A 57,671-nucleotide genomic window follows, 5' to 3' on the forward strand; every position below is an offset into this window, starting at 1 on the left:
TTCCACAAGTCTGTGAGATCTCCCCAGGTAAGAACGATAACTTTCCTCTCATGTGTCTGCTACATTTACCTTGATGCTTCTGTACAGTATAGGACTTTAGTTTGTGTTGCAACCTCATCCAGCATCGTAGGCCTTATATGTAGTTTCTGTCCGTCAGACCGAGAGTTTGCCTGTGGCTTCCTTCAGATTCCACCTCACGGTGGACACCCTTGCCTTCGGCTAACACTTCCAACTGTAATGGCGTGTTCGGGACTTGCACCCTAGAGTTATCGCCCATGCCGGGCGCACAACAAAAAACCTGTAAGAGAGATCTTACAGGTTTTTCAATTTAAACATTAAATTTTCTCTGAAGGAGATTATAAAATTTCTCTACCGTTTGAGACTTTTCCGCCCAACCGTTTTTCACTGCATAATTAGACTGCAAAAATGCATCTGCTTCAGCAAAAGAGTCAAATCTATTTAACAATTCTATTGCTTCACTATAAGCAAGACTATAACCATTAAATAAATCTTTAATATATAACAACTTATCATTCAAACTTACTGCAGTTTTTAAGTCTAATGCTTTTTCCTTAGCAGGTGAAGTTTGAAATTGTTGCGTTACATTGACTCCAGCTTGCTTTTGCTGTTTGATAAGTTCGTTAATAGACAAAGGACGTGTCGGAGCATCTTCTACCGCTTGTACTATAGTAGGGGATGTCGGTGTATTTACATTATTCAATACGGGTATCTCCACTTCTTTCGCGGGTACAGTAACAGGAATTATGACTTCTTCTTCCTCTTCTTCTAATACAGGTGCAGATTCTACAACTTGATCAACTTCATCAACAGATTCGATAGGATCTTCCTCTTTAGGAACAATAGGTGCAACCTCATCTATATTAAAGGCAAATTCTTCTTGCTTTATCTCGTCTTTTACTTCTTCTACTATTGGAAGTTCTTCCTGAATCTCTTTAAATACTTCCTGCGTATCATCAACAGATTTTCTAACTTCAGTAGGTGGAGTGAAAATTGTTCTATTTGAAGTATCTTTCGGAGTATCAGCAGATTTTGAAACATGTGCGTGTGCTTTCAATGCTTCAAAATGCTTTGCTAACGATGCCAAATTTGCTTCTAATAAAGTAACATCGACAACATCGATTTCAACTGATCTTTTAATTTCGTTATATTGAGATTGAATATCTAAGAATAGATAATCGATTTTTGACAACAACTGACCTTTTGTTTTTCCCATGGATACGTGTGTTATTTAAACCTTAAGTTTTATTTTGAACAAGTGGAAAACAAAATTGTCTGATAATGACATGCTTTTGGTTTCAACTTCCATTTTATACTTCAAAAATAAGATATAATTTCGATATTCGTAGCGTCAAACGTAGGTAGTTTTGTATTTAATCAAGAATAAATACTTCTTCCTTTATATCAAAAAATATGCTTTTTTCAGAACATTATTTCAGTCAGAGAGATAGACAAGTGGGTAGTATTGAGGTGATTTGCGGTTCCATGTTTTCTGGTAAGACAGAAGAACTTATTCGCCGTATGAAAAGAGCACAATTTGCTAAGTTGCCCGTTGAAATATTCAAACCTGCCATCGATATTCGTTATGCAGAGAAAGAAGTGGTGTCACATGACAGCAACAGTATCCCATCAACTCCCGTAGAACATTCCTCAGCTATCTTATTATTAGGAGGAGATGCCAAAGTAATTGGAATTGATGAAGCACAATTTTTTGATGATGAACTCCCAAACGTTTGTATACAACTGGCGAATCGTGGAGTACGAGTAATTGTTGCAGGATTAGATATGGATTATCAAGGAAGACCTTTTGGTACTATGCCCAACATCATGGCAATAGCTGAAGATGTTTATAAAGTGCATGCAGTATGCGTCAAATGCGGCGCTCCCGCAAACTATTCATTCAGAATTACAGAAGATGAAAGTGTTGTGCTACTCGGGGAAAAAGAAAGCTACGAGCCACGTTGTAGACATTGTTACTATATTAATAACGATATATAACAAGAAAGACTTCGAAATTCGAAGTCTTTCTTGTTTATAATTGCCCCACAATCATCGGATCCAAAGGTGTAACTTTGGAACGGTAACGGTGAATTAATTTCCCTTTTTCATTAATTAAAAATTTCTCAAAATTCCAATTGATATCTCCTGTGAAATCAGGGTTAGGCTGAGCTGTCAAATATTTGAACAAAGGATGAATATTTTCACCTTTGACATCTATTTTCTCAGCTATCAGGAATGTAACTCCATAGTTTTCTTCACAAAAAGTAGCGATATCTTCATTACTTCCAGGCTCTTGATTTCCGAAATTATTAGTCGGAAAACCTATAATAACTAGATTTTTGCCATACTTTTTATGCAATTCTTCTAAGTCTTTATATTGCTTTGTAAATCCACATTTGGATGCAGTATTAACTAATAATAATTTCTTGCCTTTATACTGAGACAATTTCACTTCCTTACCATCGATTGATTTGAATGAGAAATCATGAACCGAAGATGGCGGAAAAATGAAGTTTAAGATCATTAAGAATGTTATCATTTGATTGTGATTTAAAAGGAAAAATTATTTGATGTTTCGCGCTCGATTACATAATCGAACAAATCGTAAATAGGACTTGCAAGAATTTTGCCAACTTTAACGCCATGCATTTGACATACTTGACGGATATTCATATCAAAAGTATAAGCTACTCTACCCACAAAATTTACTGTATATTCCCAATAATTGGGGTATGTCATAATATTAGTTCTTACGAACTCATCAAACCCCTCAGATAATAACTTATCTATATAAGGATGTGTACGATGCTCGGACATAAAAGGAATGAAAGATGCTAAATATGAATTTGGTCTTTCCTTTTGGTATACATTCCTTATCACATTATCTTTCGTGAGCCGGTATTTCTCCGAAAAGGCCTTCGCAATATCGCGAGGCATTGTACCATATAAAAAATTAGTAATCAATTTTTTTCCAAACCAAGCACCTGATCCCTCGTCACCGAGAATATATCCAATACCATGATGACTTGGTAACAAAATCTCTCCATCGTAAAAACTAATATCAGAACCTGTTCCTAGTGTAGCAATTAACCCCTTAGTGTCTTTTAATGTAGCATAAGCAGCTCCCAACAAATCAGATTCTACAGAAATAAAAGCATTTGGAAAAAGTGTAGTCAGCGCATTGGAAACAATCTCCCTTCTATCTGGAGTAATACTGCCTGCTCCGAAAAAATACACCTCTTTAATTTCTTCTGAATAAGGGATAATCTCAGGAACATCCTTCATCACCTTTTCAATCTCCTTTTCACTCACGAAAAAAGGATTCAATCCTTTCGTTTTAAAAAATAAAGGTTTGCTGTCAGGTAGATTTAACATCCAATCCGAACTTGACGAACCACTATCCGCAACTAGTATCATTATTCGTGTTTAGTTTAACTTTACTCTCCCAAATATAACAAATCCAAGTAGAGTTTTAGCGATTCAAAATTGTATTATTATTAATATTTTGAACTCCACACCAATAATTCTACCTTTGGTTAAATTCTCAAAAGCACTTAACGCATGGCTAAATCTATACATTTTGAATTATCTTTTTCTGAACCGCAGGCGCATTATGTAGATGTGCTGATGATTGTCCAAGGATTTGAAAACGAAGAATACATAGACATCAAAATGCCTGTATGGGCACCTGGCTCATATCTTGTAAGAGAATATTCTAAAAATGTAGAACGACTAACTGCTAAGGACAACTTAGGGTCTTCTATTAAAACGCAAAAAATCAGCAAAAATACCTGGCGTGTATTCCATCCAAGTGAAAATCTAACAATTAGTTATTCGGTATATGGTTTTGAAATATCTGTACGTACTTCATTCATTGATGATTCACGTGCTTATTTGAGTCCAGTAGGCACTTTTATGTATGTGGAGAAACATCTTGATTTAGAAGCTACTGTAAAAATTCATTTATACGAAACTTGGAATAAAGTTTCTACTGGATTACAAAAGGTATCTGTTGATAATATTTTCCACGCTCCTAATTTTGACATTCTATTTGATTCCCCTATTGAAATTGGCAATCAAGATACTTGGTCATTCGATGTGGACGGAATATTACACGAATGTGCGATGGTAGGTGAAGCAGATTACAATAAAGATCAATTAACGGAAGATATTACTAAGATTGTAAGAGAAGAAAATAAAATCTGGGGAACGAATCCAAATGATTATTACCTAATCGTCACACACAATTATCAGAATGGTAGCGGAGGTCTCGAACATTTGAATTCGACTATACTAGCGGCTTCACGCTTTAGCTATTCACAACCAACCTCGTATAAAAACTACTTAAGTCTAGTGGCGCACGAATACTTTCACTTGTGGCACGTGAAACGTCTTCGTCCGAATGAATTAGGGCCATTTGATTATGAGAATGAAAATTATACTACTGGTCTGTGGATTATAGAAGGATTCACGTCCTATTATGATAATTTAATTATTCGTCGCTGCGGTTTTTACGATGAGATTGAGTATTTACAAAAATTAGCAGTAGATTTTAATACCGTGTATAATCGTCCTGGATATTTGTTGCAAAGTGCTGCTGCATCAAGCTTTGATACTTGGATCAAACAGTATCGTCCTGACGAAAACTCTCATAATGTAGCAATTTCTTATTACAACAAAGGCGCAATGCACGCAGTAGCACTGGATCTTAAAATAATTGCAAGTACAGCAGGTAAAAAGCGTCTTGATGATATATTGAAAGCGGCTTATGAACATTTTTATCTTATCCAAAATAGAGGTTTTGAAGAAGATGAGTTTCTAGCTTTAGCAGAAGAGGTAACTGGAGTAGCATTAGGTGATATATTTGCAGCTGCCTATACAGCAGAAGATATTGATTACAACAAATATTTCAATCTTGTAGGTTATGAATTAATTGACAATGCCGAAGATCAAGATCACCAAAGTTTAGGAATAAAAATTGGAAGCAATGAAGGGCACACAATTATTAAAAATGTTGATCGCGATTCTGCAGCTTGGAGAGCAGGACTAAATGTAGGTGACGAATTGATTGCTATTAATGGGCATCGCATTGAGATTAACGGAAGAGTATTTGACTATTTCTTATCAAAAAGCAAAGAAAATGATATTGTAAACATTCTCATATCTAGAGATGGTTTGATACGCGAGATATCAGTTACATTAATACCATCAAATAAAAAATCGTTTAGTATTCAGCGATTAGCTACCGCTACTGCAGAACAGCGTCGCTTAGGTGATATTTGGTTATCCTTAAATTCGATATAAAATAATAGTGGCTTTTCTAATCAGAAAAGCCACTATTATTTTTCTACTTAAAACTTATATCGAATAGAAAAACCTATTGGATCAAACAAACGAATGGTTGATTCTTGTACGAAATCAAAATAAGGTTTAACATCCAAAGATATAGCGATAGGTGCAGTAGGTAAACTATATTCCACTCCTACTATACCATCAATACTTAAAGAAAGCTCTGAATTTTTTGGGATATGTACGCCCTCATTATTTGTGTAACCTTTATACGTATAATTCCCAAGACTTCCTCCGAAACCATAATACCAACTAAAGTTGTTCAACGGTAATTCTTTATGATACTCGTATAATCCAACTAATCTAAATGTGCTTGAGGAAGAATTACTACGTACACTCAAAATACCTTCAAGTGCTCTATCTTCTGCTAATGTATAGCGGTAATTTAATCCTGAAGCTGAACCGAAACGCAACCCTACTGCATGTTCGCTGGTTAATTGAGCAGAAGCATCTTTTCCAAGAAAAATTGCTGCCGCAATCAAAAAAATATTACGTATTGCTTTTTGCATAGATAATTGAAATTTGATAAGTTCCAAAAATAAGATAATTTAAATGTTATCACTAATAAAATTCGTTAACGTGTGTTAATTACTAATTTTTACTAAATTTTACTTTCATTCTTGATATTTTATCTTTAAATTTATTATGCCAACATAGTTTTATAATAACCACTTATAAATAAAAATCGTACACCATGAGTAAACCAACACGATTATTTGATTATTTAAAGAGTAATATTGATACAGCAGGCCGTAACCTTAAACTTGCAAAAAGAGAAAACGGTGGCTGGAAAACCTATGACAAAAACGAGGTGATCCAAATAGTAGACAGTATTAGTAAGGGTCTTGTTGCAAAAGGTATCAAAAAGGGTGATAAAGTTGCCTTAATGTCTGGAAATAGACCTGAATGGAACTTCGTAGATTTCGCTTGTAATCAACTAGGGGTAGCAATAGTGCCTCTTTATCCTACGCTCTCACCCCAAGATTTATCCTATATAGTCAAGGATGCAGAAGCAAAAATGCTCTTTGTAAGTAATCAAGAACTGGTGTTTAAAGTAGAAAAAGCAGTAGCAGAAAACAATCTAGAATTAGAAATCTACACATTGGATGAAGTTCCAAATCAGCGGCATTACAGCGAATTAATTGAATATGGAAAGCAGCAAGACACAGATTTAAAGCCTTATAATGACGCTGTACAACCTGATGATTTACTGACACTGATTTATACATCTGGCACTACTGGCAAACCCAAAGGCGTCTATCTAACGCATGAAAATATAATGAGTAACGTAGGTGCTTGCGTACCCCTATTGACGGATGAAATTAAAAAGGCTTTAAGTTTTCTACCATTATGTCACATATTCGAACGAATGGTGGTATACATGTATATCTCCAAAGGGGTAAATATTTATTACGCAGAGAATCTGGATAATATAGTCGTAGATATCAATGATGTAAAACCAGATGTGTTCACTACTGTACCGCGCGTATTAGAAAAAGTATATGATAAAGTAATAGAAAAAGGTAAAGCCCTAACAGGAATTAAAAAATCTTTATTTTTCTGGGCAGTGGAGTTAGGTCATCAATATCAAGAGCCAAAAGTCAACGGAGCATGGTATAACTTTAAGTTAGCTATCGCACGAAAACTCATATTTTCGAAATGGCAACAAGCACTCGGTGGTAATATCAAGTTTATTATTTCAGGGGGAGCGGCATTACAACAACGCTTGGCACGTGTTTTTTGGGCAGCCGACATTAAAGTTTTAGAAGGTTATGGCTTGACGGAAACCTCTCCAGTAATCGCTGTAAACTCATGGGATCCAGACGATGTGAAATTTGGTAGTGTTGGTCGAGTTTTAAAAAATTTAGACGTCAAAATAGCAGAGGATGGAGAAATTTTGGTAAAAGGACCTTCTATTACGGTAGGTTATTATAAAAACGAGGAAGCTACAAAAGAAACAATAGATTCTGACGGCTATTTGCACACGGGTGATATTGGAGAATTAACAGCAGATGGCTTCCTAAAAATTACTGACCGTAAAAAAGAAATTTTCAAAACTGCTGGAGGCAAATACATTGCACCACAAGTGATGGAAAACAAATTGATGGAATCTGTGTTGATAGGACAGGTAATGATTGTAGGAGAGAATAAAAAATTTCCGTCAGCGTTAATCGTTCCAGCGTTCGAAGAGCTGGAAAAATATTGCAAGATAAAGGGAATATCTTTTGATTCACGTGAATCGTTATTAAAAAACCCTCAAATTCTCGAGAAATATCAACAGGAGATTGATAAAGCCAATGAAAACTTTGGTCACTGGGAAATGGTTAAAAAATTTGTATTATTGCCTAAGGAATGGACAATTGACAATGGCGAATTGACTCCAAAACTATCATTGAAAAGAAAGATTATTCTTCAAAAGCATGAAGATGAAATCAACAAACTATATGCAGAATAAAGAAGAACACAATACTATAAATGAAAAAGAGCCTTTTATCCAAAAGATAAAAGGCTTTGGCAAATTATTAATAAACAGCGGAAATGGATTCGCCGAAGACAATTGCATGAAGCTTAGCGCCTCGCTGGCCTACTATACTGTTTTCTCTATCGGACCGCTTATTATTATTTTGATTTGGGCATTGGGTTTTTTTTACGGCAGTCAACTAGAAGGTCCAGACGGTGCGCAGCATAAAGTTATTACAGAATTGAATGATATCTTTGGCCCCGAAATAACGAAACTTTTAGATAATGCCATCAAGCAGATTTCGTTAGAGAATAAGTCTAGTTTTGGATTATTTATTGGTATTATCACTTTAGTGATAACCTCGACAACAATCTTTGTGGATATTCAAAATTCTATTAATTTAATTTGGAAAGTAAAAGCTAAACCAAAAAAAGGCTGGTTAAAATTGATTATCAATAGATTGATATCCTTCTCTATGATTTTGGGATTGAGTTTTTTATTAATGGCTTCCTTATTAATAAGCAGTGTAATTGGTATAATCACCAAAAACCTCGAAGTATTGCTGGATCGATTCAATATAGAACATTTTAATATAGAATTTTGGAGTTGGGTGAATAGTGGTGTTACCTTTGTGGTTATCGCCTCGCTTTTTGGGTTTATTTTTGCTTTTCTGCCAGATGCAAAAGTTCGCTTTAAAGACATATTGGGCGGTTCGATATTTACAACTATCCTCTTTATGATTGGTAAATACGGTATATCCTTATACCTTTCTTACAATGCTACTGCGACTGCTTATGGTGCAGCTGGTTCCATTATCATCCTATTGGGATTTGTTTATTACTCCGCTGCCATTCTCTATTTTGGCGCAGAATTCACTAAAGAATACGCCATAAAATACGGAAGAGGTATTACACCTGCTTCCTACGCTGTACTTGTCAAACAAACAGAATTGGAAATTGATCCTGATACAGGGAAACGCGAACTTGTTAAAAAACACAACGAACCTGTTCAATAGTGAAAGATCAGAGTGTAAAATATATGTTGTTGGCGGGATTTTTCTTCGCCATCATGAATGTCTGTGTCAAATTCGTATCTCATCTTCCCACCTTAGAAGTGGTTTTATTTCGAAGCATCTTTAGCTTTGTCGTGACCTATTATTATTTAAGGAAGAATAATATTCCACCATTGGGTAATAATATTCCGGTACTCACAATGCGCGGTATAGCTGGATGCTTGGGCTTAATCGGTTCGTTCTATACACTACAACATATACCATTAGCATCAGCAGTAACTATTAATTACCTATCTCCCTTTTTCACAGCGATTTTGGGGATATTTATTGTAAAGCAAAAAGTTCGCCCTATTCAATTCTTGTACTTCGCACTCTCAATTGCTGGAGTGTTTATGTTGAAAGGATTTGATTTTCGAATTTCAACGTTGGACGTAACAATAGGTCTAGGAGCTGCACTATTTGCAGGACTAGCCTATAATATGATTTCAAAAAGTAAAGGCAGCGAACATCCTTTAGTGGTAATCTTCTATTTTCCGCTATTAACAATTCCTGTTGTAGGAATCCTAAGTATTTTTGATTGGAAAAATCCAGTTGGAATCGATTGGCTCTACCTTTTACTGATTGGTATTTGTACACAAATAGCACAATACTACATGACATTATCCTATCAAACAGCTAACCTTGCAAAAGTAGCGAGCTTGAATTATTTAGGTGTTATATATGCTTTGGGATTTGGTTACATCTTTTTCCATGAAACCTTTAATACTATGAGTCTAATAGCTATACTCGTGATTTTGTTAGGAGTATTTCTTAACTTATTTGACCAAAAATTATTTAAGCGACTACACAATGATTAAACGAAGAAGAGTCAATTTGATTGATTGACTCTTCTTCGTTTTAGTTATAAACTTTATACCTAGTTCACATTATAATAATAAACCGTACGACCTAATCGACCAGTGCTATCCATACCCTCTACTACGACTTTGTACTTACCATTTCCGTCTGCATTGTAGAAATCTAATGTAGCCTTACCATTATCATCTAGCTCAACAGTAGGATTCCAATAAACGGTAGTTCTATAATCATTTGTAGCTTTTTGCGCATCTGTTTCGTATTTCGGAGCATAGAATTTACGCTCTTTTATATATCCTAAAGGAAACAAATCAATTACATTGGTTTTTGGTAGCATAGCCTCAATCTGTGCCAAAGTCATACGAGGACCTTTAGGCTTTTCTTTTTTCGTAATGATAGACACTACACCATCGTTTTGGTATAGGTTTCTTACTGTCCCTAAATCATCACGTGTAAAAATCTCTACGGCTTCTATTTCTGACGGACTAATTGAATTCAACGTATTTTCGTCAATTGGCATACCGTTCAAAAAGATCTGTACAGGAACACGGCTACCTTGATTATAACTTCTAGTCAAATAATATTTCAAGGTATTAGAATCGTAAGTAATTCCTGTCAACATTGTATTCAAACACATCGTCAATACATTACACCCATTGAATCGATCGCCCTCAATACGATGATCCGCCATGGAAAGTCCCGTTAATGATGAAAATTCTTTACTTGTACGTTGTACTCTACGGTCTGCCGTTACAGTCACTTCATCGATTAAGATAGATGTTCTAAATTCATTTTTACTATTTGCCAAATAATTAGACATTTCTTTATCAATATTCAATACATCATTTGCTTTATATGGGTTATTTTCGTCAACGGAAGGAAAAAATGATTGATCCATATTAATGACAATATTGCGGTAATTGTCATTACTACGCGCATTGATTATTACTTTTACCGAGTCAGGAAAGTTCAAATTTTCAAAAGCGAATCGCCCATTATTATCTGTGTACGTATCTTTGCGATATCCTCTAGAAGGTATAGAAAGCAACAATCCACCATTAGCGACTGTCTTACCTGTATTCAAACGCAATGTACCTGTTAAATTGATGCCTTGCTCTGGTAAAAATTCAGCACTAATTTTTGGATATTTTTCTGCGATTAAATCATCATACGAAAATCTTCTGAATCCTTGTGTCAATAATAAAGCATCTAGAGCTTCTTTACGATTGGCTACTGACTCATCAAAGTAATAATTCGGTTTCTCAATAAAACCTGTCAAATCCGAAGTCAACAATAGATTACTAAGAATTGTGTTCTCTTGGTGATCGTCGAATGGAGTTTTGGCTTCATCGATTACAGAGATGGAAAGATTAGTTGCAGATTTGTCCGATGTTATATTTACAATATCCAAGATGACTTTATCTTTCTTCTTATAAGCTGATTTGTCCGTCTTAACTTGAATAGCAAGATTTTCTGCGAAATCATGGAATACTAAACGCTCGCTAATAGCTTTGCCTGAAGCAGTCATTAATGTAAATTGCATCAAGCCATTAGGCATTTCTTTTGCAGGAACGCTGATTACAGTGCTTGGATTTTTGATGGTTACTTGCGCCCCATAAATTAAATGACCATTCATTTGTCCAAAAATATAATACGGATGATCTTGTATTTTACTCAAATACGTATCACTTGTAACTATTTCGAGTTGTACTGCATCGGCTGACGAATTCTTTAATGTTACATTAATCCCGTCAGACTTTACCGTGGGCAAATCATATGTACGCTCTTGTCCATTAATTGTGACTATAGCTTTGTATGCCTCGTTTGCTGCTGGCACAAAATTGGTGTACCCCATACCTAAACCCAAATCTTCGAATTCAACTACAGTTGACTTTTTTGCATTTATAATTTTTCCTTTTACACGGACACTTTTCCCGTGAGAATCAATTGCTTTAAATGCGATTTTCTTATCTACACCAGCCAACAATTCTCCACCTTCGGGGAAAAATTGAACATCATAATCTGCTAAGGCATTTTTTAAAGGGAAATCCCCCACCATCGCTGATTCGCCGTCAATCTTGACGATTAATCTCCCCTTCTTAAAAAGTTCTTTTTCCTTAGCAGAAAAAGAAATCGTTGCGCGACCTAGGTCATCAGTTTCACCTTTGCCTTTATCGAATGGGTCCCAACCATCTATGGTTTCCCAAGTGAGTTTCTTACGAGCCAATAAACCGCCGTTACTATCTCTAAATTGAATGGTTGCTTTAGTTTTATTTCCATCTGTGGCATAAGTAATCTCAGACCCTAGCTTTTTATTAATAGCATCTCCAACTGTAATGATCTTATTGAATAAATAATTTACATCAAAATTCATCATCCATTTAGTATAAGCTCTAAAACGGTAATTATCTTGTTTTATGACCTGTGGGTCGAGTACATAAAATCCTTCACCACCATTGTTTTTCAATGGAATACGCAATGTTTGAATCAATGAATCTCTTCCATTAATAATATCTACATAAGCAATTTTACTTGGATCGTATTCCAATTGATTGGTGTAAAGGTATGTCTTAAACCATAGGGTATCACCAACTGCATAATACGGCTTATCAAAATGAAGGTGTACCTTTTCTACAGGATATACACCTAAATATTTTTGTACACGCTCCACAACTGTATTTATTGGAATTCGAGGTAGTTCTTGTGCACGAAGGGAGTTGATTTGAATAATTAATAAAAAGAATACGGAAAATATAAGGTTTATCTTTTTCATCTATACAATGTATTTAGCTAAAAATACAAATTTTAAAATTCTTTAGGACATAATAGATGCTATTCTGTGTTATTTTAACAATTTTTATAAAAGAGGTGCCATCAGACGACATACTGAATCGGCTGCTCTTTTCCAACGCGGTCTAGATTTCCAAGCCCGAATAGTGAGTAAATCAGCATCTTGCTTATCTATTTCAAATTGTTGCGAAAGCTGCTTTGCAAAAGTGTGATCCGACACCACCGCAGCGATTTCATAATTAATATAGAAACTTCGAATATCGAGATTGACAGTACCAACAAAAGATAGTTTATCATCAATTACTGCCGTCTTAGCGTGCAAAAACCCTTTATTATATAGGTATACTCTCACACCACGTTCTAATAAAGGTTTTAGAAAAGAAAAAGAAGCATGTTGCACAAAGAATGAATCAGAAGTACTCGGCACCATGAGTTCTACTTGTACACCGGATGAAGCAGCAATTATTAATGCACGCTCCAATTCTTCACTAGGAATGTAATAAGGTGTGCAAAGTTGAATTTTTGTACTAGCCTCTCCTATTGCGATTAACAAAGCCTCCATATTAAATGGGCCAATAGAAGCTGGATCACTAGACACAAAACCAACACCCGCCAAACCCTTTACTTCACTATTATCTTGTAAGGCTTGCAAATAGCCATCTTCCAAATAAAAAGATTCTCCATCCGTTTGATTCCATGAATTCCAAAACGAAATCTGCAATAGATTAATGGCTAGACCACGCACACGGAGTGAGGTATCACGCCAATACATTTTGGGCGGAGAATCGTCAGAATTTATATACTTATCAGAAATATTAATTCCTCCAACATACCCTACACGTCCATCAATAACACAAACTTTGCGGTGATTTCGGTAATTTGAATTGGCAAGAGAGGTGAATGTTACGGGTAAAAAAGGGTGAAAATCAATTTTAGTTTTTTTCTTTCTACGCATATACTTCACCAAATCGGGAGAACCAAAACTGTCAACAATTAACCTAACCTTTATACCCTCATTTGCCTTTTGTTCAAGAATATTTAAAACTTGTCCTCCAATTTTATCCAATTCAAATATATAATATTCCATGTGAATGGAATGTTTAGCTTCTTCCAAATCCGATAGCAGATATTTGAATTTCTCCTCTCCATTTAGCAATAGTTGTACATCATTATTTAGTGTTGGTGAAGACAAACGTTCTTTTTTCATTAGGCGGAAAACCTTAGAAAGATCTCCAATGTCTTCGTGAATATCTTGTATAAATGATTCTATGATAGGATCTAGCTCTTTCCATTTCTTTTCCAAACGAATTGCTTGCTGCTTATTCAAGCGCTTTATTTTTTTGACTTTCACGAATTTTTGTCCAAAAAAATAATAAAGAAGCATTCCTACAACAGGTAGAAATACGATAACTAATATCCATGCTACAGTTTTAGTAGGATTTCTGTTTTCAATTAGTATGGCGCTTATTATACCGGCGTACAATAGCAATAGCGGTATCCAATACCAATTAATAGCAAATTCGATAAAAGGTTTTAACTGTTCTACTTGCATCAGTAATAGACTCTATTCTGTATGCTAAATATACTATATAAAACTAAAGCCTACAAAATGTAGGCTTTAGTTTTATATAATCCGCTCTTTATCCCAATTTTCAAGATAATCGCCTACTCGTCTAAGGAAAGTACCGCCTAATGCGCCATCTATTACACGATGATCGTAAGACATCGTCAAATACATCATATGACGAATAGCAATTACATCGCCATCTTCGGTTTCGATAACAGCAGGCTTTTTAGTAATCGACCCCACAGCTAGTATGGCTGCTTGAGGCTGATTAATGATTGGCATTCCAAAAATATTTCCAAAAGCACCAATATTTGTAAAAGTGAAAGTTCCACCTTGCGTATCATCTGGTTTCAACTGATTAGCACGTGCACGATTTGCTAAATCATTGACAGCCTTGCTCAATCCTACCAAACTCAATTGATCAGCATCTTTAATAACTGGCACAATCAGATTACCAGATGGTAGCGCTGCTGCCATACCTATATTAATATGTTTACGCTTAATAATTTTATAACCATCAACCGATACATTGATCATTGGAAAATCTTTTAATGCTTTGCTAATAGCTTCAATGATCAAAGGTGTAAAAGTAATATTTTCGCCCTCACGCTTTTTATAAGCATCCTTAACCTTATTACGCCACTTCACCAAGTTAGTAACATCTGCCTCTACCACCGAAAATACGTGTGGCGAAGTATGAATACTTTGCACCATATGATCTGCTATAAGACGGCGCATACGATCCATTTCAATGATTTCGTCACCGTTCATACTTTTTACGACTTGAACAGCAGGTGTTTGAATTGGAGCTGATTTGCGCGTTGAAACTGGCTCAGCATTCAAGCTTGATGAAAAAGACGCTTCTGTTGAGTTACTATTGGAAGTTCCAGCACGGGAAGCAATAAAGTCCAATACATCTTGTTTGGTTACGCGTCCTTCCGAACCTGAACCTACAATATTATCTAACTCGAATTGTGAAACATTTTCCTGCTGCGCAATACTACGTACCAAAGGTGAGTAGAATCTTCCCTCAGAATGTTGTATGGGAGATATTTCTTCTACAGAATCCAACTGTTCTATACCCGGAATTGCCAATTCCTCCTTAATATAAGTTTCAGCTTTTTGCTGATCTACTATTATGTCACGTTCTTGTGCAGTATTTGATGATTCATTCTGTTCACCGCCATCTACTTCAATAAGAGCAATTGCATCTCCCACTTGTGCTACAGTTCCTTGTTCGAAAAGAAATTCTTTCAACACTCCATCAACTGGTGAAGGTACTTCAGAATCCACCTTATCTGTAGCAATCTCTGCAATAGTATCATCTTCTTTAACCACATCACCAATGGATTTCACCCACTTTGTGATTGTTGCTTCCGATACACTCTCACCCATTTTAGGAAGAATCAACTTAAATATTGCCATACTGATTTTGTGTTTTATGTTACTAAATTAAATAATTAGGAATAGAATCCCTAAAAACAAAATATAATATTTTATATCCTCTCTTTAACAATAGAATATTTCTAAATGCTCTTGTCATCTACATACATATTCCAAAGCATGGCATAGGCTTGAGCAACTGTTCTTTCAATGTTGATTAAACGATCATTATGAAAATGAAAAAGTTTTATTTTTGTTTGGTACTTTCCAGTTACCGCAATCCAAACCGTCCCCACAGGTTTCTCAGGAGTGCCTCCTCCTGGACCTGCAATACCACTGGTTGCAATAGCATAGTCCGCACCTGCCAATTTTTTTACACCTTCTGCCATCTCGATCACTGTTTGCTCACTCACGGCTCCATGAATCATTAATGTAGATTCTTGAACACCTAACAAATTTTGTTTGATGCTATTATGATATGCGACAATTCCACAATCAAACATAGCACTTGCTCCCGAAATGGCCGTAATTCCTGCTGCAATACTCCCACCTGTACAACTTTCAGCGGTAGCAAATTTTAAATTGTCCGCACTAAAAGCTTCTACAATTGCTTGTTCGATAGTTACATCCTTTGTGGAAACTACATGCTCTTTCAATCGCTCTACTAATTGTGCATGATAATAATCAATGCTTATTTGGGAGCCGCCAATTTGAGTTAGTCGCAATCTAACTAATCCCACTTTAGGTAAATAGGCTAATTTAATATTATTAGGCAATGATTCTTCAATATCGACTATTTTTGCAGCTAAGAAAGATTCGCCCAGTCCTATCGTAATGATGTGTCGGTGTTCAATTGTTGATGATGAGACACGTGATGCTATTAAAGGTAACACCCGGTTTGTTATCAAAAATTTCATCTCAAATGGCACCCCTGGTAAGAAAACATAAAGTTTACCGTCTTTCTCTACTAACATTCCTGGTGCAGTTCCGACATCATTGAACAGCACCTGACACCCCTCTAATACATCGGCTTGTGCCTGATTCACCTCTGGCATTACTTTATCAGGAGCGAAGCGTGCAAATAATTTTTTTACATGTGCTAAAACCTCCGCATTCCGAACCAATTTTTTTCCGAAATAATTGGCTATAGTTTGTTTTGTGATATCGTCCTTTGTTGGCCCTAAGCCTCCTGTCACGATAATCAATTTTGCTCTACTAGAAGCTTGATTGAGCGCATTAAATATTGCTTCGGCAGTATCCGAAATTGATGTAATTTGATTAACTCGAATATTCATTAAATTCAATTGCTGTCCTATCCACGCGGAATTAGAATCAACAATCTGACCCAATAAAATCTCATCACCTATAGTTATAATTTCTGCGTTCATAACGCATAGTTAGCAAAAATATTCTAATATGAATAATGACTATTACGTTTTGTCAATTTCAGATCCTGTAGGATTGAGGCTTTAGCACGTATGGTAATATTATAAGATTGGTATCTACCAAATGGAACCCAGCCCACCGACATATCCCAACAATGCAAATCACGATAAATAGAAAAGTTGGTCATGGCTACTTCCTTTTGACGGATGTCATATCCAGAATTAAACTGAATCTTCCACTTTGGGGTTACATTAATATCACCGTGTAAATTAATTGTCGCTGTATAATCACTACGCTCCCGTCTTTGCTCCGTATCAAATCGCTTGAAATACTGCAAACTAAACGATCCTGCCAAATTCCAAGGAATATTAAAATCCACAAATGCATTCGGATCTCTACTTACCCTTGCCAAAGCTTCTGATTGCTCTTTGGTCATATTTGGCATTTGGTTACGCATGGAGTCAATATTATTATTTCGACTTTTGTTTGCGTCTGGATTGAAACTATAATCAAACGATAAACCGAAATTTGTTAACCGTGCTAAACTACCATCTTGTACAGCAAACTTGTCTATGCGTTGCCCTTGATTATCCAATTGATAAGGATCCAAAGTACCGTTGAAATTCAAATTAATTTTTTCATTGAATAAACTGGTTCTTCCAGAAAAAGAGATCGTAGAAAGCTTCAAAGAGTCAGCGGCAAAATTATAGTTACCACTAAAGGTCAATCCTTGCAGAATTGGAATTTTCTTAAAAGCACCTTTTCCAGTTTCAGTTGAATCGCCTTTGTTTCTAACTTTTGCTTCAATATTATTATCCACAGAAAATCCTATACCCATTGATTCACCCGCAGAAGGTCCACCAAACATTGCTCCTTCGAAAATAGAATATTTCCCTAATCGTCCATCTTGGTTTACCCATTCCCTATAAAATCCATATTTCGGATCTCCGAAATCTGGTCTATAATTGAAATTTATAGAGGGTGTTATGACGTGTCGTATAGCTTCTATTTTACCAATTTTCGGGTACATTCCATATACTTTCGTAGACAGACCACTCGACATAGAATAATCATACGCACGACGAAATCCTCCAACAGTATCCTTTACATTAATATATCCATTGATTTCATTCGCTCTATAGTTACGAATTGTTTGTAGATACCAGCGTTCTGTATAATTCACTGATGTATTAAATTGGAAATATTTGAATGCATTCAAACTCAAACTTACAGGGATATTGTGCTGAAAACCATTTGTAAATTGTTGCAACGTCTGCTTACTAAAAAAAGTAGAATCTCCAGTTGACAACGAATTACGACCTTGCAAACTATAGCCCACTGTGATGCGTTGATACCATTTTTGTTCTCCTACACGATCTTTAGAGTCAAATGGATTGAATGTAGAGACGTTAAGTGAAAATTGTGGCAACTCTAAATCTACCTTACCAGTTGACATATCTTGCCTATGTGTGGCACTTGAAGTAAAATTTACTTTACCATCTGCAAACACTTTTCCATAACTAATAGATGATGACATGTTATTACGTGTCAACTCTTGATAATTGTATGTACTTCCCGCTCCAGAATTTTGAAAATATGACGATGTACCAAAGTTTACAGAAGCTGAGAATGAAGTTCCTGGATTAGCTTCTTGACGTTGCGTATGGTTCCAAGTTACGTTAAAATCCTTCGCTCTTTTATAATTATCAGACCCTTCAACTCCAGTAGGTGTCGAAGCGAAACGTATGTTAAAACCACCGCTATATTTATAATTAACTAAATAGTTTGTACGAATAGATGACTCCCATGCTCCTTTTGAATAAAAAGATCCGCGTAATTCAGAATCCCAATAATCATTAAAAGTCAAATACCAACCAAAATCACGTAGTCCGAATCCACGCGTAACATCATCACCGAATGAAGGAAATAAAAATCCAGATTGCTTTTTGTTTGTTTTAGGAAAAAAACCAAAGGGAACCGTTAAAAATTTGAAGGGGATCCCTTGAACAACCAAATGAGGCCATTCGGCAATTACTTGCTTTGATGTTATTAAACCTTTTGGAATTGCAATTCCGAAATGGGTATGCGGAAAAGGTAAGTCACATGTGCTATACATCGCGTGTTGAATGGACATTTCGTCGTAAATATTCTTACGCAAAACACGGGCTTGAATATATCCACCATCTTCTTCAGTCATAATCCCAAAAGTTTTTCCTTCTTGCGATTTGTAGTTATATAGTAGAGAATCTACCGCCTTGGGTGTTTCATTGGGAAAGAGTACAACTGGACGACCTACATATTTTCCTGTATGATCCGTCACACCACTTGCATAAAGCATATTGGTATTACGATCTAAACGTATGTAATCTGCCGAAAGTTCAAATTCTTGATATTTTACTTTTGCACCACTATAAAGATGTATTATATTTTTGCTGACTTCATTCCATGAAGAATCATTTGCAACAATTGTAACGACAGTCTCTAAACCGCTATCACTTTTCATGACAACAGTATCTTTACCATTGGTTAATTTTAAATGATTATTAGCCGTATCTGTAGGAAGAGATGTCGTATCTTGCAAAGTGATATTTGAAGACTGCGTACGGATAGTCTGCGAAAATCCCTCTCCCATTCCCGACACCAGGAAAACTAAAACATATAAAAAACTCGTTAGCGTCTTCAAATTTGAAAATTCTTATATTAAATTTAGCGCAAAAATAAACTATTAAGGACAAAAATAGTCAAAAAACAGCTAGATAAACATGTTATTTTTTTGAATAAAATATTATACTTTATCTTTGTTGTTCAACAGTTTTTGAATCATCACACAAAAATGTCAAAAAAATAAAAATGAAATTTATAAATAGTGTTAAATATATTAGTTTCTACGTCTTAGCTCTTGCTCTTGTTTTAACAACTTCATCCTTCCATGTTGTATCTAATACTGAAATTGATCCTCCAAAAAAAGTATTTACAGTCGTACTTGACCCTGGTCATGGGGGCGCGGCATTAGGTGCAGTGGGACGTCGTTCAAAAGAAAAAGACATTGTTCTGGAAGTTTCTTTAAAATTAAAGAAAGAGCTAGAAGATAAATTAAATATAAATGTGTTGCTGACCCGTACTACAGATGTAGATGTTGCGTTTCGCACGCGCTCTGAAATAGCAAATAAAAATCATGCTGATTTATTTATTTCGATTCACGCGAACTCTGCCAATACTACACGTAGAAAAAATCCACAAGTAACGGGCACAGAAACTTTAGTACTAGGTTTTCACCGAATGAATGAACAAGATGTTGCTATTCGTGAGAATGCGGATATGTTATTAGAAGAAAATTACGAAGAGAATAATGCGGATTTAATTGGTTTTGATCCAAAAGATCCATCCTCTTATATTGTATTCAAAGTGATGAAGCGCCAATATCGAGACCGCAGCATCCGTTTAGCATCTTTGATGCAACATGAATATGCGACATCCAATAGACCGAACAGAGGAGTAAAAGAACAAGGCTTGGCGGTTTTAGCGCGTGCTAGTATGCCGGCAGTATTGACAGAAATTGGTTTTATTTCTAGTCCATCCGAAGAAAATTATATGCTTTCGGAAGAAGGACAAACTGAAATAGTTAAAAATCTTTTCGATGCTATCAAAAATTACAAAGCGGCAGTAGAAAGATAATGAACTAAAGTCAAATTTGGTTGTTTTAAAAAGCTAATATGGTCAAAAATAAAAAAGTTAAGAGTATTATTTGTTCTGTTAAGAATCTTGCAATTGCGCTTGGTCTATTTACATTAATCGGTAGTTTTAATATTCCTTCTATAGATTATTCCTTGGATAATGACAATCCCAAACCTAACGGAAAAATAATTGTATTGGACGCTGGACACGGAGGTAGAGATCCTGGTGCAGTAGGCAAACTTTCACGTGAAAAAGATATTGCGCTAGCAATAACACTCAAACTAGGCAAAAAACTAGAAGCAGAGATTCCTGGTACAAAAGTAATTTATACGCGCAAAACAGATATATATCCTAATCTATACGAACGACCTGCACTAGCAAATAAACATCATGCTGATTTATTTGTATCCATTCACCTCAATGCCGGCGGTACCACCACACGACGTGTGAAAAATAAAAAAGGTCAATGGGTAACACAAAAAGTTTCGAATTCAAGTGCAATAGGTACAGAGACATTTGTCTTGGGATATAGCAATATGGCAAATCAGGATGTTGCCATCCGTGAGAATGCTTCAATCCTTTTGGAAGAAAATCATGAACAAAATTATGGTGGATTTGATCCCAAAGACCCATCTTCATATATCGTATTTAAAGTGTTAAAAAGAAAATACCGAGATCAAAGTATTCGTTTGGCGAAATTGATGCAAGAAGAATATGTGAAAGCTGGAAGAGGTGATAGAGGTATTAAAGAAGGACCTTTTGCTGTATTGAAAACTGCAGGTATGCCAGCTGTATTGACGGAAGTCGGTTTTATAAGCAATACGGAAGAAGAAAAATATCTAATGTCAGAAAAAGGACAAGAAGCTATTGTGAATAGTTTGTTCAATGCAATTAAAAAGTTCTAATTATTCGTATATCTAAACATTTTTTATCTTTATGATGTTATTAGTATATTCATGTAGAATCTAAACAAAGTAACATTGAAATTATCAAACGAAACTAAAGTAGGCGTATTGACAGCTATCGCCATAGCACTATTATTTATCGGATACAGTTTTTTAAAGGGCAACGACGTATTTAGTTCCGAAAATACATTTTACACGGATTATGACAATGTCGATGGATTAGCCGTGTCTAACCCCGTTCTTGTTAATGGTTTTAAAATTGGACGTGTTTCCAAGACCACATTACTAGACAATGGAAAGATTAGAACCGAATTCAAAATAGAAGACCAGTATGACATTCCGTCAAATACGATTGCTCGTATTTCAAATGATGGTTTTTTAGGCGGAAAAGTTATCGTTTTTGATTTAGGGAATAGTAAAACCTATGCACGTGATGGTGATCCTTTGCAATCTGATGTGCAAGCTAATCTTCTACAAAAAGTAGAACCATTGCAAAAGAAAGTAGAAGATCTTGTTGTAAAACTAGATTCAGTTTTATCAGCGGTAAATACAGCTTTAGATGATGAATTCCAAAGAGACTTTAAAACAAGTTTGCGCAGTATATCAATTTCATTGAAAAATGTAGAGAAGATTACGACCGATGTAGAAGGATTAATGGGTTCCGAACGCATACGTCTTGCGAAGATCATGCAAAATCTAGAATCTATAACTAATAATTTCAAAAATAATAGTGAAAGAATCAACCAAATAATGGCAAATCTTGACAACCTGTCATCTGACCTGTCACAAACAGAGATAAAAGCTACGGTAGATAATGCCAATAAGGCAATGAAAGATGTACAATCGATAACAGATAAGATAAATAAAGGTGAAGGTTCAATCGGTCTTTTGATAAACGATGAAAAACTGTATAACAATCTGACTCATGCGTCAGAAAGTTTAGACCAATTAGTTAATGATTTGAAAACTAATCCTGGTAAATATCTCAAAATTTCAATCTTCGGCAAGAAAGATACAAAATAAAAAAATCGGGTTTGAGATATTTCAAACCCGATTTTTTATGATAATGTCATTGTTTTGTCTAGCTAATGTTAAACAATTGTTAAATCAAATTATGATTGTAATATTGGCACAATATTGGTCGTTATTCTAGTAATTCATAATTTAGGTTAATAATTGGTTAGTTAAAAAGTCTGGAGCTCCCCGCTTCAGACTTTTTTTGTTTTAATATCCTTAAAAGTGAAATAGACCTTGATAATCTTTCAATATTTGCGCTTAAAATATCATAATGTTAAAATCTTGTTAAATCTATTTTCACTGATAATATTGGCATAAAAATGGTCGTTATACTAGTAATTCATAATTTAGGTTAATAATTGGTTAGTTAGAAATGTCTGAAGCTCCCCGCTCCAGACATTTTCTTTTTCTATTATTATAATGTTTCTTTCAACCAACCAAAAAACTCACGCTGCCAAACTTGTGCATTGTGTCCTGATAATACCCAGTGGTTTTCTTCTGGCATAAACACATATCTACTTTTAATACCTTTTAATTGAGCTGCCTGAAATGCTTCTTGTCCCTGTCCTATTGGCACACGATAATCTTTTCCTCCTTGGAAAATCAACATTGGGGTGTTCCATTTATCAACATGACGAATTGGGTTGAAGTCTTGATAAGTTTTAGCATTTGCTTTATCCCAATATGGACCTCCTAAGTCATAATTCGCAAAGAACAATTCTTCGGTAGTACCGTACCACGATTCCATGTTGAATAATCCACAGTGTGAAATAAAAGTTTTGAAGCGACCTTCGTGCATTCCAGCTAACATAAATACCGAATATCCACCGTAACTCGCACCTATAGCACCTATTCTATCCGTATCTACATAAGGTTCTTTTTTGAAATCATCGATGGCAGATATATAATCCCGAATTGATTGTCCGCCCCAATCTTTAGAAATATCGTGATTCCATTTTGTTCCCCATCCTGGCATTCCACGACGATTTGGAAGAATAACGATATAACCTTGTGAAGCCATCAATTGAAAATTCCAGCGGAAAGAATAGCCTTGCGTAGTTGCTGACTGCGGACCACCTTGGCAAAATAATAATGTTGGATATTTTTTTGTCGGGTCGAAATCTGGCGGATAAATCACCCACGAAAACAAATCTTCTCCATCTGTAGCTTTAGTGACACGACTTTCTACTTTTGTTTCTTTAAACTGAGCATATTTCGCATCGTTTACAGTTGTAATTGGCGTTATATTTTTGGATTTAAAGTTGTATAGATAAATTTCAGTAGCCTGCGTCATCTTTGTAGATGTAACGACCAAACCATCTTTAGTTTCACCAACTATACTAGAAATATCAAATTGTCCTTGGCTAATTTGTTGAATTTTTGGTAATGCACGAGCATTCAAATTCGTAGGAACATCCACAACAAACAACTGAACTGTACCTCCTTTGGGCGCTACAAAATAAATTTTCTTACCGTCCTTACTCCATTTGTAAGAGTTAACTGTTTCATCCCAATGTGAAGTTAGATTTAATTTCACACCAGATTGTGTATCCATGACAATAATATCATTTTTGTCAGCTTCATAACCATCCGTTTTCATACTGGTCCAAGCCAAACGTTTACCATCTGCACTATATTCTGGATGATTATCATAACCCAACATTCCTACTGTTAAGTTTTTTGTTTCTTTAGTAGCTAAATCATATTGATAAATATCCGTATTTGTACTTATTACGTAATCCTTACCATATTTCTTTTTGCATACATACAACACAGATTTTCCATCAGGAGACCAGATATAATCTTCCGCTCCACCAAAAGGTACAGTCGGACTGTAAAATGGCTGACCTTCCAATAGGTCTAAAGGGTCACCAAGTTTACCGTTATCAAATGATGCGACAAAAGGATGATTGAATCGTCCATCATTATCTTTGTCCCAGTGACGATAATCCAAATTATCATAGATATAAATATTAGATTTAGTTAAATCCGAATATTTATCTACACTGTGATTTTTGTGTATAAGAACCTCCTTACTGAAAAGTATATGCTTCTTGTCGGGAGAAATTTTCACATTACCTAATCCTCCTTCTACGTCAGTCAATTGTATTGCATTTCCTCCGTTAAGATTTTTCTTCCATAATTGACCTTTATATAGGTATATCACATCATTATCTGAGGTAATTTCAATCACAGATTCTCCACCAGGCCCTGAAATAAACTCTTTTGCCATTCCACCTCGTACTGGAATAGTATATAAATTCTTCTCTGATTTATTTTCCTCAAAAGAATAATTAGAAATGCCAAAAACTAAAGTATTACCATCCGCACTCAGGCCTTCGGCAGAAACGCGTCCCAGTTTCCACAAATCCTCTGCAGTCATCGGTCTCTTAGTCATATAATCTTTTATTTTACTTGTTACGACTGACTTATCAATCTTCTTCTCTGGTGCATATTGACCCACTGCTGATGCACTCATAAGTAATAAAGCAGTTAAGATAGTAACTCTATTCATCATCAAATATTTTTAATCGCAAGATAGGAAAAAACCCAAAGGGAATAAAATGGAAAAGGCTTAAGTATAAACCTAAGCCTTTCAAAACTAAATTATATTTAACTAATTACTTCCAGCTAATCATTTTCTTCAAAGAAATAACTGGTTTAGTAATTTTAACCACCATTTGTAATTTTTTTTGTTCAGTCTGATTATAATATATTGATTTTGTAGAAGATACAGTACCAATAACATTACCTTTATTATCAATCACTGGACCACCACTTGAACCTGCCGAGTAATCCGCAGTGATTTCCATTTCGGGCATTTCTTTGGATTGATTTCTCGAACGGGGACTCATATAATTACGTGCTACTACTCCTTGTGTAAAATAATACAACATTTGATTTGGGTGCCCCATCACAAACACTTCATCGCCTTGAATTGCTGCATTACCTAGTGGCATAGCTTTTAATTTATCACCCTTCGTATCCACTTTTACAATGCATAAATCAGCATCTTCATGACTAGCTAATATTTCTGTAACTAAATACACTTTACCATTTGAGGTTTGAATTGGCATAGCTAAATTCTTTTGTCCAGATGATTTTGCAAATGATTCAACCACATGATGATTAGTTACAATAATACCTTCTTCATCGATGACATATCCTGAAGCAGGGTTAATATGTGTCAAATTACATCGCCCACAGTCATAAGCCATACCAAATAATACAGTTGACTCCTTTAATAAATTCGCCAATTCTGATTTTTGCAAATTTTTCTTCGATAGATTTAGCTTTTTGATTTTTGCAATTTTTCCTTCAGCGCTTTTTAATTGTATACGAGCTTGGGTTGTGTCTAAATAGGATGATTTTTTTAACAGCTCACCTGTTTTATTCTCCAAATCTTTCATCCATGCATTAACATCCATGTAAATCTTTTCATCGTTCGGATCGTGAACTTGCGCGTGCGAAAAACTTAGAGAAGCACAAAGTACAGCACTAAAAAATAATTTGTATTTATTCATTTGAAACATAATAATTATCGATTTTGAATTAATTTTCGATAAAAATACTAATAAATGCATTATTTTTCAGTGAACGTATTGTAAAAGACATGATAAAAAATACGTAGTATAATAACTTGGAATTGTACTTTTTCGAATTTTTTCTTGCATTAATCCATTAAAAACAAGAAGTATTAAAAATATAATCGGAAAACTTTTAATTTCGAAAAAAATATGGAATTTACGAACTTTAACAATTTCTTCTATTCCATACTAATATCAAGATATATGTTACATATATCTTGATACCCTCAACACCCAATTTTATCATTTGCGATCAAATTGAAACCAATTTACCTTTATCGAAACGCGCATCAATACAGCCAGAATTATAAATATTCCTATTGTCCCAACTATTAGCGAATAATCTCTTAATTGCATCAATACATATATGAATGTGTAGAATAAAAATAATATCCCAGCAAATAGAAGTCCCGTTTGTTTATTTTTAGTAATCATATGAATAAAAGAAGCAATCAGTAGAATAGTAGCTGCCGCAGAAATCAGGTAAGCTATATTAAATCCAAAATGTTCTGAAAAGGCTAATAATAAGGAATAGAATAAAACCATTGCTGCACCAATTAAGATATATTGTACAATATGAATACGTTGCTTTTTGATGATTTCGGTAAAGAACAAAGAGGCAAAAGTCAATACGATTATTAAGATACCATATTTAGCCGCCCTAGTTGTCTTCTGGTAATTGTTTACTTCTGGCAAGAAATTTACTTGAACCATATCCATATCATTTGCAACTTGAGAAGATTGACCTGCACTTGCGTGTCCAACTTCAGATACATAATCTATAATCTCATGGGATAAAGCTAAATCTTGAAAGTTATAGATTTTATATTGACCGACCCATTGTTGCGGCATTTTCCGTGCAAAACTTGGTATATTCCATACTGCACTAAAATTCGAATCTGACACACTACGATCATCCGGTAAAAATCCACCGTTAAAACTTGGATTTGCCCAATTTCCGGTGATATTAAGCTTTGTTTGATTAGCTAAAGGCAAAAAATTGAAAGATTTAGATCCTTTTAATTCATATTTAATTTGAAAAGTGGAAGTGACAGCATGCTCATCAGCTAATTTCAAATCTGACACCAAATTATTTGGAAAAAGTGTAAATAAATTACCATTCATTTTCATTGTTATATTATTCTCTCCAAAAGTCAAATTAGGTGTAATGGAAACTCCTTTAACATCTTCAATTCCTATGATCATCTTTGCTTGCGACCAATTGACAGCTTCGTTTGGAATATTAAGGCTCTCTAAGTCAATTTTTGCGAATGAACCTCGCATATCTAGTTTGGATGTATAGACTACAGACTGATAAATTCCTCTCTTAAGGTATTCTGGCTGCACGTCAACTTTCACATGTGTCTGCTCTGGTAGTATAAAAATCCAATCTTCAACAGTTGTTTTTACCGCAAACTCCTTTCCCTTTGCATCTTTCTCAAAAGTTTCTTGAACGTATTTATAAGGTACGGCTAAAATAGGTGATGACACAACTTGCGATCGCCCCCATTTCATCGAAATATCAGAAGACACACTTGTTTCTCTCAATTTTCGTTCATTAATAAGATCATTGACCAAGTTTAAAGGAATGAGCATTAAAATAGTAAGAAAGAAAATTACCCCCATTTTCAATACACTAGAATTAACAATCTTATCGTACAAAGAAGGTGGATTTTGATCATGTTGATTTTCCATTTGATTTTGATTATTGGTTTCCATAATTATTTTGTTTTATTTATTAAGACCGATAAACCTTGAAAAGACAAAACTCAACTAAAAGTACTTTGCATTTCAAAGTTTAGGGCTAAAAAAATTTATTTATATTGTAGTTTGATTAAATTTTCTAATGCTGCAAGATGATTTTCAAACGCTTGTTGACCTTTATTAGTCTTTCGATACTTTGTATTAGGCTTCCGATCTATAAAAGACTTTTCTACAGTAATATATCCTTCCTTTTCCAAACTTTTTAAGTTTGACGCCAAGTTTCCATCCGTCACTTCCAAAAGTTCTTTCAAAGAATTGAAATCGTAATGTTCGTTTGCGACCAAGATACTCATGATCTGCAAACGCACACGATTCTCTAATACTTTGTCATATAGTGATAGATCTAAATTCACTTTTCGTAGCGTTGATGAACGATTAAACCGTAAATAATATGTAGAATACCGAATCCGAGAGCCCAAAAGTAGATGCCGTATCCTGGAAGGCACAAAGCTAACAATCCTAAAATAATATCCAAAATACCCAACCAACGCAATTCTTTGAAAGTAAAATTTGAAGCTGCACTCAAGGACAAACCATAAAAAATCAACATCGTTGAAGCAATCATGCCATAGTCACCTTTATAAATAAAAATAAGCGAAAGTAAACCACCTGTTAGTAATGGTACTGCCATAGCCTTGAATAAAGCTTTACTGGTAGGATTCCATACCGATTGACCAGATTTCTTTGCTTTTTGCTTCGCCATATAATAGCCTGTACCGATGGATACTACCAAAACCGAAATAGCAATAATTAACAAGGAGGGAATATTAGCATTATTAACATAATGGTCCCTAAAACCAAACTGACTATTGAACCTATATATTAATACATAAGCCACAAATGCCCCTACTAATGCATAACTTCCAATCAGAACTCCAGAAAGTCCGCTAATGGACATAAACTTTGATGATTTCTCCATCAAAGATTTTATCTGTCCTATTTGATTAATTAAGTCTTTTTGATTCATAAAAGTACTTTGATATACAAAGTTATATTTTATAATTCCATTTCCAAATTATTTTTCAATAAAATGGATAAAATTAATAGTCTTGCTTATAGTGATTTAGAATATTTAGGGAAAAATAAATGTATTTTTTTCAGAACAAAACTTGACAAGTATGCAAAATGATTCTATCTTTGTGACACAATAAAAAAATCCTAACTGCGGAAGTGGCGTAATTGGTAGCCGCACCAGACTTAGGATCTGGCGCCGCGAGGCGTGGGGGTTCGAGTCCCTTCTTCCGCACTTGATATCCTCCCGAACAAAATGCATCGGGAGGATTTTTTTTATAATGCGAAAATAACGCTTAACAAGTATGAATATTTCACATCAGAAAATCGACGACATCAACGCTAAAATTACCGTTGATTTAGCACCAGAAGATTATAATCCGGCAGTTGACAAAGCGATTAAAGATCAAGCTAAAAAAGCAAAATTACCTGGATTCCGTCCTGGAATGGTTCCTGTAGGGCACATCAGACGTACATATGGTAAATCAATTCTTTTTGACGAAATCAACCGCGTAGTAAACGATAAAATCTCAGCATATATCACAGAGCAAAAATTGGAAGTATTGGGTCAACCTCTTCCTATTGACGGTGAAGAGGATGCTAAGTATAATTGGGATTTCAAAGATAACTTTAGTTTCAACTACGAAATTGGTTTAGCTCCAGAATTCGAAGTCCCTTTCACGGCAGAAACTGAATTTACAGAGTACGATATCAAAGCTGATGAAGCGACTTTAGCAGAACGTATTAAAAACTTACGTCGTAGCTACGGTAAAATGACGAACCCTGAAGTTTCTGAAGAAGGAGATGTATTATACGCTTCTTTGAAACAAGCGAAAGAGGATGGCATCGAAAAAACTACTTCAGTACGCACTGACATCATTGAAGATGCAAAGATTAAAAAATCTTTAGCTGGTCTTAAAAAAGATGATGTAGTGAAAATCGACGTTAAAAAAGCATTCAATGTTGCTGATTTAGCTCGTATTTTGGGCGTTAACGAAGATGAAGCGGCTAATCTAGATGTAACTGAATTCGAATTAACAGTTAAAAACATCAACCGTCTTGAAGAGTCTGATTTGAACCAAGAATTCTTCGATAAATTATTCGCTGCTGATGAAGTAACTACTGAAGAGCAATTCAATGCGAAAGTGAAAGAAGAAGTTGAAAACTTGTTTAAACAAAATTCAGCACAAAAATTACGCAACGATATGTATACTTTCGGTATGGATAAAGTTGACGTTAAATTTCCTGAAGAGTTCTTAAAAAGATGGTTAAAAGCTACAAACCCTAATTTGTCAGCTGAAGAAATCGAAGAAGGATTCGCTGATTTCGTTAATAACTTGAAATGGACGATCATCGAAAACCGTATAGTGACTGCTAATAATTTAGAAGTTAAATACGATGAGGTAGTTGATTTAGCGAAAGAACGTATCTACGGTCAAATCAAAATGTACAACATCAACGAAGAGCCGACTGATGAGCAATTAGGTCAATTTGCACTTCAATTGTTGTCAGACAGAGAGCAAGCTAATCGTTTATTCGAAGAAGTAAAAGCTTTGAAAGTATTCGATCACTTGAAATCAACTGTAAAAATAAACACAGAGGCTATCGATTACGATAAATTCCAAGAATTAGAAAAATAGAATTTATATTGATTTTTTGAATGTAAAAGGTTAGCAAATTATTTTGCTAACCTTTTTTTAATTTTAATCTTATGATAATACGTCCAGCACTTAAATTTGAAGCAGATAAAATCGCCAAATTGATGAATCTCGCCATGCTAGAAATAACCTATCAATATTTAGGTGAAGAAAATATAGAGATGGCAAATGCTTTCTTAGCGCACTTTGTCGCACAAGAGAATAACCAATATTCGTATCAAAATATCCATGTAGCAGAAGAAAACAATGAAATTATAGGACAAATTTCCATATATGATGGTGCTAAATTACAAGAATTGCGTCAACCTATTTGGGATAAAATCAAAGCCGATCGAGATGTAGATTACTGGGCGGAGAATGAAACGCAAGCAGGAGAAATGTATATCGACACCTTCGCTGTAAGCCTATTGGCACAAGGAAAAGGTATTGGCAAAAAACTACTTCGATTTGCTATTGATGAATTTGTTATTAATCAGAAAAAAGTCTTGGGACTTTTAGTGGATAAAGATAATCCAGCTGCCAAACGATTGTATGAGAAAATTGGTTTTAAAGTAGTGAATGATATTCGCATTTTTGGAAAAGAAATGGAGCATATGCAATATGCATAATGCTCCATGTAATTATAATTCCTAAAATTGAATATTATAACCTACAGATATTCTTCCAAATGGAAACTCTCGCTGAAAATCTGGGTATTTATCTTCTTTAAAATGTCCTTCTAAAGCAAAATAACCAGAAGCGACATTTAATGAAAACCGTTTAAATAAGCGCAAGCTCGCTTCTAGCGTAGTGGTATGTAATATATAATACGATTCATTGCCACTAATGGTATGAAAATAGCCACCGTTATAATCCCCTGTTACCATCAAACGATTTAACAAGCTAAGTTCACCGCGAAAACGATAGGATGCTCCTGAACCGTAGTTGTAATTTCGACTGTCGCCATACAGTAAATAAGGGTCAGGCACCGCAGCAAGTACGACTGCTCCTGCCCCCACACTTAGGTTCAACCGATTATTTTTCTTATATCTAAATTGTGAGTTCCAGTTATACACTAAACTTTGCGCACCGTAGAAAAATGCATCATTATTGTAGAAGTCATAATGTGCATTTAAGGTGCCAAAATGTTCCCCTCGCCTCGACTTGAAAAACTGTGCTCCACTTAACAAGGCATGTACATTGACTGCATTAATAAACGTACTATCCCCATTCCCTACTTCCAAATTCACATGGAACTCATCGAAAGGTCTTTTGTAATTGTGGTCACCATTGCTGTAATGAAACCTTAATCTACTATATATTGAATTTTTACCTTTTTCTAGAAAATCACCTTCTCTAGCGTCGAAGCGACGAAATCCCATATCAAACTCAGCACTGATATGTGAAGAATCTACAGCATAATAATCATCAATCTTCTTACCCCATTTCCCATCCAATAGTCTATTCAAACTATTCACAGGATTAACCAGCAATGCAACAATCTCGTTCCCTATCATATTATGCCCATGTTTGCTTCGGGACAATATATTACGCGAGACGCGATGTGTCATTTCTCCCAAAATCACACCGCCAAAAGTCGTGTTTACCAAATCATTTATCGAAGGATGCTGTGTCTCCCCTGCTGTCTCCCAGATGTAACTACCTACAACAGTCGCGATACTGGATTGGTAAAAATTATACCCATTGCTTCGGAAAGCATTAAAATATAATTGACCGTGCCACGGGTGGTCAATTTGGTTGGTGGTGAATTGATTATCATCCCAATCCCAAGCACTAATACGCTGATGATCTAAAAAATTTTGGAAAGAAATATACGAATACGGATCACGTGTGATAAAACGGTTAAATGTCGCTGGAAATGCCTGTGCTAAAAACCATTCTGTACCTGCACGCCAAAAATGCTTTTTGCGTGTTGGAATCAATTCTTGCACTGTCGTATCAGACTTTGAAAGATTAATCGGCTTCCAAAAATTACGTGGATAATTTTCAGCTGAATCCAAAGTTATAATTAAGGAATCATTCTTCGAGAAAGAAATATCCTCAGCCTTTGAATAAGAGCAGTATAAAAGAACTAAAAATAAAATCTGGATAAATCTTAGCATGAAGCAAAAATATAAAATTTAGAAGGAGAATAAATTCTGTATAGTACTTTTGGACACTCAAATTACAAAGTATATTCTTAAAGTACTACAATAGTAATAGCCTAGTTTTTAGAACTAGGCTATTACCTCTATCTTAGATAACTAATTACACCATTGGCACTTCCATGATCAAGATGGAAGCATTTTCTTTCGCTGTCAATGTAATAGAAGAAACATCTGTAATGCCAATAGCATCTCTTCTATTCAAGACTTCTCCAGCTACATCAATTTGTCCTTCCAACAAGAATATATATACACCTGTTCCTTCTCCTTTTAATACATATTCTATAGTATTTCCTGCATCCAAATCTGCTAAATGAAACCATGCATCTTGATGAATCCAAGTTCCTTCGTCATCGGCATTTGGTGAGATAATTTGTTGCAATTTGTTTTTGCGGTCAACAGGATCAATTTTGATTTGATCGTATCTCGGCGTCACATTTTCTTTATTCGGGAATAACCAAATCTGCAAGAATTTAACTGGATCAACTTCGCTGCCATTGAATTCGCTATGTGCTACACCTGTTCCTGCGCTCATCACTTGAATTTCGTTGGGCTGAATAGTCCCTTCATTTCCCATGCTATCGCTATGCGCTAATGTCCCTTCCAACGGAATAGAAATAATTTCCATATTGTTGTGCGGGTGACGACCAAAACCATTACCTCCAGCTACAAAATCATCGTTTAATACACGCAAGGCGCCAAAATGCATACGTTGTGGATTGTTATATCCCGCAAAACTAAATGTATGATAGCTTTTCAACCAACCATGGTCTGCATATCCTCTGCTATCTGCTTTATGAATTATTGTTCTCATTTTAATTTCCTTTCTTATTTGATACTACAAATTTACCACCTTATCGAGCTGAAATTCTTAATGTAGGTTAAGAAAATATTAGTTACGTTCTGCACGAAGCTTACTCAAAAACTCCGGAGTAATACCAATATAAGAAGCAATTGATTTTTGTGGTATGGTATGAATCAATGTGGGGTACAAATCACAAAACTTTTCATAGCGCAATTTCGCTGTAAGACTGAGGTAATTTATTGTACGTTGATTACTCGCAGCCAATGCATTTTCGCTCAAAATTCGAAAATAACGCTCCAACTTCGGAATTCTGTCAAAAATAGAAACTTGGCAAGTACGACTCAGCAATAAAACTTTACTTTCTAATAGGGCGTCAATATTCAATTCGCTAGGTTTATTTTTCACCAAAGAATACATATCAGAAATCCACCAATTCTCTGGCGCAAACTGCACGATATGTTCAAATCCATCTTGATCTACAGTATATGAACGCAAACATCCTTCTACCACGAAAGCCGAATAAGATGCTACTTCGCCTGCCTGATGCAAAAACCTTTTACGTGGAACATTCTTTTCTTTAACGAGTTCACGAATTATCTCCACCTCTTCTTCATCGATAGGAACTATACTTTGAATATGCTGTATTAATTTTTCAACCATAAAAAAGGACGACTAATTGTCGTCCTTACTAAAATACTATTTAATTTCCGTTTAGCCAATCTCAAGAAATACATCTCAACTAAAACCGTACATTTTACATCCAATGTCGCCTTAAAAAATTTTGCAAAATTGTGAGAAAAGTAAACCTTAGTTGCAAAATTTTTCAGCGAGGAGTTTTTGAATACTTTTTGCGGAAAAAAGTATTTGCCCGCCCGGCATGAGGGCGTATTCAAACAGATGTAAACTATTCCATTATATTAATTAAGATTAACAAAATACTAAGACTATTTAATTTCCGTATACCCCACTCCCATGTTTTGAAACATAAATGCCCATTTATCTGCATTTTCTTCAATCTGCATAGCTGTAGATTTTCCAGCACCATGACCGGCTTTAGTATCGATACGAATCAATACTGGATTAGCACCGGTATGATATTCTTGTAAGCGTGCAGCAAATTTAAATGAATGTGCAGGTACAACACGGTCATCATGGTCAGCTGTCATGACCATGGTAGCAGGATATGCTGTATTAGGTTTTAACGCATGCACTGGCGAATATTTATACAAATAGTCAAACATCTCTTTGCTATCATCCGCTGTACCATAATCAAATGCCCAACCCGCACCAGCTGTGAATTTGTGGTAACGCAACATATCCAAAACTCCAACAGCTGGGAAAGCAACTTTGAACAACTCAGGTCGCTGTGTCATGCACGCTCCAACTAATAGTCCGCCATTCGAACCACCTGCAATGCCTAGTTTTTCTGAAGAAGTGTATTTTTCATTGATTAAGTATTCTGCTGCCGCAATGAAATCGTCAAATACATTTTGCTTATTTAACTTCGTACCAGCTAAATGCCAATTTTCACCATACTCACCGCCACCGCGAAGATTCGCAACAGCATATACCCCACCTTGTTCTAATAAAATCGCATTAGCCAAACTAAACGAAGGTGTCAAACTAATATTAAAACCGCCATATCCATACAATAATGTTGGATTTGTTCCGTCTAATTTAAGTCCTTTTTTATGCGTAATTATCATTGGAACTTTAGTTCCGTCTTTTGACGTATAAAATATTTGTTTTGACTCGTATTGCGAAGGATCAAACTTTGCTCCCGATTCTTTATACACTTCTGATTTGCCTGAGGCAATATCATATTTATAAATCGCACTTGGATGAATGTATGAAGTGAACGAATAGTATAAATCTTTATCATCTTTCTTCGCGCCAAAGCCAGAAGCAGTTCCTACACCAGGCAATTCGATTTCACGTTCCAATTTACCACTACGGTCAAACTGTTTTACTAATGAAGTAGCATCTTTCAAATACGAAGCGAATATTTTTCCACCTCCCGTAGACGGACTCAATACGTTTTCTGTTTCAGGGATTAAATCCTTCCAATTTTCAGGAGTTGGATTCGTAAAATCAACCGTAACAATACGGCCATTAGGAGCATTTAATTCTGTATAGATAAATAATTTATCACCTTCATTGTCCATGATGTAATGATTCTTATCCATATTGTTCACGACAGCAACAAACTTTGATTCTGGGTTACTCAAATCCTTCATCCATATTTCATTACCCGAAGTTGTATTTGCAGTAGTCACAACAAGGAATCGCTCATCTTCAGTCAAACCCGCACCAATATAACGACGCTTTAGACTTTCTCCACCAAATACTAATTCATCATCTTTTTGAGGTGTATTTAATTTATGAAAATACAACTTGTGTACATCTGTCATAGCGGATAAAGCAGAACCAGCTTTTGGCTTTTCGTATGAGCTGTAATAAAAACCTTCATTACCCTTCCATGCCAATCCAGAGAATTTCACATCAATCAAAGTATCTCCAACTACTGATTTATCATCGGCTTTCAAGACAACAACTTTACGCCAATCCGAACCTCCTTCAGAAAGTTGATACGCCACCAATGAACCATCTTTACTAAATGAAATGCCAGCTAGTGAAGTCGTACCATCCGTAGAAAATTTGTTCGGGTCTAAAAATACCTCTTCTTTTCCGTCCTCACCTTTTTTGCGGTATAAGACAGATTGATTTTGCAAACCATCATTTTTGTACCAATAAATATAATCACCTTCTTTGTATGGCGCTGAATATTTCTCGTAATTCCATAATGTTTCTAAACGAGATTTTATCGCATCACGAAAAGGAATTTGAGACAAATAATCTTGAGTAACTTCATTTTGGGCAACAACCCAAGCTTTCGTTTTATCAGACAAATCATCTTCCAACCAACGATAAGGATCTTCCACTTCTACACCAAAATAAGTGTCTTTATGGTCAATTTTCTCGGTTTGAAGATACGGTTTTAACGTAATATCTTTCACAGCTTCAATTTTATTTTGTGATTGACAGCCCACCATAGCCGTCGCCAACAAGATTAAACTTAAATTTCTTACCATAATTTATCATCTATAAAAACAAAACTACTAAATATTATGAGTTTGCGACAAGGTGTTTGTTTACAACAAGCTATTTCGGTATTTTTACCGCTTATGCAAACAAGAAACAAGATATATTTTGCTTCCGATTTTCACTTAGGTGCTTATCCTTTAGAAAAATCCGTTGAACGCGAAAAAGTTATTGTGCAATGGCTAGATGCTATCAAGCATGATGCTAACGAACTATATTTAGTTGGTGATATTTTTGATTTCTGGTTTGAATATGCAACCGTAGTTCCAAAAGGTTATATCCGTTTCTTAGGGAAATTGGCAGAATTAGCCGATTTAGGAATCAAGCTTACTTTCTTTAAGGGTAATCACGACATGTGGATGTTTGGGTACTTAAAAAAAGAATTGAACGCACGAATCATAGACAATGAATTAATCTTGAATCTTGATGGAAAATCATTCTATATCCATCATGGTGATGGATTAGGACCTGGAGATGAGAAATACAAATTCTTAAAGAAGATTTTCAGAAGTTCACTTTGTCAATGGTTGTTTGCAAGATTGCATCCAAATTTGGGAATCGGCATTGCGACACGCTGGTCTAAACATAGTCGTGTATCGAGCAATGCGCCTGAAAATTTTTTAGGAGAAGATAACGAATGGCTGATTCAATACAGCAAGGAAGTCTTGAAAGCACAGCATTACGACTATATGATTTATGGCCATAGGCATGTTCCTTATGATATACTCGTAAATAATAGTACGCAAATCGTGAATCTAGGTGAATGGATTAATCACCGAACGTATGCAGTTTGGGATGGGGACAAATTATCTTTGCAACAATGGAGTTAAGCAAAGGACTTGAGTCTATCTATCCATTATCTGCTGAAGAACTGGATAAAATCATTGCGATATCAGAGAAAATAAAGCTCGCAAAGAATGAAATTTTGATTCAGCAGCAACACATTAATAAATACATCTATTTTCTCGAAGAAGGCATCTGCAGAATCTATTATCCTAAAGAGCATAAAGAGGTTGTTTTAGACTTTTGCTTTCCAGGAGATATCATATTGCCCCTCAATAGCTATATTCACTCCTTACCTACATACGAAATCGTCGATGCGCTTGCGGATTGCTCTGTTTACCGCATTTCAATAGCAAGACTTCATGAATTATATGAAACTTCACTGCCCATTGCTAATTGGGGAAGAAAATTAGCTGAATTAGAAACCTTAAAAATCGAAGAAAGACTCATGCAAAGTCTTTTCAAATCCGCATCCGAACGCTATGCTGATTTATTGCAAAAAGCACCCAAGCTTTTGCATCATATTAAACTTGGTTACATCGCTTCGTACCTCGGTGTTACGCAAGTGACTTTGTCGAGAATCCGCGCTGAAGTAAAATGATTTTTTATCATTTGTAAAAATTTATTTCTTCTAAAAATCTGACCTTTGTTTCATAACAATAAAAGAAAAAACATGAATTGGATTTTTTTGATTTTAGGAGGGTTATTCGAAATTGGTTTTACCACATGTCTTGGTAAAGCCAAGGATGCCACGGGCAATGAAAGTTTAGCATGGTATGGTGGATTTGTAGTCTGCTTATTCGCTAGTATGGGTCTCTTGATTAAAGCCACACAAACATTACCGCTAGGAACAGCATATGCAGTATGGACAGGCATCGGCGCAGTAGGCACTGTGCTTATGGGTATATTTTTCTTTAAAGAGCCGGCAGACTTTTGGCGTATATTCTTCATATTTACTCTAATTGCATCTATTGTAGGCCTTAAAGCCGTATCAAGTCATTAAGAAATCCTGCTCAATTAATATAAATTTTCTGTAATTTTGCCATTCCCAAGGCAAATAAGCCGATAGGATTTAAGAATTATGTTAGAAAAATTACAAGCTATTAAAGAAAGATGGGAAGAAGTGGAAGCTGAATTAAGCAAACCAGAAACCATCTCTGATATGAAACGTTTTGCAAAATTGAACAAGGAATACAAAGACTTAGGCAAAATTGTAGAACAATACCATATTTATAAAAACATTGTTAGCAATATGGAAGCTAACAAAGATATTTTGGTCAATGAAAAAGACCAAGAATTACGTGAAATGGCAAAAGAAGAACAGGATCTTCTTTATGCTCAAAAAGAGGAAAAAGAAGAGGAAATACGCCTAATGCTTATTCCTAAAGATCCTGAAGACAGTAAAAATGCCATTATCGAGATTCGTGGTGGTACAGGTGGAGACGAAGCTGCAATTTTCGCTGGTGATCTTTACCGTATGTACACTCGTTATTTTGAGAAAAAAGGATGGCGTAATGAGGTAATGGATGTTACAGAGGGTACTTCTGGCGGCTATAAAGAGGTTATCTTAAAAGTTATAGGTGAAGATGTCTACGGACAATTGAAATATGAGTCTGGTGTACACCGTGTACAACGAGTTCCTGATACTGAAACACAAGGACGCGTACACACTTCGGCTGCTTCGGTAGCAGTATTACCAGAGGCAGAAGATGTAGACGTAGAATTGAATCCTGGAGATATCGAGATGCAAACATCACGTTCAGGTGGTGCTGGTGGTCAGAACGTCAATAAAGTAGAAACAAAAGTACAATTGACACACAAGCCTACTGGAATTGTGGTAATTTGTCAAGTTGAACGTTCCCAATTAGCAAACCGCGAATTGGCAATGGAAATGCTTCGTAACAAACTTTACGAAATTGAATTGAACAAAAAGAATGGTGATATCGCCGCTAAACGTAAAACTTTGGTGTCAACTGGAGACCGTTCAGCAAAAATTCGTACATATAATTACCCACAAGGTCGTGTAACCGAACATAGAATTGGTTTGACTATGTACAACCTTCCTGCGATTATGGATGGTGATATTCAGGAGATTATCGATGCATTGCAATTTGCGGAGAATGCAGAGAAGATGAAAGATGGTGCAGTAGAGTAATTTTTTTTACAAAAAAGTTTGTTTTTACGCAAAACAGCCCTATATTTGCACACCTTCAAAGATGAAGGGATTAGGTCTGGTAGTTCAGCTGGTTAGAATACATGCCTGTCACGCATGGGGTCGCGGGTTCGAGTCCCGTCCAGACCGCAAAGAGAAAGAAAGAGTTCTTTCATCGTTCTGAAAAATATTGAAAATAATTTGGTCTGGTAGTTCAGCTGGTTAGAATATTCCGAGTATCGGAAGAGTCGCATGTCTGAGTCAAAGATTCAAAACAAAAATGGTCTGGTAGTTCAGCTGGTTAGAATACATGCCTGTCACGCATGGGGTCGCGGGTTCGAGTCCCGTCCAGACCGCCAAATTATTTCGAAGATTTCAATCGTTCTTTAAAAGCATTAAAAAAGATTTTAGTTCTGATGACTTAGCTAGTTAGAATATTCCGAGCATCGGGAGAGTCGCTTGTCTGAGTCAAGAAAAAAAAACAAAAATGGTCTGGTAGTTCAGCTGGTTAGAATACATGCCTGTCACGCATGGGGTCGCGGGTTCGAGTCCCGTCCAGACCGCTAAAATTCTTTTTTAAATACAACAATTAAAAAACTTAGGTCTGGTAGTTCAGCTGGTTAGAATATTCCGAGTATCGGAAGAGTCGCTTGTCTGAGTCAAAGAGTCTAAACAAAAATGGTCTGGTAGTTCAGCTGGTTAGAATACATGCCTGTCACGCATGGGGTCGCGGGTTCGAGTCCCGTCCAGACCGCAACAAAAAGGTTATTCATTTATTTGAATAACCTTTTCTTTTTTCTTCCAAATTTTACAAATCTTTACTGTCATTCAATTCAAAACTTAAAGCCCCTGACGGGCATTTGATAATTTGCTCCTTTAATTCCTCTACTGTAGCATTCTCTGGATTACACCACGGCCTTTCTTTAGGCTTATATACATCTGGAAGCATACGTACACATACACCGGCATGAATGCATAATTTGGGCTTCCAAAGAATTATAATTTCACCATTAGGGTGCGGGTATTTTACGGTTGCTTCTGACATAATATTTCATTTTAGTTTCTATTGAAGTTAATGAATTTTATTTCAAAAAAAAAGGTGAGTTGAATACTGTATTTAGGGGATGAAATGATAAAGTAAAGATCGGAATGCTTAATTAAAATTTAGTTTGGATATTTTGTATATTAGGATATCTTCAATAGATAAAATGAAAAACAAAGAAATCACAATTAAAGATAAAATTAAGTTGAATACGCTTTTAAAAGTTGCTGAATTTGAAAATAACAAAAGGCAGACTCAAGCTCACAAACATAATGGTTATTTGGAATTGGTATTGCTAACAAAGACTAGTGGCAAGCACATAATTGATGGTAGAGAGCATATTGTAAAAACTCCCTGCTTACTCATAATTCAACAGAACAATGTACATCATTGGAGTCTTAACGCACCGGTTGAAGGATATGTGCTGTTATTGAAAAAGGCTTTTATAGATGAATGTCTAGATCTTGAAATTACGCAGCTTATTCACAAAATCACAGCTTTAGATATGCTCTATTTACAAGATTCATATCCACTTCAAGAGATATTTCGAATCTTATCCTGCGAAGATAACAGAATCTGTCAAGAAGGATTGCTACGAATAATACTATCCAAAAGCTTAGAGAGCAAACAGCAAATATCTTCACCTACTACCCTTTCTTTGGATTTATTTAAAAGATTTAATGTGTTATTAAGTAATAATACAACCGTAGTGAATAATGTTGCACATTATGCTTTGCTATTGAATACAACCCCCCAAAACTTAAATTCTATTTGTAAAAAACATACCAACAATACTGCATCTAAATTAATAGCTGAACAAATATTAAAAGAAGCGAAACGATTGCTAATATATACAGAAAGTACAATTGCTGAGATTGGTTATTCTCTTGGATTTTCAGACAAGTCCAATTTCACAAAATTCTTTAAAAGACACGAACAGATAACTCCACAGGAATTTAAAAATCAGAGATTGCACTATTAGTTTATGCACTTTTCAACCACTGCTTTGCAGATTCAGACGCAATTATTAACCCAGCGCCCATCATTATAATATCTTTTAGCACCAATCTTCCTGCTCCAGAAAGATATGGAAAACCATAATGTGGCGTCGGAAAGTCTCCTCCCAAATTGGGGACATAAACTTCTGGTGTAGTTATCAAAAAAGAGAGTGTAACGATAGACATCCCAAAAGTCAATATTCCTCCCCAGAATCCAATTTGTGGAAACCAAATTCCGAGTAATACTAAAACCCCAATAATACAAATAACTAATCCTAAGCCGTAAGAAAATAAATAAGTTCCATTTTCCGAATGCCAATCAATATTTTTCTGTACGACTAAGCCCTCTGGGTTTTTATGTAGGTTATATTCTTTTACCAAAACACCCTCTTTATTAACAGCCATTGCGTCTGATTTGGCAAAGAAAAAACTCATAAAAGGGCTATTTATTACAAAAGGAACAATACCATCTGCCTCATATTGAAAAGCTTTCAATCCTCCAATCCATGCCATTACGATAAATATAGCGATACGTAAAAAATGAGTGAAAGACGTTGTCGATTGCGTAAAAAATATAAGTATAGATTTCATAAGTCCTAAATATTAACGAAAGGCTAAATTAGAACATTCGTAAAGCTTCTTAAATGGACAAAAAAAATCAATCTATGGACTTTTCTGCAATTCCAGCTATGCCCACTTCTTCTCTGAACTTCTTAGGGGAAACACCAACATGTTTTTTGAAAAATCTGCTAAAATAAAAGACGTCTTCAAATGCTAATGTTACAGCTATTTCTTTAATACTTTTATAAGTAAGATGTAGTAATTTTTTAGCTTCAAGAATTAATCGCTCTTGAATTAAGACCAACGGTGATTTTCCATACTCTTGCTTCACCCGCTTGCTAAAACTATTCACATTCATATTATAATAATCAGCATAAAACTGAATTGACCTTTGCTGAATAAAATTTTCATTGATCAAATTGCGTAAATCGCTAAGAGAATTATTACTCGTATGGATATATTCTTGCCTATGTACTAACATTTCCCTATTGCACAGTGCTAATATCAATTGCAAATAGGCCTTCATGATGGACAGATCAAAAGATGCTACTGATTGTTGAATCTTTTCTACTTGTTCTAATAATATATGTGTTTCTTCGAAAAACTGTGCAGTCGTATCAATTAGTGGACGTTCAAAAATATTGTTGAATAATACACCATTGCACGCAACTTCTTTCTTGTGGTATTCGATGCAGTAAAAATCAGCATGAAACTGTAGTACTTTAACAATAGAATTTGGTAGTAATTTTACGTTTAACAACTGATAAGGTGTCAAAAATAATACTGTAAAATCAACAGTCTTATACTCTACAACATTTATAGAAATGGATTTCACATACTTCAATAAGATAACATAATAATAAGGATCATTGAGCTGAATGTGACCAGCAGATGAATCATAATCGTAAATCCTTATACTTTTGTGCATGTTTTTATTGATGAGTATTCATAATGCCGCAAAAGATAAGAATTAAAACTCTTTCTCACCAAATTCACTTTTTGGTAATTTAATCAAGTCACCCAGTTTTTTAAGATTAATATTGAAGTTTATTAAGAATACATTCTTCTCATAAATGTAATTCGTAGTGGTAAAAAAGTCTGGTGACATTGTCGTAATACGCTGTTCATTTACACCCCAATTACCCAATTCAATAAATCTCCATTGCAACTGAGCAGTCACTGCTCCTTGCATAAAACCTTTACTCACATTCAAATGAGGGGTAAAGAAGCGACTATCAAAGCCTTGAACTGTTGGTCTCTCGGAAATGTAATTCACATGCAAACCTGCGCTCCAAAGTTTCGGCAAAGTTGCTTGCAATCCACTATTGAACGAATACACCCAATCCTGATTAGATAATTTTTCTTCATAATCCAATACTTTACCCGAAATACGGTATTGGTAAATATTAACACCCGCATTGAATTTGAATATATTAGATATTTTCAATTCGCCACCAAGTTCTGCGCCCCATCGATCCGAAAAATCTGCATTTGTGAAGACGCGATGTAAAATTGTGTCAGCATACACCGAGTTAACACGTTGCAATGGATTCTTGCTGTGTTGATAATATGCATTCGTAAAAACAGAACCTTTGTTGAACATTTTTTCCAATCCTAATTCCACATTCGTCACGAATTCTGGTAACAATTCAGGATCCCCCCTTTCTAATGTCTCAGAGTGTTCTCTTTCTGGTATTGGGTTGAGTTCAAAATTATTATTACGGTGTACGCGTCTTGAAGCCGCAAATCGCCAAGCCCAACTTTTATCCAAATTGTGCTTCAAGGAAATAGTCGGATATAATTGATGTATATCGTACGGATACTTTTCTCCTGTGTGATTCAACAGCAAATCACGTTCGTAATATTCATAGCGTAAACCTAAAGCATAGTTCAAACGATCGGATTTTCCTTCATACTGCGAGAACAATGCATGAACTTTATTATTAGCTTTTAATTGTCCTGTAAACTCTGGGACTAATTCGAAATTATTCAACCCAGATGTTGAGTTATAATATTTAAAATCTCCATTTTGTTTATCATTCCGCAATTGGTATCCCGATGAGAGAAAACCTTCACCAATTTTCCAATTGTGCTCCAATGATAGGCGATATCCTTTCAAAGGGTTTGTATAGGTATTTGTAGCCCACTGTACCGTATCGATTTTATTTTCGATATTGCCGTTATTGGTCGAGCCATAAATATTTGCATGCTCGTAGGCTACACCTACTTTTAACTTATGAATTGGATTAAGACTGTACTGATAAGAGAAATCCATTAAATAAAATTCGCCTTGCTTATTTTGCAAATTGGGATTAAAATAATCTACCGCATGAATTTGATTTCCTGATGTTAAATCAATTGATCTGTTTTTATAGTAAATATCTGCTACACGATCTTGGTATTTTCTAGAAGCTAATAAGCCAATATTGAATTCGTGTTGCGCTGATAATGTATATGTACTATTTATACGTGCTCCAAAATTATATTTATCAAAGCTACGTTCGCCTTGTGAAGGAAAATAAGTTTTTTTATTGCCAATTATGGTGTTTACATCACCATCCCTAAAACCCGCATTATCATTGCGTAAATAATTTGCTGAAGCTTGGACAGCCAATTTATCCTTGCGATACTGCAAAGAAATGTCTCCACCATAACGTTGTTGTGCGTATACATTATCGTAATCCTTGACACTCGGTAATCCTCCTTGTAAGTTTAAAACCCAAGCCAATCCATTACCAGTACCCTTCTTGGTCACCAGATTGATAATACCTGCTTTACCATCTGGATCAAATTTTGCTTGTGGATTACTGATATATTCGACCTCTACAACATCATTTGCTGCAATCTGATTCATCACAGTAGCTGGATCCAAAAACGAAGGTTTGCCGTTTATCAAAACTATTAAACCTGCATTGCCTCGCATACTAATTTGCCCATTGCCATCCAATGCTACTGATGGGAGATTTTTAACAATATCCAAAGCCGTACCTCCAACAGCATTTTGGTATTGACTAGCTTTATAGACTTGTCGATCACTTTTTTGTTGTTGATTTGGCAATTGTGCAGTTACATTAACAGCATTAAGTTCTTGTTCAGCAATTTGAAGATATATTGGGGATAATGACAGGGATTTATAATTTTTAAAATTTATAACAGTGTCCTTTTGCATATAACCAATGAATTTAACACGTAGGATATAGCTTCCAACTTTTACTTTATCAAATTCAAAAGTACCTTTCGAATCTGTCATTATTCCATCGATTACTTTTTCATTATGATCAAGTATAGCAATACTTGCATGGGCTATTGCTTCGTTAGAATGAGCGTCTAAGATTTTGCCTGTCAATTTTGATTGTTGTGCAAAAACAGTATTGAAAGCACAAAGAAGTAAAAGGATAAAGTATGTCTTTTTCAAAATAATGTAGATTTTTCCCAAATGTAATAGGCTTTACTAAAAATTGAATGTATAATGTGAATAATACCACACAATATTCAAATGTACCACATGTAATACCTGAAATGAATCAAAATACTAATCCAGCAAATCGAGTAGGAAGATAGGGAGTATTTCCCTATCTGTCCTCTCACACCTTTGTTCAGGAAAAACAATGCTAGCGGCAGGATTGGCTAAGGATGCTGTAAAGGCCGGGTATCATGTATACTTTAGAACTATGGAAGAAATAGTCTCTACCTTAAAAACCAAGGACTTCGTAAGTTCGCAAACAGCAGAATACAAAAAGATGGTACGAGCTAACCTAATCATTATTGATGATGTTATGCTTTTCCCTTTAGAAAAAAATGTTGCAGTTGGCTTCTTTAATTTTATTAATCAAATATATGAATCAACATCTATTATCGTAACCACTAATAAGAAACCAACTGAATGGGCTAAAATGCTCGAAGATGAGGTGATTGCAACGGCACTCTTAGATAGAATTTTGTTTCGGTGCGAAGTCATAAATCTAACAGGAGAAAGCTATAGATTGCAGAATAGAAAATCATTCTTGGACAAATAAATTTTATAGCATACTTTTGAAATGGATTGTGTATTTATTATTGCCAAATATGTTGCACTCCAAATTACCAATTTTGCTGCATTCTTATTTTCCATTTACAGCCATAGCTCCTACAACAAAAATTCAAATTGTTAACGGTGATCATAAGCCTTTACTCGATTTATTATTGCAATTAAGAGAACTAGAAAATCCTATTACAAAAAGAACCTATCTATCTGGAAGTCCAGATACATGGGCATCACTAATTTCCAATTACTTCGAATATAGTGAAAACAATATATCCAACAACAAGAAAGATTGTAGTATCAATTGGAATACTATTCGAAATTATTTTTTAGATAAAAGTGGAACTGAATTAATGAAATCACAAAACAGGGAAAAATACTTTCACATTAAAGAATCTAATAGATTATATAAATAGATTAGTCAACCAATAAATCCTATCTTATCGAAAAGATTAATCAATTAAAACATTAAATAAATCTAATTATCTCCCATCATCTTTTTGACCTCATTAGTAAGGTCTAAAACTGCCTTACTCAATTCTGCAATGGATTGAGTTTTAATACGGTCTTCTTCAATGAACTTCTCTAATAATGCGACTAATTTATCGGAACCATCATTATTAAATGTGGGCTGTGTATGTTGGCTTGAATTAGTGGAATTATCATTAAAAGTATGTGAGTGTTGAATATTATAAATTACATTTTCGTCTTTAAATGATTTCACAAATTCTGGAGTTACTCCAAGAGCTGCAGCTAATTCATCCAGTAATGGTTCGTCTAATGCCACCATATTTTCAAAATCAGAAATTCGTTGCTGAGAATATTTACTACGGCAAAGTTGTCCGAAAGCCTCTTGCTTGATTCCCTGAATCTCTCGTATACGTTTAATATTGTGACCGATATGCATGGTTTCGTTTTTTTCTTTAAAAGTAGTGTTCATATTCAACGAAAATTAAAGTCTGGTTTTTTACCGGTAAATCAGTAGAATACCAAGCCTGTTAATATAATGTAATAAAATATCTTTGGTTTAAAGTTACGGATTATTGTGACCAACAGCAATAGCTGGATATTCTTTGATGTATGGATATTGATATTTAATATATAAAAAATATTGAGGCAGCTTGTGAAGCCATGTGGTGAGGACTTATTGTTTCTCATCAAATCAATTTATTTGTAATACACAACGTCCTAGTGGTAACACTTTAAGCAAAAGGTTAAGTAAAATCACAATGGCTATTTGAATAATTTATGATTTGAAATGTAAACAACTTTAAAGAATATATTAAATAACATTAATTGAGGCTACTTGTGGCGCCGTAGGGTGAGAGCACGACTACTCACTAAATTCTTTAATAGTAATGCACAACGTTCTTGGCGACACCTATATTCGGGGAAAGCATAAGATTTGTTCCTATCAAAAGAAACACAATGGCGATTCTCATGTTAGTATTAAGAATTTATAATACCTCTATACCTATATTATCAATATCCCCTCATTTAGATTCTATTCAGTTTAAAGATAAACCCAACATTCGATCTTAGTTTCCAAAAAAATCCGTTAAGACCGCTAAGATCAATGTTGGTTATAGATTATTAGTAAACCTATGAAGAAGATTTTAGATAAGCGAGATGTCCAAGGATTTGTCACCCTATTACAGCAAGGGAATGAACGTGGATTGAATTTTTTCTATCAACGATTTTATAGTTATCTATTTTTCAAGACACACCGCGCAACACAAGATGATTGTGCTGCGGAAAGCATTGTGCAGGAAGCGTTATTACGACTATGGCTATTTCGCGAGCAAGTGAAAGACGTAGAAGATGTTTTAGCCTTTTTAAAAGCTCAAATAAAAATCGCAATACATGCATTTTATCATAAAAGTCAACATAAATTTAATAGAAGTTTGTTGCGATTAGATGGTATTGAGGATTATCAAGAATTTCTATTAGGCTACGAGATTGAAGAAGAAATTGAAGTAGATCTCATACATCTGGAGAAATTAGAGGAGGAAAAGCAACATCGATTAAATCAAATCAATAGCCTGTTAGCAAGTCTCAACCAAGATCAGCAGATGTTTATTAAGTTATGCTTGAAATATAGCTTCAACTATGAGCGGATTGCTTATTACTTGGGAGGAATCTCCGATTATGATGTTAGCCTGCAAGTTGAAAGAACAATTGATACCCTGCGATCTATAATTAACAGTTCTCAAAAAATGGACATTATTGGTAGATCATCTAAGATTACTATTCAGGGAGAATTTAATGAGCAGCAATCTCAAATATTTCATATGCGGTATGAACTACAAATGTCATTTGAACAAATCTCTGAATCACTTAATCTAAATGGGGTAATGGTGAAGAAGCTCTTTATAGAAGCGCACGCTAAAATTAAAACTCAAAAGAAATCATCTTAAATGAAATTGTTATGGAAAGGGATACAATAATTTTAACAAGGAAAGTTCAAATCTTTATAGATTGTGATGATAAAGATCAACGGTCGGCATATTATCAGCAATTATTCGATTGGCGAGATATGGTATTTCGTGGTGCGAATATCGTCATGACACACCATTATGTTCAGGAACAAATCAAAGACTTAATTTATTTAAAAGATGAAGTAAAGGTAAAATTAGCAGACTTCAAAAAAGATCCTGATGGCATTTTTACTTCATCTAAATTGAATACTACATATCGTATTCTCAATTTATATTTTAAAGGACAGTTACCTTCCAGAATTATTTCTACGATGAATATGACATTGAACAGGGTGTACAATTCAGAGCGCTTAGCATATTGGAAGGGTGATAAATCTTTAAGGAATTACAAAAAAGATATTCCTATTCCATTTGGTGGTGATCTAGTTAAATTGGGTAATGATGAAAAGCGAAGAGATTTTAAATTCACACTTTTCAAAATACCTTTTCGCACTTACTTGGGTAAAGATAGATCAGACAAAAAAGTTCTTTTACAACGTGCTCTTGTTGGTCAAATAAAAATATGCACTAGCTCCATACAGATTATCAAAGGCAAGCTTTTTCTTTTGTTAGCATTAGAGCTTCCAAAACAAGTACATATACTTAAAGAGCATATTATTGCAGAAGCATCATTATCTATTGAACATCCAATAACAGTAATCATTGAAAAAGATAATTTTCAAATCGGTAGTAAAGAAGAATTTCTATATCGCCGTATGGCTATTCAAGCTGCAAGACATAGAGCACAAAAAGCAGCAGCGTTTAACAAAGGAGGACATGGTCGTACTAAAAAACTGAAAAGTCTAGATCATTTTCAAGAGAAAGAACGGCGCTATATAGATAGTCGTTTACATATGTATAGTCGAAGATTGATTGATATCTGTGTTAAATCTGGCGCAGGAACATTACTATTAGTTAATCAAAATAATAAAGAAGAAGTTGCCAAAGGAGATGTATTTTTATTGCGTAACTGGAGTTATTATGGACTGATCGAAAAGATAAAATACAAAGCCGATATGGCGGGTGTAAATGTGATTATGGAGTAAGATTAAACTTGGGAGTCGCAACTTAATATAGTGACAAAACTCTGCAATTAAGAATAAGCGAATTATAAACTATCTATCACAGATAAAACAATAAACCTCGCTTAAACGAGGTTTATTGTTTTTGATTTTTATCTTTTAGAAGAAGTTCTGCAACAGTTTTAATTGTTATAGGGTTGCATTAATTTTATTGATTTATAATTTCGATTGCTTTGTTTAAAACTTCGTCTTTACCCAATCTAATTCCCTCAATTGTTGGTGTCACAATAATATCGGGTACTATTCCAATACGTTGTGTTTCTCTTCCGTCTGGATAGTAAACTCCGATTCCTGAGATCATTGTTCGCAAGCCACCCGGTAATAAAATTGTAGAAACATTTCCGTCAGCTCCTGCGGTTGTACTTCCTATTATTACAGAATTTTTTGCAGCACGGAATGCCATTGCAGTATATTCCGCTTGACTTTGTGACTTTTCATTTATGAGTACAACCAATTTTCCTTCAAAATTTTCTTTTTCATTTGGAATTTCAAGGGGTTGAGTAAATGTGAATTCTCCAGGATTATTAGGATTTCCTTGTGTAAATTTTACAAATTGAGTAGGTTCAGATAAAAAATATGACCCTAATTTAAAAGGAACAAAAGTTGATGGATAATTTCTTATATCAATTATAATACCTTTGGTAGATTTAAACGATTTTTTGATTTCAGGAATGTCTTCTTCTTTGATGTTTGCCAAAGTGATGTAACCAATATTACCATGTAAAATCTTAAAACACTTTTCATCTTTGTTTACTTTGTACCAATTGTACATATTCAACTGTTTCCTGTCGTATAAAGGCACATCGTGTTGTTTCTTTTTATTTTCAGATATATAGTTTAGGCTAATTGTATTTGATGTGGAACGCAATAAATCAGCCGAAATATCTCTTAGCATAGCAGCTTCATTTGATGAAGGATAATAACTTTTTAAGCTATCTAAAATAGGCTTAACAGGCTTATTGTTTATATGCGTAATTATATCCCCAACTTTTAATTTTGATCTTTCAGAAAACTCAGGATTATAATAATCAACTACTACATATTTATTTTCAACAAACTCCGCTCTGAAAGGCGCAAAATTATTACCTCTTAATTCCATTATCTTGTCACCACCTCCCCATAGATTTGCGTGTGTATCGTTTATTTCTCCGATTAGTTGAAGTGCAACAAGTTCGTATTCTAATTCATTTTTAGCATTAATGAATTTAGGAATATATTCTTTTAAAACTAAATCCCATTTCTTATCTGTCAAATGTTTGTTAGGAAAGAAATATTCAATCATATTCCAATACTTATAAACAGATAATAACCTAAATCCATCATCAGGAAAAAGCATGTCGGAATAAGGATTCTCATTAGTAAAATCAGGACTCCCTACATTTGGATGCAGTTTGATGTAATAATTCTCTCCTTGATTTCTATTTTTATAAATTTCTTTTAATGATTTTTTTAACGTTGTTGTTAAATTTGAATTTTCAATCCATAATAAATTAGGCTTTAAAACGGCATCATTTGATGTTGATTTACATTCCTTACATATAGGTAAATTACCATATTTATTAATCCAGTTTGAAAGAATGTTATCTCTCTCTTGATTATTTTTTACTTTTAAATAATCAGGTAAGATTCTAAATAATTCATAATCCCAATTATAATATCCTTTTGCTATTTCAGGATGATTATATTTCAAGAATCCCCAAATTCTTCCTAACAATTCTAAATTATTTATGGTTTCACTGGTTAAATAAGGAAAAGTAATATTTGAGCTTTTGTCAAATTCTTTGTCTTTATCTGCTGGTAGAATCACTTTTGTATAGATTTCAAGATTTTCATTATTTAAATCTTTTCCATCTATGGAGATTTTTAAGTTGTCAATCCACATTTTACCTTTACCAACTAATAAACCACCTAAAACTATTTTGTCCGTTTTTTCGGGTATAAGAGGTAAAGTTATTTCATATTCTTTCCAATCTGTTGTTCCTGTAATTCCTCTACTATTCATATTGTCAAATCCGACTTGTGGATCAATACGTATCCACAATCCAGCATAACCATCTGTTACATTTTCCGTTTTGATAAATCCTTTTAATTGAATTGATTTGCCTTTATAGTTATGTGGTAGATTAATTGCTATAGCTTTATAAGCTGATATTTCAGAATTATTTTCAATAACTACAGAATTCTTTCCGTTTTTTGCAATAGTTGAGTCAATATAAATTTTATAATCTTTACTACCAAAGTTTTCCCATCTTGTAGGATAACCATTTTCATTTTGTTCAAAGTCAAGATTTAGTTTTTGCATTTCTGAAATCTTAAGGTTTTGAGAACACCCAATTAGCGGAAATAGGAAAGTGACAAATACGCTTACTATTAATTTTGTCATATTGTTTTTGTTTTGATGTCTGTGAAATGCTTGACTATAACAATTGGTTTTACGAAACTAATATACAAAAAGTTTCACTAAACCATTCTTAATGACATATTTCGCTATATATACCGTCTCATTTCATAAGCCGCATATTTATAATATGTATAAAATAAGTATAGGTTGTGTATAGCGAAACAAAATTAAATTCCAACATATAGTTGTTTTAGGGATAGCGAAATAAATTTGAAAAAGTCAGTTTGAGCTTTTAGTACAATCTAATTCTGAAAATCCCCATAGAGTTTAATGTTATGGGGATTTTTGATTTCTGTACTTCTCAACTTTGACAATGTTAATTCACGCGAAGAAAGTAGCTACGACTTCGAACTTATTATATTAATAAAACAGAACTAACTATGATTCAATTAGATCAAAACATCCTTAAAGAATGTATTCGCGAGGCTATCAAAGAAGAATTTCAACTTATTATTGCTGATCTGCGAAAAACAACTTCAACTTCTGAACAACAAGCTTCTCAAAAACTGCTGACAAAAAAAGAAATGGCTGATGAACTCGATATTTCTCTTGTTAGCCTTACAGATTGGATGAAACAAGGTCGAGTTCCTTATATGCGTTTGGGTAAACGAATATATTTCAAAAAGCAAGAGGTCATTAATTCAATGGCAAACTTTCATCATAGAAAAAGCAGGTAAACAATGTACAACAGCAGATCACTTTTCATAGTGACTTATTCAAATTAATTATTTGCAAGATGTGTTTACGTAAAACATTCTTCTTCGATACTCGAAAAAAGAATGCCTTACATAAACTATCCCGTTGGTCTTCATTACTAACAATTTTAAAAAAAAAATATGAAAAATAGAATCATTAAAGACAAGCTTATTTCATTGAGACTTGATGAAAAAGAATATAACAGAGTTATAAAGTTAGCTAGTATAGCTAATCTACCCATTTCAACTTATGTAAGAAAAACTGCAATTTCTAAGGAAATCAAACCTCGATTTACGGCAGATGAAAAAGCCTATTTTCAAAACTTGTCAGCTATCGGTAACAATATCAATCAGCTTAGTAAATATTAAAACTCAAAGAATGGTAAAGTAGACGATTTGACTCATCAAAGATTACTGAACACACTAGATCACTTAGACAATCTAGTCAATAAATTACTCGATCATGGTAGCTAAAATAATCCTTAATCATGCTTCGGGCTTTGGTAATATTTGCGCCTACACGATGGATCGTGAAAAAGCTAAGATTATTCATACAGAAGGTATTCGTTTAGGATCATCACAGTTTATTGCCGAACAATTAAACATGTATGCTAACTCTAATAACCGAGTAAAATATCCTGTCGGACATATTGTTCTGTCCTTTTCAAAGGAGTTGAATGGAAAACTATCCGATAACGTACAAAAATTCATTGCGATGGACTATTTGACTAAAATGGATATAAAAAACACAGCTATTGCAATTGTTGCTCATTCAGATAAATCACATCCACATGTACATATTTTGTACTCGAAAAATGACTTTAATGGTCGAAAAATCAACGATTCACATAGTAAGTTAAAATCTTTAAAAGCTGTCAATGAATTAAATATCAAATATGGACTTAAAAACGAACGGATTAATTCTCCTTTTACGGACAGTAAATCCAAGTACTATATCGCCAAGAAAGAGCTAAAATATGCTATTCACAATGCTATTCATGGAAAAAGTAAAGTTGGAAATTGGAATGATTTACAGAAGTTGCTAAACCTAAAAGGTATTCATACTGAATTTAAGACCAAAGGTAATTCAAATGAAATTCAAGGCGTATCCTTTTCGAAAGATGGTTTTAGATTCAAAGGTTCTGAAATCAGCAGAGAATTCTCTTTCTCTAAAATTGAACAGACTTTTCAAGATACTAAAGAAATTTCAAACTCACTGAGCAACATTTCTTCAGTTATAACAATAGCATCAGAGTCCTTTAAATCTAAAGAGCAAAATCAAGTCCTCAATCTAATTTTTGATCTAGCCTCTGGTATCCAAGCGGAACAAGAAAATGAAAATCAACAAAAAAAGCGTAAAAGTAAATTGAAATATTAAAAACTATGGAACAAATACAGCAAAAATTAATAGAAATAGAGATCTTAATGGACACTATTAATAAAGAACTATTGAACTTATCTCCTGACATAACAGCGAAAAATGAGCAAACAGCGAACCTTAACAAATCTTTAATTGAAAATTTGAACGTGCTAAAAGATTTAATCGTTAGTAGAGAGAAAAATCTAAATAGTTTCCTACAAGCTTTAGGTCCTTATTTTCTAACCATTGACCAATACAAAGGAATTGCTCCGGCTATCGAAAATATCATAAATGATTCTATCGAGAAATTAGAAGTCAAACGTAATTCTTTAATAGACTCAGTATCTGCTATTCCTGAAAAAACATTGGTTATAACCAAGCATACACTTGATTATAAATCTCTAAGTGTAATATGCATTTTCTCATTTTTATTTTGTGGAATACTCTTTTGCTTTGGTCAAATATGGATACTTAATAAAAATTTAGAGCAATCAAATTCTTTTGAAGTTAAGTACCGAATGCTCAATTTAGAATATCCATTAGTCGCCAACACCTTAGATTCTATATACCGAAGAAATCCTGAAAAAGTGGAAGAAACAGTGATTAAAAAAGAAGAAGAACAACGATTGAGATGGAGTATCAAAGAAAAGCAACGAGAGATTAGAGAGTTACAAGACGATTAATTCTTAAAAGACTTTAGGCATCGAGCCTAAAGTCTTTTTTTCTTCAATTAAATTAATCGCCAAGTTACTTCGTCTGTCTGACATGCTCCATCCCTCAAATTCCTACACACCCAATAAAAGAGTTCAAAAAATGGGTATCCATTCTTGGTGAATGGAGCCTCCTTCACTTCGTCATTTTTATCCTGTTTTCTTTTGCTTAGTTAGCCTTAGACTCGTAAGCCATTCAGCGTTAATTCAATTTTCAATTCATTTAAAATTTACAAACATGAAAAAGAACTTTATCGCTAATGAACTAAAATTAAGCTACCACAGAAACCCTAAATTGTCCACTGAAAATTTCAAATGCATCAACAACTCTAGATTAATAGACAAAACATTCCGTATGATCTGGGATATGGACGAATTGGAAATTAGAGAAAGTTTTTATGCTTTATATTTCAACACTAAGCTTGATGTTGTTGCCTATAGAAAAATAGCCGATGGTGGCCTCGATGCTGTGATGGTCGATATGCGATTGATTATGTCTTCTGCACTATTGTGTAACGCTACACGAATAGCTGTTGCGCATAACCACCCCTCTGGAACCATGACACAAAGTTCTGCTGACAGGGCTTTAACAAATAAAATCATCGAAGCAGGTAAAGTCTTAGATATACAGCTATTAGATCATATCGTACTAACTTGTGATAGATACCATTCATTTAGAGACGAAGGAGAATTTTGATTAAATATTATATTCAATCGAGATTAGGATAATACGAAAATCGTATTATCCTAATTTATAATTAAAACTTATAATGTATCGCCGCCATTTCCGAATGTTTAAATTGTATTACCTTAATTTCAAACATTTGAAAATTGCTATTCATCCATCAAAGACTGCAAAGCTTCCGCAATAGCGGGTGTTGAATAATCTCTTCCTCCCTCTAATCGAACATCGATATTTCCTTTTTTGTCTAGGATAACCGTAGTTGGAATTGCTCCCGCTAAGAAACTCGAAGGAATTTCAGAATTTGGAACATATAAAGGCATATCTAATTTACGCTTATTCATGAATTTTGAAGCACTTTTAATGTTATTGTCTACGTCAACTAATAAGAAGACAATATCCTTATTGTCTTTGAATTTATTGTATAATGTCTGAATAGAGGGCATTTCTTCAATACATGGAGGACACCAAGTAGCCCAAAAATTGATAAATATAGCTTTTCCTTTCAAATCGTCTAAAGTCACTACTTCTCCCTTTTCATTCTTAAAGGAAATTACAGATTGGGTTGGTTCAACATTAGCTGCCGACACTTCTTCTTTTGTGGTCGTAGTCTTTGCCCTATTTTCAGCTTGACCGCAGTAGACGAACACGAATGACGAGAGCACTGCGACAAGACCTAATTTTAATCTTTTTCTCATATTATCTAAATTTATAACCTACTTCTAGTACTTCTGAAAAGTAATTTGCATCCAAATCAACTGCTATTGCGCGACCTTCCACGCGAGGATTTATTACTTTATTTATTTTTAAATATTCCACAATAGCTTGATGCAGCGTAAAATCTTTAATCTCTACATTTTTTGCATTCGGCATCCGACACAATACATGCAAGGGCTCACCTGTACGATTACAAGATGCCATAGTATATTCTTTATTCAAAACAATTGGTCTCCCTTTTATCTCTACGGTCAACAAACGAGATCCCATTTCTTTTGAGCTATCAAATGTTATTTTCATACCTGCAAAACGTAGGAACCAACCACCAAAACGCTCGTTGGCATTCTTAGCAAAAACATTATTCAATTCTTTTTCGAGCCAATTCCAAATCTGTTGACCACTGACTCTACCAATTTTCATTTTTTCATCCACAGGAATCATACGCCATAAATCTTCACGCGTGATGGCTTGCTTACCATTCTTCTCAGGAACAATCGGAACACCAAAACGGAATCCATTCGAGATAGCAATATCGGCACCTGATTTCCACAATAATGCATCCGTGATAAAATTATCCATCGGATTCTCAACAACCAAATAACGATAAATTGGGGTGGAAGTGTAACCAATTATTTCCTGCATTTGCGAATGATAAGGATTGGTCAACGAATCAACAATCTGTTGTATGTGTTTATCCGCTTTATATTTTTTAGGATTAACCTCCAGCAACTCGTAATTGAAATCTGCTATTTTCCGGTTTTTAATTTTCAAATCTAATTTCCCAACGAAAGAACCAAAAGAACCCGGCTCCAATACCATTGCATATTTTCCCTTGATAGGTTGACGGACACGCTCGTGTGTGTCGCTTCCAAAAATAAAATCTACCCCATCTACCGCAGGATTATTGGCAAGCATCAGTTGCTTGGATATACCTATATGTGCGACTATAAAAAGTAGATCGACTTGTTTCTCTTCACGTAAATGTGTAATTAGTGATTTCAAATTTGCTTCTACTTCCGTAAACAAGATACCTTCACTAAACATTGGGTTCTGACGAATCGGAATTTCAGGGTCATTGTACGCAATAAAACCAATTTTCAAACCTTGCTTTTCCGTAATCCAGTAAGGGGGGAACAAGGCGGAATTGTCGGTTTCGTGATACATATTGGATACAATTACAGAAGTTTTGTATTTGGTCATAATATCCATCATGACTTGCTTACCGTAAATTACTTCCCAATTTCCTGGAATCATTAAATCGTAGTTCATTTCATTCACAATAGTTGGAAATATTGCACCTTGGCTAAGTACACTTTCTCCACTCCCTTGTATGAAATCACCTCCGTCAATCAAGAGAGTACCATTTGGATTATCATTACGAACTCCTTCGACCAAGGTCTTGATATGTGCCAGCCCTCCCGCTTCACGAAACTTTACCTTACCTTTTTCCACAAAAAGCTCATTGTGCTTATTTAGATACGCATGCAGATCTGCTGTTTGT

The 57,671-nt window shown here is 34.7% G+C and carries 50 protein-coding genes and 5 tRNA genes (1 of these 55 running past the window's edge); 29 read left to right on the forward strand and 26 right to left on the reverse strand.

What is annotated here, in order from left to right; all coding sequences use genetic code 11:
• Nucleotides 1-328: 328 nt before the first annotated feature.
• Nucleotides 329-1,234: a DUF8457 domain-containing protein gene (locus tag GOQ17_RS12045; protein WP_159637674.1), complete on the reverse strand. Its 906-nt coding sequence runs from the start codon at nucleotides 1,232-1,234 to the stop codon at nucleotides 329-331.
• A 197-nt stretch (nucleotides 1,235-1,431) separates the two neighbouring features.
• On the opposite strand from GOQ17_RS12045, the gene GOQ17_RS12050 reads away from it, so the two are divergent.
• Nucleotides 1,432-2,016 (forward strand): thymidine kinase, encoded by a 585-nt coding sequence (locus GOQ17_RS12050; protein WP_159637675.1) that lies wholly within the window; start codon nucleotides 1,432-1,434, stop codon nucleotides 2,014-2,016.
• Between the two features lie 34 nt (nucleotides 2,017-2,050).
• Here the strand turns inward: GOQ17_RS12050 and GOQ17_RS12055 are convergent, their stop codons facing one another.
• Complete coding sequence (locus GOQ17_RS12055; protein WP_159637677.1) at nucleotides 2,051-2,557, reverse strand: glutathione peroxidase; 507 nt, start codon at nucleotides 2,555-2,557, stop codon at nucleotides 2,051-2,053.
• 11 nt (nucleotides 2,558-2,568) lie between these two features.
• Complete coding sequence (locus GOQ17_RS12060) at nucleotides 2,569-3,435, reverse strand: N-acetylglucosamine kinase (RefSeq protein WP_159637678.1); 867 nt, start codon at nucleotides 3,433-3,435, stop codon at nucleotides 2,569-2,571.
• Nucleotides 3,436-3,579: 144 nt separating this feature from the next.
• Here GOQ17_RS12060 and GOQ17_RS12065 point away from each other — a divergent pair, with 144 nt between their 5' ends.
• Nucleotides 3,580-5,322, forward strand: coding sequence for a M61 family metallopeptidase (locus GOQ17_RS12065; RefSeq protein ID WP_159637679.1), 1,743 nt, complete (start codon nucleotides 3,580-3,582; stop codon nucleotides 5,320-5,322).
• 47 nt (nucleotides 5,323-5,369) lie between these two features.
• Here GOQ17_RS12065 and GOQ17_RS12070 read toward each other — a convergent pair whose 3' ends face one another.
• Entirely contained in the window at nucleotides 5,370-5,876 is a 507-nt protein-coding gene (locus tag GOQ17_RS12070; protein WP_159637680.1) for a hypothetical protein, read from the reverse strand.
• A gap of 185 nt (nucleotides 5,877-6,061) precedes the next feature.
• Between GOQ17_RS12070 and GOQ17_RS12075 the strand changes: the two genes are divergently transcribed.
• The 3 genes from GOQ17_RS12075 to GOQ17_RS12085 are packed head-to-tail and all read left to right on the forward strand — an operon-like array spanning nucleotide 6,062 to nucleotide 9,697.
• Complete coding sequence (locus GOQ17_RS12075) at nucleotides 6,062-7,822, forward strand: AMP-dependent synthetase/ligase (RefSeq protein WP_159637681.1); 1,761 nt, start codon at nucleotides 6,062-6,064, stop codon at nucleotides 7,820-7,822.
• Nucleotides 7,794-8,843 (forward strand): YihY/virulence factor BrkB family protein, encoded by a 1,050-nt coding sequence (locus tag GOQ17_RS12080; RefSeq protein ID WP_236537140.1) that lies wholly within the window; start codon nucleotides 7,794-7,796, stop codon nucleotides 8,841-8,843. The genes GOQ17_RS12075 and GOQ17_RS12080 overlap by 29 nt, the downstream gene beginning before the upstream one ends.
• The gene (locus GOQ17_RS12085) at nucleotides 8,843-9,697 is read left to right on the forward strand and encodes a DMT family transporter (protein WP_201288611.1); all 855 of its coding nucleotides are present in this window, start codon (nucleotides 8,843-8,845) and stop codon (nucleotides 9,695-9,697) included. The genes GOQ17_RS12080 and GOQ17_RS12085 overlap by 1 nt, the downstream gene beginning before the upstream one ends.
• Nucleotides 9,698-9,756: 59 nt before the next feature.
• Here the strand turns inward: GOQ17_RS12085 and GOQ17_RS12090 are convergent, their stop codons facing one another.
• The 5 genes from GOQ17_RS12090 to GOQ17_RS12110 form a co-directional block, all read right to left on the reverse strand.
• Entirely contained in the window at nucleotides 9,757-12,468 is a 2,712-nt protein-coding gene (locus GOQ17_RS12090) for an alpha-2-macroglobulin family protein (RefSeq protein WP_159637682.1), read from the reverse strand.
• An 84-nt stretch (nucleotides 12,469-12,552) separates the two neighbouring features.
• The gene (gene cls, locus GOQ17_RS12095) at nucleotides 12,553-14,037 is read right to left on the reverse strand and encodes a cardiolipin synthase (protein ID WP_159637683.1); all 1,485 of its coding nucleotides are present in this window, start codon (nucleotides 14,035-14,037) and stop codon (nucleotides 12,553-12,555) included.
• A 72-nt stretch (nucleotides 14,038-14,109) separates the two neighbouring features.
• Nucleotides 14,110-15,477 (reverse strand): dihydrolipoamide acetyltransferase family protein, encoded by a 1,368-nt coding sequence (locus GOQ17_RS12100; RefSeq protein ID WP_159637684.1) that lies wholly within the window; start codon nucleotides 15,475-15,477, stop codon nucleotides 14,110-14,112.
• 101 nt (nucleotides 15,478-15,578) lie between these two features.
• Complete coding sequence (locus GOQ17_RS12105) at nucleotides 15,579-16,823, reverse strand: competence/damage-inducible protein A (RefSeq protein WP_159637685.1); 1,245 nt, start codon at nucleotides 16,821-16,823, stop codon at nucleotides 15,579-15,581.
• Nucleotides 16,824-16,846: 23 nt separating this feature from the next.
• The gene (locus tag GOQ17_RS12110; protein ID WP_159637772.1) at nucleotides 16,847-19,453 is read right to left on the reverse strand and encodes a putative LPS assembly protein LptD; all 2,607 of its coding nucleotides are present in this window, start codon (nucleotides 19,451-19,453) and stop codon (nucleotides 16,847-16,849) included.
• A gap of 218 nt (nucleotides 19,454-19,671) precedes the next feature.
• Between GOQ17_RS12110 and GOQ17_RS12115 the strand changes: the two genes are divergently transcribed.
• From GOQ17_RS12115 to GOQ17_RS12125, 3 genes are all read left to right on the forward strand, one after another.
• On the forward strand, nucleotides 19,672-20,496 hold the full coding sequence (locus tag GOQ17_RS12115) for an N-acetylmuramoyl-L-alanine amidase family protein (RefSeq protein WP_159637686.1): 825 nt from the start codon (nucleotides 19,672-19,674) through the stop codon (nucleotides 20,494-20,496).
• 38 nt (nucleotides 20,497-20,534) lie between these two features.
• Nucleotides 20,535-21,401 carry an N-acetylmuramoyl-L-alanine amidase family protein gene (locus GOQ17_RS12120; protein ID WP_159637687.1) on the forward strand — a complete coding sequence of 289 codons (867 nt, stop codon included), beginning with the start codon at nucleotides 20,535-20,537 and terminating at the stop codon, nucleotides 21,399-21,401.
• Nucleotides 21,402-21,476: 75 nt separating this feature from the next.
• Nucleotides 21,477-22,424, forward strand: a complete 948-nt coding sequence (locus tag GOQ17_RS12125; protein ID WP_159637689.1) for an MlaD family protein — start codon at nucleotides 21,477-21,479, stop codon at nucleotides 22,422-22,424.
• A gap of 409 nt (nucleotides 22,425-22,833) precedes the next feature.
• Here the strand turns inward: GOQ17_RS12125 and GOQ17_RS12130 are convergent, their stop codons facing one another.
• From GOQ17_RS12130 to GOQ17_RS12150, 5 genes are all read right to left on the reverse strand, one after another.
• Nucleotides 22,834-24,897 (reverse strand): S9 family peptidase, encoded by a 2,064-nt coding sequence (locus GOQ17_RS12130; protein WP_236537141.1) that lies wholly within the window; start codon nucleotides 24,895-24,897, stop codon nucleotides 22,834-22,836.
• A gap of 142 nt (nucleotides 24,898-25,039) precedes the next feature.
• Nucleotides 25,040-25,942 carry a S1 family peptidase gene (locus GOQ17_RS12135; RefSeq protein ID WP_159637691.1) on the reverse strand — a complete coding sequence of 301 codons (903 nt, stop codon included), beginning with the start codon at nucleotides 25,940-25,942 and terminating at the stop codon, nucleotides 25,040-25,042.
• Between the two features lie 306 nt (nucleotides 25,943-26,248).
• The gene (creD, locus tag GOQ17_RS12140) at nucleotides 26,249-27,724 is read right to left on the reverse strand and encodes a cell envelope integrity protein CreD (protein ID WP_236537142.1); all 1,476 of its coding nucleotides are present in this window, start codon (nucleotides 27,722-27,724) and stop codon (nucleotides 26,249-26,251) included.
• Nucleotides 27,725-27,819: 95 nt separating this feature from the next.
• Entirely contained in the window at nucleotides 27,820-28,122 is a 303-nt protein-coding gene (locus GOQ17_RS12145; RefSeq protein WP_159637693.1) for a winged helix-turn-helix domain-containing protein, read from the reverse strand.
• A complete protein-coding gene (locus GOQ17_RS12150) occupies nucleotides 28,119-28,736 on the reverse strand; it encodes a hypothetical protein (RefSeq protein ID WP_159637695.1) in 618 nt (205 codons plus the stop codon). The genes GOQ17_RS12145 and GOQ17_RS12150 overlap by 4 nt, the downstream gene beginning before the upstream one ends.
• Nucleotides 28,737-28,933: 197 nt before the next feature.
• Between GOQ17_RS12150 and GOQ17_RS12155 the strand changes: the two genes are divergently transcribed.
• From GOQ17_RS12155 to GOQ17_RS12165, 3 genes are all read left to right on the forward strand, one after another.
• A tRNA-Leu gene (locus tag GOQ17_RS12155) sits at nucleotides 28,934-29,015 on the forward strand.
• Nucleotides 29,016-29,085: 70 nt separating this feature from the next.
• Nucleotides 29,086-30,420 carry a trigger factor gene (locus tag GOQ17_RS12160; protein WP_159637697.1) on the forward strand — a complete coding sequence of 445 codons (1,335 nt, stop codon included), beginning with the start codon at nucleotides 29,086-29,088 and terminating at the stop codon, nucleotides 30,418-30,420.
• Nucleotides 30,421-30,491: 71 nt separating this feature from the next.
• On the forward strand, nucleotides 30,492-31,046 hold the full coding sequence (locus tag GOQ17_RS12165) for a GNAT family N-acetyltransferase (protein ID WP_159637699.1): 555 nt from the start codon (nucleotides 30,492-30,494) through the stop codon (nucleotides 31,044-31,046).
• Nucleotides 31,047-31,067: 21 nt separating this feature from the next.
• Here GOQ17_RS12165 and GOQ17_RS12170 read toward each other — a convergent pair whose 3' ends face one another.
• From GOQ17_RS12170 to GOQ17_RS12185, 4 genes are all read right to left on the reverse strand, one after another.
• Entirely contained in the window at nucleotides 31,068-32,540 is a 1,473-nt protein-coding gene (locus GOQ17_RS12170) for a DUF3943 domain-containing protein (RefSeq protein WP_159637701.1), read from the reverse strand.
• Between the two features lie 145 nt (nucleotides 32,541-32,685).
• Nucleotides 32,686-33,396: a pirin family protein gene (locus GOQ17_RS12175; RefSeq protein ID WP_159637703.1), complete on the reverse strand. Its 711-nt coding sequence runs from the start codon at nucleotides 33,394-33,396 to the stop codon at nucleotides 32,686-32,688.
• Between the two features lie 78 nt (nucleotides 33,397-33,474).
• Complete coding sequence (locus GOQ17_RS12180) at nucleotides 33,475-34,047, reverse strand: Crp/Fnr family transcriptional regulator (RefSeq protein WP_159637705.1); 573 nt, start codon at nucleotides 34,045-34,047, stop codon at nucleotides 33,475-33,477.
• 284 nt (nucleotides 34,048-34,331) lie between these two features.
• Nucleotides 34,332-36,479 carry a prolyl oligopeptidase family serine peptidase gene (locus tag GOQ17_RS12185; protein WP_159637707.1) on the reverse strand — a complete coding sequence of 716 codons (2,148 nt, stop codon included), beginning with the start codon at nucleotides 36,477-36,479 and terminating at the stop codon, nucleotides 34,332-34,334.
• A 93-nt stretch (nucleotides 36,480-36,572) separates the two neighbouring features.
• Between GOQ17_RS12185 and GOQ17_RS12190 the strand changes: the two genes are divergently transcribed.
• From GOQ17_RS12190 to GOQ17_RS12225, 8 genes are all read left to right on the forward strand, one after another.
• A complete protein-coding gene (locus GOQ17_RS12190; RefSeq protein ID WP_159637778.1) occupies nucleotides 36,573-37,319 on the forward strand; it encodes a UDP-2,3-diacylglucosamine diphosphatase in 747 nt (248 codons plus the stop codon).
• Nucleotides 37,310-37,873 carry a Crp/Fnr family transcriptional regulator gene (locus GOQ17_RS12195; protein WP_159637709.1) on the forward strand — a complete coding sequence of 188 codons (564 nt, stop codon included), beginning with the start codon at nucleotides 37,310-37,312 and terminating at the stop codon, nucleotides 37,871-37,873. Before GOQ17_RS12190 ends, GOQ17_RS12195 begins: the two co-directional genes overlap by 10 nt.
• A gap of 72 nt (nucleotides 37,874-37,945) precedes the next feature.
• Nucleotides 37,946-38,275, forward strand: a complete 330-nt coding sequence (locus GOQ17_RS12200) for a DMT family transporter (protein WP_149915097.1) — start codon at nucleotides 37,946-37,948, stop codon at nucleotides 38,273-38,275.
• 78 nt (nucleotides 38,276-38,353) lie between these two features.
• A complete protein-coding gene (gene prfA, locus GOQ17_RS12205) occupies nucleotides 38,354-39,427 on the forward strand; it encodes a peptide chain release factor 1 (protein WP_159637711.1) in 1,074 nt (357 codons plus the stop codon).
• A 73-nt stretch (nucleotides 39,428-39,500) separates the two neighbouring features.
• A tRNA-Asp gene (locus GOQ17_RS12210) sits at nucleotides 39,501-39,574 on the forward strand.
• 132 nt (nucleotides 39,575-39,706) lie between these two features.
• A tRNA-Asp gene (locus tag GOQ17_RS12215) sits at nucleotides 39,707-39,783 on the forward strand.
• A 130-nt stretch (nucleotides 39,784-39,913) separates the two neighbouring features.
• Nucleotides 39,914-39,987: transfer RNA gene (locus GOQ17_RS12220), tRNA-Asp, on the forward strand.
• Nucleotides 39,988-40,104: 117 nt separating this feature from the next.
• A tRNA-Asp gene (locus GOQ17_RS12225) sits at nucleotides 40,105-40,178 on the forward strand.
• 54 nt (nucleotides 40,179-40,232) lie between these two features.
• Here GOQ17_RS12225 and GOQ17_RS12230 read toward each other — a convergent pair.
• Nucleotides 40,233-40,469 (reverse strand): (4Fe-4S)-binding protein, encoded by a 237-nt coding sequence (locus GOQ17_RS12230; protein ID WP_159637713.1) that lies wholly within the window; start codon nucleotides 40,467-40,469, stop codon nucleotides 40,233-40,235.
• 163 nt (nucleotides 40,470-40,632) lie between these two features.
• Here GOQ17_RS12230 and GOQ17_RS12235 point away from each other — a divergent pair, with 163 nt between their 5' ends.
• Nucleotides 40,633-41,448: a helix-turn-helix domain-containing protein gene (locus GOQ17_RS12235; protein WP_159637715.1), complete on the forward strand. Its 816-nt coding sequence runs from the start codon at nucleotides 40,633-40,635 to the stop codon at nucleotides 41,446-41,448.
• Between the two features lies 1 nt (nucleotide 41,449).
• Here GOQ17_RS12235 and GOQ17_RS12240 read toward each other — a convergent pair whose 3' ends face one another.
• The 3 genes from GOQ17_RS12240 to GOQ17_RS12250 form a co-directional block, all read right to left on the reverse strand.
• On the reverse strand, nucleotides 41,450-42,055 hold the full coding sequence (locus GOQ17_RS12240) for a DUF417 family protein (protein WP_159637717.1): 606 nt from the start codon (nucleotides 42,053-42,055) through the stop codon (nucleotides 41,450-41,452).
• 67 nt (nucleotides 42,056-42,122) lie between these two features.
• The gene (locus tag GOQ17_RS12245) at nucleotides 42,123-42,953 is read right to left on the reverse strand and encodes a helix-turn-helix domain-containing protein (protein ID WP_159637719.1); all 831 of its coding nucleotides are present in this window, start codon (nucleotides 42,951-42,953) and stop codon (nucleotides 42,123-42,125) included.
• 42 nt (nucleotides 42,954-42,995) lie between these two features.
• Nucleotides 42,996-45,461, reverse strand: a complete 2,466-nt coding sequence (locus GOQ17_RS12250) for a TonB-dependent receptor (RefSeq protein ID WP_236537143.1) — start codon at nucleotides 45,459-45,461, stop codon at nucleotides 42,996-42,998.
• Between the two features lie 172 nt (nucleotides 45,462-45,633).
• On the opposite strand from GOQ17_RS12250, the gene GOQ17_RS12255 reads away from it, so the two are divergent.
• Nucleotides 45,634-46,041 (forward strand): ATP-binding protein, encoded by a 408-nt coding sequence (locus GOQ17_RS12255; protein WP_159637723.1) that lies wholly within the window; start codon nucleotides 45,634-45,636, stop codon nucleotides 46,039-46,041.
• Nucleotides 46,042-46,057: 16 nt separating this feature from the next.
• Nucleotides 46,058-46,462: a hypothetical protein gene (locus tag GOQ17_RS12260; protein ID WP_236537144.1), complete on the forward strand. Its 405-nt coding sequence runs from the start codon at nucleotides 46,058-46,060 to the stop codon at nucleotides 46,460-46,462.
• Nucleotides 46,463-46,524: 62 nt separating this feature from the next.
• Here the strand turns inward: GOQ17_RS12260 and GOQ17_RS12265 are convergent, their stop codons facing one another.
• Nucleotides 46,525-46,986, reverse strand: a complete 462-nt coding sequence (locus GOQ17_RS12265; RefSeq protein ID WP_159637727.1) for a helix-turn-helix domain-containing protein — start codon at nucleotides 46,984-46,986, stop codon at nucleotides 46,525-46,527.
• A gap of 664 nt (nucleotides 46,987-47,650) precedes the next feature.
• Here GOQ17_RS12265 and GOQ17_RS12270 point away from each other — a divergent pair.
• Both GOQ17_RS12270 and GOQ17_RS12275 read left to right on the forward strand, forming a co-directional pair.
• A complete protein-coding gene (locus GOQ17_RS12270) occupies nucleotides 47,651-48,463 on the forward strand; it encodes an RNA polymerase sigma factor (RefSeq protein ID WP_159637729.1) in 813 nt (270 codons plus the stop codon).
• An 11-nt stretch (nucleotides 48,464-48,474) separates the two neighbouring features.
• On the forward strand, nucleotides 48,475-49,569 hold the full coding sequence (locus GOQ17_RS12275; protein ID WP_159637731.1) for a hypothetical protein: 1,095 nt from the start codon (nucleotides 48,475-48,477) through the stop codon (nucleotides 49,567-49,569).
• Between the two features lie 184 nt (nucleotides 49,570-49,753).
• Here the strand turns inward: GOQ17_RS12275 and GOQ17_RS12280 are convergent, their stop codons facing one another.
• Nucleotides 49,754-51,988 (reverse strand): S41 family peptidase, encoded by a 2,235-nt coding sequence (locus GOQ17_RS12280; RefSeq protein WP_159637733.1) that lies wholly within the window; start codon nucleotides 51,986-51,988, stop codon nucleotides 49,754-49,756.
• A gap of 398 nt (nucleotides 51,989-52,386) precedes the next feature.
• Here GOQ17_RS12280 and GOQ17_RS12285 point away from each other — a divergent pair, with 398 nt between their 5' ends.
• The 5 genes from GOQ17_RS12285 to GOQ17_RS12305 all read left to right on the forward strand — a co-directional run bounded on the left by GOQ17_RS12285 (nucleotide 52,387) and on the right by GOQ17_RS12305 (nucleotide 55,468).
• Nucleotides 52,387-52,683: a helix-turn-helix domain-containing protein gene (locus GOQ17_RS12285; RefSeq protein ID WP_159637735.1), complete on the forward strand. Its 297-nt coding sequence runs from the start codon at nucleotides 52,387-52,389 to the stop codon at nucleotides 52,681-52,683.
• A 159-nt stretch (nucleotides 52,684-52,842) separates the two neighbouring features.
• Nucleotides 52,843-53,070, forward strand: a complete 228-nt coding sequence (locus GOQ17_RS12290; protein WP_159637737.1) for a plasmid mobilization protein — start codon at nucleotides 52,843-52,845, stop codon at nucleotides 53,068-53,070.
• 94 nt (nucleotides 53,071-53,164) lie between these two features.
• The gene (locus GOQ17_RS12295) at nucleotides 53,165-54,079 is read left to right on the forward strand and encodes a relaxase/mobilization nuclease domain-containing protein (protein WP_149912927.1); all 915 of its coding nucleotides are present in this window, start codon (nucleotides 53,165-53,167) and stop codon (nucleotides 54,077-54,079) included.
• A 5-nt stretch (nucleotides 54,080-54,084) separates the two neighbouring features.
• Nucleotides 54,085-54,744 (forward strand): hypothetical protein, encoded by a 660-nt coding sequence (locus tag GOQ17_RS12300; protein WP_149912926.1) that lies wholly within the window; start codon nucleotides 54,085-54,087, stop codon nucleotides 54,742-54,744.
• Nucleotides 54,745-55,009: 265 nt separating this feature from the next.
• Nucleotides 55,010-55,468: a JAB domain-containing protein gene (locus GOQ17_RS12305; RefSeq protein WP_236537145.1), complete on the forward strand. Its 459-nt coding sequence runs from the start codon at nucleotides 55,010-55,012 to the stop codon at nucleotides 55,466-55,468.
• Between the two features lie 137 nt (nucleotides 55,469-55,605).
• On the opposite strand, the gene GOQ17_RS12310 is transcribed toward GOQ17_RS12305, so the two are convergent.
• Both GOQ17_RS12310 and GOQ17_RS12315 read right to left on the reverse strand, forming a co-directional pair.
• A complete protein-coding gene (locus GOQ17_RS12310; RefSeq protein WP_149912925.1) occupies nucleotides 55,606-56,151 on the reverse strand; it encodes a TlpA family protein disulfide reductase in 546 nt (181 codons plus the stop codon).
• Between the two features lies 1 nt (nucleotide 56,152).
• A protein-coding gene (locus GOQ17_RS12315) for a bifunctional metallophosphatase/5'-nucleotidase (protein ID WP_159637739.1) crosses the window boundary here: on the reverse strand, nucleotides 56,153-57,671 show its 3' portion. It continues 89 nt past the right edge of the window; 1,519 of the gene's 1,608 nt are visible here — the last part of the coding sequence; the start codon falls outside the window, past its right edge; the stop codon is at nucleotides 56,153-56,155.

It is taken from the genome of Sphingobacterium composti, from assembly GCF_009829075.1.
Taxonomy (GTDB): domain Bacteria; phylum Bacteroidota; class Bacteroidia; order Sphingobacteriales; family Sphingobacteriaceae; genus Sphingobacterium; species Sphingobacterium composti.

Coding starts and splice junctions, on each gene's coding strand:
- GOQ17_RS12160 (WP_159637697.1), top strand. CDS start 29,086: ATGAATATTTCACATCAGAAAATCGACGACATCAACGCTAAAATTACC.
- GOQ17_RS12135 (WP_159637691.1), bottom strand. CDS start 25,942: ATGAATAAATACAAATTATTTTTTAGTGCTGTACTTTGTGCTTCTCTA.
- GOQ17_RS12110 (WP_159637772.1), bottom strand. CDS start 19,453: ATGGGAGAGGGATTTTCGCAGACTATCCGTACGCAGTCTTCAAATATC.
- GOQ17_RS12130 (WP_236537141.1), bottom strand. CDS start 24,897: ATGAGTGCATCAGCAGTGGGTCAATATGCACCAGAGAAGAAGATTGAT.
- GOQ17_RS12180 (WP_159637705.1), bottom strand. CDS start 34,047: ATGGTTGAAAAATTAATACAGCATATTCAAAGTATAGTTCCTATCGAT.
- GOQ17_RS12240 (WP_159637717.1), bottom strand. CDS start 42,055: ATGAAATCTATACTTATATTTTTTACGCAATCGACAACGTCTTTCACT.
- GOQ17_RS12050 (WP_159637675.1), top strand. CDS start 1,432: ATGCTTTTTTCAGAACATTATTTCAGTCAGAGAGATAGACAAGTGGGT.
- GOQ17_RS12290 (WP_159637737.1), top strand. CDS start 52,843: ATGAAAAATAGAATCATTAAAGACAAGCTTATTTCATTGAGACTTGAT.
- GOQ17_RS12120 (WP_159637687.1), top strand. CDS start 20,535: ATGGTCAAAAATAAAAAAGTTAAGAGTATTATTTGTTCTGTTAAGAAT.
- GOQ17_RS12060 (WP_159637678.1), bottom strand. CDS start 3,435: ATGATACTAGTTGCGGATAGTGGTTCGTCAAGTTCGGATTGGATGTTA.
- GOQ17_RS12275 (WP_159637731.1), top strand. CDS start 48,475: ATGGAAAGGGATACAATAATTTTAACAAGGAAAGTTCAAATCTTTATA.
- GOQ17_RS12265 (WP_159637727.1), bottom strand. CDS start 46,986: ATGAACACTACTTTTAAAGAAAAAAACGAAACCATGCATATCGGTCAC.
- GOQ17_RS12235 (WP_159637715.1), top strand. CDS start 40,633: ATGAAAAACAAAGAAATCACAATTAAAGATAAAATTAAGTTGAATACG.
- GOQ17_RS12285 (WP_159637735.1), top strand. CDS start 52,387: ATGATTCAATTAGATCAAAACATCCTTAAAGAATGTATTCGCGAGGCT.
- GOQ17_RS12065 (WP_159637679.1), top strand. CDS start 3,580: ATGGCTAAATCTATACATTTTGAATTATCTTTTTCTGAACCGCAGGCG.
- creD (WP_236537142.1), bottom strand. CDS start 27,724: ATGGAAACCAATAATCAAAATCAAATGGAAAATCAACATGATCAAAAT.
- GOQ17_RS12055 (WP_159637677.1), bottom strand. CDS start 2,557: ATGATAACATTCTTAATGATCTTAAACTTCATTTTTCCGCCATCTTCG.
- GOQ17_RS12175 (WP_159637703.1), bottom strand. CDS start 33,396: ATGAGAACAATAATTCATAAAGCAGATAGCAGAGGATATGCAGACCAT.
- GOQ17_RS12080 (WP_236537140.1), top strand. CDS start 7,794: ATGAAATCAACAAACTATATGCAGAATAAAGAAGAACACAATACTATA.
- GOQ17_RS12115 (WP_159637686.1), top strand. CDS start 19,672: ATGAAATTTATAAATAGTGTTAAATATATTAGTTTCTACGTCTTAGCT.
- prfA (WP_159637711.1), top strand. CDS start 38,354: ATGTTAGAAAAATTACAAGCTATTAAAGAAAGATGGGAAGAAGTGGAA.
- GOQ17_RS12070 (WP_159637680.1), bottom strand. CDS start 5,876: ATGCAAAAAGCAATACGTAATATTTTTTTGATTGCGGCAGCAATTTTT.
- GOQ17_RS12185 (WP_159637707.1), bottom strand. CDS start 36,479: ATGGTAAGAAATTTAAGTTTAATCTTGTTGGCGACGGCTATGGTGGGC.
- GOQ17_RS12195 (WP_159637709.1), top strand. CDS start 37,310: ATGGAGTTAAGCAAAGGACTTGAGTCTATCTATCCATTATCTGCTGAA.
- GOQ17_RS12230 (WP_159637713.1), bottom strand. CDS start 40,469: ATGTCAGAAGCAACCGTAAAATACCCGCACCCTAATGGTGAAATTATA.
- GOQ17_RS12295 (WP_149912927.1), top strand. CDS start 53,165: ATGGTAGCTAAAATAATCCTTAATCATGCTTCGGGCTTTGGTAATATT.
- cls (WP_159637683.1), bottom strand. CDS start 14,037: ATGCAAGTAGAACAGTTAAAACCTTTTATCGAATTTGCTATTAATTGG.
- GOQ17_RS12310 (WP_149912925.1), bottom strand. CDS start 56,151: ATGAGAAAAAGATTAAAATTAGGTCTTGTCGCAGTGCTCTCGTCATTC.
- GOQ17_RS12150 (WP_159637695.1), bottom strand. CDS start 28,736: ATGAATCAAAAAGACTTAATTAATCAAATAGGACAGATAAAATCTTTG.
- GOQ17_RS12090 (WP_159637682.1), bottom strand. CDS start 12,468: ATGAAAAAGATAAACCTTATATTTTCCGTATTCTTTTTATTAATTATT.
- GOQ17_RS12270 (WP_159637729.1), top strand. CDS start 47,651: ATGAAGAAGATTTTAGATAAGCGAGATGTCCAAGGATTTGTCACCCTA.
- GOQ17_RS12075 (WP_159637681.1), top strand. CDS start 6,062: ATGAGTAAACCAACACGATTATTTGATTATTTAAAGAGTAATATTGAT.
- GOQ17_RS12190 (WP_159637778.1), top strand. CDS start 36,573: ATGCAAACAAGAAACAAGATATATTTTGCTTCCGATTTTCACTTAGGT.
- GOQ17_RS12255 (WP_159637723.1), top strand. CDS start 45,634: ATGCTAGCGGCAGGATTGGCTAAGGATGCTGTAAAGGCCGGGTATCAT.
- GOQ17_RS12200 (WP_149915097.1), top strand. CDS start 37,946: ATGAATTGGATTTTTTTGATTTTAGGAGGGTTATTCGAAATTGGTTTT.
- GOQ17_RS12280 (WP_159637733.1), bottom strand. CDS start 51,988: ATGACAAAATTAATAGTAAGCGTATTTGTCACTTTCCTATTTCCGCTA.
- GOQ17_RS12170 (WP_159637701.1), bottom strand. CDS start 32,540: ATGCTAAGATTTATCCAGATTTTATTTTTAGTTCTTTTATACTGCTCT.
- GOQ17_RS12105 (WP_159637685.1), bottom strand. CDS start 16,823: ATGAACGCAGAAATTATAACTATAGGTGATGAGATTTTATTGGGTCAG.
- GOQ17_RS12165 (WP_159637699.1), top strand. CDS start 30,492: ATGATAATACGTCCAGCACTTAAATTTGAAGCAGATAAAATCGCCAAA.
- GOQ17_RS12100 (WP_159637684.1), bottom strand. CDS start 15,477: ATGGCAATATTTAAGTTGATTCTTCCTAAAATGGGTGAGAGTGTATCG.
- GOQ17_RS12305 (WP_236537145.1), top strand. CDS start 55,010: ATGAAAAAGAACTTTATCGCTAATGAACTAAAATTAAGCTACCACAGA.
- GOQ17_RS12300 (WP_149912926.1), top strand. CDS start 54,085: ATGGAACAAATACAGCAAAAATTAATAGAAATAGAGATCTTAATGGAC.
- GOQ17_RS12045 (WP_159637674.1), bottom strand. CDS start 1,234: ATGGGAAAAACAAAAGGTCAGTTGTTGTCAAAAATCGATTATCTATTC.
- GOQ17_RS12245 (WP_159637719.1), bottom strand. CDS start 42,953: ATGCACAAAAGTATAAGGATTTACGATTATGATTCATCTGCTGGTCAC.